This window comes from Streptomyces sp. NPDC020362 (assembly GCF_040642095.1).
Lineage (GTDB): Bacteria > Actinomycetota > Actinomycetes > Streptomycetales > Streptomycetaceae > Streptomyces.
On sequence record NZ_JBFAET010000002.1, the window covers coordinates 1 to 56,102 of the forward strand.

Here is a 56,102-nt window from a genome sequence, read left to right on the forward strand (position 1 = left end):
GCCCCCCCCCCCCCGGCGGCGGCCCCCCCCCCCCCCCCCCCGGGGGGGCGCCCCCCCCGCCGCCCGTGCGCCCGTGCGCCGTGTCCGCGTGTCTCTGCCGGACGGGGAAGGGCGTGATCGCCCGGTGTGGATCTCATGAGCCCCCCGCGAACCCCGTGTCACACCCCGGGCGTACGCTGTACGGCTGTCATCGGGGGATCTGCGGGGGAACTGCGGGGAGCGGGGGAGTCGTCGTGTGGGAGAGCGTGGGGGCGCTGGCGGGCAGTCCATGGATCTACGCCATGGTGGCGCTGTCGGTGCTGCTCGACGTGTTCGTTCCGGTGCTGCCGAGCGGGGTGCTCGTCATCACCGCGGCCACGGCCGCGGCGGCGGGCTCCGGTGCGGCGACCGGACGCGTCCCGCACGGTCTGCCGGACATCCTCGCCCTGACCTTCTCGGCGGCGACCGCCTCGGTCCTCGGTGACGTCGTCGCCTACCGCCTGGCCTGGCGGGGTGGGGAGCGGCTGGACCGCGCGATAGCCCGCTCCCGCCGCCTGACCACTGCGCAGGAACGTCTCGGCGAGGCGCTGTCCCGGGGCGGCGGCGCCCTGGTCGTCCTGGCCCGCTTCGCTCCCGCGGGCCGCTCGGTCGTCTCCCTCTGCGCGGGTGCCGCCCACCGCCGTCCCCGCGACTTCGTGCCCTGGTCCGCCCTGGCCGGCCTGTCCTGGGCCGTCTACAGCGTCGCCCTCGGCTACTTCGGCGCCCGCTGGCTGGGCGCCACCTGGCTGGCCACGGCGGTGTCGGTGGCGGCACTGTTCGGGGCGGGTGCCGTGGCGGGGTTCCTGATGCGCCGTCGGCCGGCCTAGCGGCTGCGGTCCATCGGCGGATTCACCGGACGCGGCAGCTCCGTTTCCGGGTCCGCCACCGGCTCGGTGCGCGGCCCCGAACTGTCTGCAGGGCCCGCCGCGTGCCTCACGCGGCGGGCCCTGCAGGGAAGGTGCGGCGGCGGTGTCAGCAGCTCGCCAGGTCGTTCGTCAGCGCGGTCTTCTCCGCGGAGTCGACCGAGAGGTCGTAGTAGTACTTCACCTGGACCCAGGCGCGGACGTACGTGCACAGGTACGCGGAGCGGGACGGGACCCAGGTGGCCGGGTCCTGGTCGCCCTTGGCCTGGTTGACGTTGTCGGTGACCGCGAGGAGCTGGGGGCGGGTGACGTCGTTGGCGAAGGCCTGGCGCTGGGCGGTGGTCCACTTGCTCGCACCGGAGTCCCACGCCTCGGCGAGCGGCACCAGGTGGTCGATGTCCACGTCGGAGGCGGAGGTCCAGGTGGCGCCGTCGTACGGGGAGTACCAGCTGCCGCTGGTGGCGGTGCACGCGGAGTTGGTGACGACGTTCGAGCCGTCCCGCTTGAGGATCCACTCGCGGGTGTTGCAGGTGCCCGAGATGGTGATCCAGGTCGGGAAGAGGTCGCGCTGGTAGCCGGTGCGGTTCTCGGTGGCCACGGTGAGCTGGGACAGGTAGCTGCGGGCGGTGGCGGCACTGACCGGCGTGGGGAGGGCGGCGGAGGCGCTCGGGGAGTTGAACAGGGCGGCGGAGGCCACCAGGGCGGTGAGCCCGGCGAGTATGCTCAGCCGTCGACGCGCGTAGAACTTCGGCATGCGAACTCCCTTGTGGAGTGGGGGTGTTGGGCGCGAGCCAGGGAATGCTCGCGGCGCCGTGTGACCGCGGAGTGAGCGTTCGGTAAGAAACTAGTGACGCGTTCATGACACGACAAGGTTTAGAGCGGAACTTTCTCGTCCCTTACACTGGGGAGCGCAGAAGGGGAGTAGCTCTTCGCCGGACCGTCGACATACTGCTCAGCCAGCCTGAGCCGGCGCCCGGGGGCGGATTCGCGAAAGTCCGCCCAGCGAGACCTTCGGCAAGCAGTGCACGCCCGTGCCTCACGGCACGGGGACCGAGTGTGCTGCCGTGCCGAGGTGTCTCATGTGAGGTTCAGCACTCTCGGTGGGGCAGCCCGACCGATTGAGGAACCTTGATCAGCATCACCGTGACGGCGCTCGTCTTCGGCGTCATCTTCCTCGCCGAACTGCCGGACAAGACCGCGCTCGCCGGCCTCGTCCTCGGCACCCGCTACCGCGCTTCGTACGTCTTCGCGGGCGTCGCCGCCGCCTTCCTGCTGCACGTCGTGCTCGCTGTCGCGGCCGGCAGCGTGCTGACCCTGCTGCCGCAGCAGATCGTGCATGCGATCACCGGCGTCCTCTTCCTCGGCGGCGGCGCGGTGCTCCTGATGCAGAAGGGCGGGGCCGATGGTGAGGAGGAGATCCGCAGGCCGGCCGACCAGTCCTTCTGGAAGGTCGCGGGTACGGGCTTCATGCTGATCCTCGTCGCCGAGTTCGGTGACCTGACCCAGATCATGACCGCCAACCTGGCCGCCCGATACGACGCCCCGATCTCCGTCGGCCTCGGCGCGGTACTGGGGCTGTGGGCGGTGGCCGGGCTCGGCATCGTCGGCGGAAAGGCCCTGATGAAGCGGGTCCCGCTGCGGCTGATCACGCAGGTCGCGGCCCTGCTGATGCTGGGGCTCGGCGTGTGGAGCCTGTACGAGGCGGTGGCGGGCTGAGCTGAACGGCGGGTGAACCCTCGACGGAGGCGGTGGCGGGATCGCGGCTTTGTTTTGTACCGTGGAGGAACAAAGTGGCTCCCGCCCGTTTTCCCTGACCGGCGGGCGGGGCCGCCTTGTCCCGTACCTCGTTCCTGGAGCTGCCGATGCCGGCCACCGTCCTCACCGCCCGCGCCCTCCTGCTCGACATGGACGGCACCCTCGTCGACTCGGACGCCGTGGTCGAGCGCATCTGGCGGCGCTGGGCGGAGCGGCACGGGCTGGACGGCGACGGGGTGATGAAGGTCGTCCACGGGCGGCAGGGCCACGCCTCGATGGCGGTGCTGCTGCCCGACCGGCCCGTGGAGCAGAACCTCGCCGACAACGCCCGCATGCTCGCGGAGGAGACCGCCGACATGGACGGCGTGGTCGAGGTGCCTGGCGCGGCCGCCTTCCTCGCCTCCCTGCGCGGCCTGCCGCACGCACTGGTGACCTCTGCCGACCGTGCGCTGTCCGGTGCCCGGATGGCAGCCGCCGGGCTGGCGCTGCCCGAGGTGCGGATCACCGCCGAGTCGGTCGGGGCGAGCAAGCCCGATCCCGAGGGGTTCCTGAAGGGCGCCGCCGAGCTGGGGGTGGATCCGGCGGACTGTGTCGTCCTCGAGGATTCCGGTGCGGGGATCGCCGCGGGCCGTGCCGCGGGAATGACGGTCCTGGGCGTCGGGCCCCGGGCCGAGGTGCACCGGCCCCATGCCGTGGTGCGGGACCTCACGCAGGTGAGGGTCGAGAGCGCCGCGGACGGGGGGATCCGGCTGCACGTGGGGTGAGCACCCCGTCGGCGGACGCCGCCCCCCGGACCCCTGACCGTCCCGAACCGCCGCGTCCTCGGGCGCCGGACCGGCTCACGGGGCCGACGTCTCCGATTCCAGGCCGGCCCGCGTGGTCGGGCCGTACACACCCGGGGCGTCCTCGGTGATGCCCCGGGCCCACTGGTAGGTGGCCACGGCGTCCTCCACGGAGCTGCTGAAGACTCCGTCGGCCGGATCGTCGTAGAGGTTCAGCTGCTGGAGGCGGAGCTGGAGTTCGGTGACCGCGGGGCCCTGGTCGCCGCGCCGCAGTACGGGGGCCCCGGTGGGTGCCGCGTTCGGGGTGCGGGTGGTGGTCGCCGAGGGGGTCGCGGAGGCCCGGCCGGACGGGCTGCGGGACGCCGTGGGGTTCAGGGGCGAGGGTGTGGCGCGGATGGACCGGCTCGGGGCGGCCGACGGGGAGCGGGACGGAGTGGCCGGGCGGGTCGGAGCCGCCGCCGGGGGCGGCGCGGGCGCCGAGGCCGACGAGGCGTCCGGGGTCGTCACCTCCGGGACGCTCTCGCGCACCTCCTGGGCCGCCCGGTCGCGCGACGGCGTGTGGTACGAGAACAGACCGCTCGCCACTCCGGCCGCGGCCACCACGGCGAGGCCCGCACCGGCCACGGACAGCAGGAACGTGCGACGGGGGCGCCGCCGGGGTTCTGCCGCCGGGTCCTCATCGCCCGGCGCGGGGGGCGCGTGCGGCGTCTTCGGTGCGAACAGGCGCAGGTCGGTCGTGCTCGGCCCGGGTACCGGGGCGAGCGGCCGGGTGATCTCGACGGAGGGCACCGGGACGGTCGGGGCCGCGGCACCGTCCTCGGAGGCGTCGGTGACCTCGACGTACGGCCGTATGCGCAGCGGATCGAAGTCCTCCGCGGCGGCCGCCTGCGCGGTACGCGCCTCGCGCAGGGCGTCGGAGGCGCGCCGGGTGCAGTCGCAGGACGGGGTGTTGTCCGACTCCCGCGGTGCCCCGCACTCCGGGCAGCCGTGGCTCCTCGGTCCCGTCGGTCCCGTCATGCGTCGGTCCCCTCCCCTAACGAACTCCAGAGTTTATGCAGACTCCCTCCACATCCGCCGGGCCGGAACACGCCGCAAACCGGCCACACAGGGAACCCAACAGGCCATAACCGGCGACACCGCCCAGGATGGAGGGGGTGTACCCCAGCCCCGGGAGGTCTCCATGGCCCTTGATACGCACGGCACGGCGAAGGAGAGGGAAGCTGCCGGGAACGTCTCCGGCGGTGTGCTCGTCTCGATCGGAGCCCTGCTGCTCGGGCTGCTGCTCGCCGCGCTCGACCAGACCATCGTGTCGACGGCGCTCCCGACCATCGTCAGCGACCTTGGCGGTCTTGAGCACCTGTCGTGGGTCGTCACCGCCTATCTGCTGGCCTCGACCGCCGCGACGCCGCTGTGGGGCAAGCTCGGCGACCAGTACGGGCGCAAGAAGCTGTTCCAGACGGCGATCGTCATCTTCCTCGTCGGGTCCGCGTTGTGCGGCATGGCACAGGACATGGGGCAGCTGATCGGCTTCCGGGCGTTGCAGGGTCTGGGCGGCGGCGGGCTGATCGTGCTGTCGATGGCGATCGTCGGCGATATCGTGTCGCCGCGTGAACGCGGCCGCTACCAGGGCCTTTTCGGTGCCGTGTTCGGTGCGACCAGTGTGCTCGGACCGCTGCTCGGCGGGCTGTTCACCGAGCACCTGAGCTGGCGCTGGGTGTTCTACGTCAACCTGCCCGTCGGCATCGTCGCCCTCGCCGTGATCGCCACCGCCCTGCGCATCCCGCGCCGGGCGGCCCACCATGTCATCGACTACCTCGGCACCTTCCTGATCGCCGCGGTCGCCACCTGCCTGGTGCTGGTCGCCTCGCTCGGCGGTACGACGTGGGCCTGGGGCTCCCCGCAGATCATCGGGCTCGCCGTGCTGGGCGTCGTCCTCGCCGTGCTGTTCGTCGCCGTGGAGCGCAGGGCCGCCGAACCCGTCCTGCCGCTCAAGCTGTTCGGCATCCGCACCTTCACCCTCGCCGCAGTCATCAGCTTCATCGTCGGGTTCGCCATGTTCGGCGCGATGACCTACCTGCCGACCTTCCTCCAGGTGGTGCACGGCATCTCCCCGACCATGTCCGGCGTGCACATGCTGCCGATGGTGATCGGACTGCTGCTGTCCTCGACCGCCTCCGGGCAGATCGTCAGCCGCACCGGCCGCTGGAAGGTGTTCCCGATCGCGGGCACCGCCGTCACCGCCATCGGACTGCTCCTGCTGCACCGGCTGGACGAGCACAGCTCGACCACCGTGATGAGCGTCTACTTCTTCGTCTTCGGCCTGGGCCTCGGTCTGGTCATGCAGGTCCTCGTCCTCATCGTGCAGAACGCCGTGTCCTACGAGGACCTGGGCGTCGCCACCTCCGGCGCCACCTTCTTCCGCTCCATCGGCGCGTCCTTCGGGGTCGCCATCTTCGGCACCGTCTTCGCGAGCCGCCTCGGCGACAACCTCGCCGACGCCTTCCGCGGCATGCACCTGCCGCCGGGCGCCACCGCCGACGCCCTCAAGTCCGACCCGCGCGGCATCGCCACCCTGCCGCCCGCCCTGCGCCCGGCGGCCCTGCACGCGTTCGCGACGTCCATCACCGACGTGTTCCTGTACGCCGCCCCGGTCGCCGCCGTCGGCTTCGCCCTGGCGTGGTTCCTGAAGGAGGACCGGCTGCGCGGCTCGGTCACCGCACCGGAGGCGTCCGAGACGATCCCGCCCAACCCGGTGCAGCGTTCCTCCTACGACGAGGTGTGCCGCGCGCTGTCCGTGCTCGGCACCCGCGAGGGGCGCCGGGAGATCTACCGGAAGATCACCGAACGGGCCGGGTACGACCTGCTGCCCGCCGCCAGCTGGATGCTGCTGCGCATCCGCAAGTACGGGTCGGTGGAGCCGGGGCAGCTCGCCGAGCGCACCGACGTCCCGATGCAGATCATCCTCGTCGCCGAACGCCAGATCGAGGAGCGGCACCTCGTCGAGCGCCGGGGACTCGACATAACCCTCACCGAGCAGGGCCGCGAGGTCGCCGAACGGCTCGCCGGGGCCCGTGAGGAGTCTCTGGCCGAACTGCTCGGCGACTGGTGGCAGCCGGGCCGGTCCGCCGACCTGGCCAGGCTGGTGAAGGAACTCACCGGCGAACTGTGCGGCTCCGAGCGGGAGCGGCCGACCGACGGCACGTCGGTCAGGGCCGGTTGACGGCCCCGGACGCCGACAGGTCCTTGCGGAACCAGTGTTCGGCGTACACGTCGTCGTTGTGGGGGCCGGTCTCCGTGTAACCGAGGCGGGCGTACAGGGCGCGGGCCTCCACCAGGTCGCCGCGGGTGTCGAGGATCAGCTGCCGGGCCCCCAGCGCGCGGGCGGCCTCCTCGGCGGCGGCGACCAGGAGCGCCGCCCCGCCCCGGCCGCGCATCCCCTCCAGCACGAACACCCGGGTCAGTTCGGCCGTGTCCGCGGCGAGCAGCCGTACGCCCGCCGAGCCGGCCGGCTCACCGCCGTACCGGGCCATCAGCAACTGGCCGGTGGGCGGCGCGAGTTCGGCGCCGGTGTGCGCCACGACCCGGCGCTCCAGTTCGTCCGGGTCGGTGCGGTGTCCCTCGTGCAGCAGGTACCAGCGGTCGCTGACCTCCGTGTAGTACGCCCGCCAGAGCGCGGCGGCGGCCGGGGAGTCGTACGGTTCCGGGGCGATCGTCCAGGTCATGCCGGTCATTGTCGGGCGCCGCCGCGCACCCTCCGTAACCGGATTCGGGCGACCGCCGGGAAGCGCGGCACCCCCGTCGGGACTCCGGTCCGGGAAATTCCGGAGACTGTGCGTCGTGAACCGAACCGACCGTCTCTACGCCCTCGTCGAGGAACTGCGCGCCGCCGCTCCCCGGCCCCGCAGCGCCCGTGCGCTGGCCCGGCGCTTCGAGGTCAGCGTCCGCACCATCGAGCGTGACCTGGCGGCGCTGCAGCAGTCCGGGGTGCCGATCCACGCCGAGCCGGGCCGCACCGGCGGGTACGTCCTGGACAAGGAGCGCACGCTGCCGCCGCTGACCATCACCCCGGCCGAGGCGACCGCCCTGGCCGTCGGGCTGCACGCCCTCGCCGGGACGCCGTTCGCGGCCGACGCGCGCAGCGCCCTGCACAAGGTGCTGGCCGTGATGCCCGGCCCCGAGCGGCGGGCGGCCGCGGAGCTGGCCGGGCGGGTGGGGCTGCTCGTACCGGCCGCGCGGCCGGCCCGCACCGCCGAGCCCGTGGTGCCCGCCGTGCTGCGGGAGGCGCTGTCGGCCGGGCGGGTGCTGCGCCTGGAGTACGCCGACGCGGCGGGCGCCGTCACCGCCCGGGAGGTCGAACCGCTCGCCTTCCTGGGCGGCCCCGAGCACTGGTACCTGGCCGCGTGGTGCCGGCTGCGCCGGGCGCCGCGCGGCTTCCGCCTCGACCGCGTGCGCGCGGCCACGGCCCTCGACGAGCGGGCCCCGCACCGCCCCGTCGACCTCGCCTCGCTCGACACGCTCGGCTCGGACGTGCTGCCCCTCGACGAGCTGGGAATGTGACGGCAATCACCGACAGGGGGGTGTCGCGGACACGGCGGAGGCTGGTGCCCGTACCGATCAGCGACGACCTTCATCGGAGGCACCAGCCATGACCACGGCACCCCTGACCACCGGCGCCCTCGCTCCCGCCACCGGCATCGCCCTCTTCGACCGCTGGACCGCCCTGTGGAACGGCGACTTCGCCGCCCCGGAGGCCTTCCTCGCCCCCGGCTTCCGCATCCGCTTCGGCAACGACCCGCAGGACGCGGCCACCGACGAGATCCACGGCCCGGCCGGCATCGTCTCCTACGTCTGCGACTTCCGCACGCGTAGGCCCGGGCTCCGGTACGCCGTCGAGGGAACCCCGATGGTGGACGGCGCGCTGGGGCAGGTCGCCTCCCGCTGGTACGTGACGCTGCCGGACGGCGGCCACAAGAGCGGCATCGACCTGCTGGAGGTGGAGGACGGGCGCATCGCGACCGTGTGGTCGGTGACCGGACTGCGCCGCTTCGCGCCCTGACGGCCGTTTGCGGCCCGCCTGCCGGGGTCACCCGGCACCGGGAGCCGTCCGAAGGAGGGCCGAGCCGTGCCACAGCACAGGGACACCCGGCCGGGCACCGATCGTCACCCGCTCGGATCCGGCGGTGACGACGTCGGAGCGGACGACCCGATGCCGGAGGACGGGCTCGGAGTGCCTTCCTCGGGCGAGCTGTCCGGGCGGGAGGCGGGGACGACGGAGGGCCTCGCCCCGGACGCCTGGCCGGCCGCGCCCGGACCGGCCGGGTGCAGCGCACAGGCAGGCGGCGCCCTGCACACCCCGCTCCTCCCGCACGAGGAGACGCAGCGGTGGGAGGCCCGGATGCGGCAGGCGGCCGCCGCCTTCGCGGACGCACCGCGGGCCGCCGTCGAGGACGCCGACCGCGCCCTGGAGGAGATCGCCGCGCGGTTCGGCGAGGCCGTCGCGCGCCGCCGCCGGACCCTGCGCAGGTCCTGGCAGGACGGCGACGAGAGGGACACCGAGCACCTGCGCCTGGCCCTGCACGACTACGAGGAACTGGCCGAACGCCTGCTACGCCGGTGACCGCGGCCCGTCCGGCGGCTGTGCGTCCCCGGTGGCGGCAGCCCTGCGCCGGCGCCACTCCCGTACGACCTCCTCGACGTCGTACGGCTTCTTGCCGAGCGGCGGGCCGGGCGGCGGCTTGAACATCATGTCGCGGATCTTCACGTTGATCTCGGTGATGATCTTCCGGACGATCCGCTCCGAGGGCGCCGTGCAGGCCGCCGCGAGCGCGTCCTCGGCCTCCTTGCGCAGAGCCAGTGCCGGCGGCAGCACCGCGAGCCCCTCACGGGCCATCTTCCGCTTGATCCACCACAGTTCGTCGTAGGTGGAGTCGAGGCCGTCGGGGAGCGGCTCGCCCGCACCCGGCAGCCGGTCGAACTCACCGCGTCGCTGTGCGTCACGGATCTGATGGTCGACCCAGGACTCGAACGGGACACCCGGTGGCTTTCGCTCGGTCATGACCCCATTGTGCCGGACGCGGCCCGGCCGGGCGTTCTATCATGCGGCGGCGGTGCGGCAACCGGGCCACCGCACAAGGACGTTCCGGACGTCGCAGATGTTGCAGGGGGAAACGCACGTGCTCGAACTGACCATGGCCACCGTCTCCGGGGCCGACGCGGGCGCCACGGCCGGCATGACGATGGCCGACGCGCCCAGCGAGCCGGGCGCCGTGCTGCGGGTGGGCCGGGACGCCGCCGCGTGCCGGCTGGTCACACCCGAGGACTGGCTGTTCGTCTCCCGGGTCCACCTCGAGTTCCTGTGCGGCCCCGACGGCGGCTGGCAGGTGGCCTGGCTGCGCGGCTCCCAGGCCGAGCCGTCCTCCGAGGTGCGGCTGATCGTCGGCGAGTACGCGCAGACCGTCGGCTACGGCTCGGCCGTGGCGCTGCCGCGCGGCGGCTCCGGCGAGATAGTCGTCCGGGACCGCACCGCCCCGCGCAGCGTCAACGTGGGCTTCTACCACGAGGTGTGAGCCCCGCGGCCCGTGCGCTCAGCCCAGCACCCGGGCCAGCGCGAAGCCGTCGTACCCCTTGCTGCCCACCGTCTGGACCGCCGTGCCGGTCAGCCTCGGGTGGGCGGCGATCAGCTCTACGGCGGCGCGGATGCCGACGATGTCCGGGTCGGCGCTGTCGGCGTCGACGACCCGGCCGCCGCGCACCACGTTGTCCACGACGATCAGGCTGCCCGCGCGGGTGAGCCTGAGCGCCCACTCCACGTAGTGCGGGTTGTTGGCCTTGTCGGCGTCGATGAAGACCAGGTCGAAGGGGGCCGGGTTCTCGTCGGCGAGCTTGGGCAGCGACTCCAGGGCCGGCCCCACCCGCACCTCCACGATCCGGTCCAGGCCGGCGCGGGCGATGTTGCGGGTGGCCACGTCGGCATGCCTGGCGTCGTACTCCAATGAGATCAGTCTGCCGTCGGCGGGCAGGGCGCGGCCGAGCCAGATCGTGCTGTACCCGCCGAGCGTGCCGATCTCCAGGATGTTCCGGGCCCCCTGGATCTCGGCGAGCAGCCGGAGGAACTTGCCCTGGGTGGCCGTGACGCTGATGTGCGGCAGTCCGGCGGCCTCGCTGTCCCGCAGTGCCGCCTGGAGCACGTCGTCGTCCGGCGTGAGGTGGCTGCTGAAGTAGAAGTCGACGTCGTCCCAGACCTGCGACCCGCTCATGCGCCTGCTGCCTTTCCCGAGTGTCTCCTCGAGTTCTCTTCCCGAGGCTCCTTGGCACTTCCCCCTGAATGGTCTCAGCCGAGCGGCGCGGACGGGAAGAACGGCGGCGGGGGCTGCACGGGCGGCGGGGGAGTCACCGGCCGCCGGGCGCGTCGTACGACGACCAGCGCGACGGCCGTGAGGGCCAGCAGCAGGCCGCCACCGACGGTCGCCAGCCAGGCCGGGATCCCGGCCACCTCGCGCAGCCGGTCGTCGTAGATCACCTGCTGGACCGGAGTGTCGGCGGCCGCGCGGCGCAGTTCGTGGTCGCCGGAGATTCGCCTGGGGTCCGGAAACTGCTGGGACAGGGCCGTCAGATACGGCGTGCCCGCCGCCAGCCTGCCCAGGGCACCGGCGGGCCGGTCGAGACGGCCGGCGAAGGCCACCTCGGGCTGCAGCCCGCCGATCGAGGTCCGGGTCTGCATGCGGTGCGCGGCGAGCACGTACAGGCCGAGCGACTGCGGCAGGCTCGCCAGGCGGGACAGCCGCATCGGATAGACCGGGCTGTCACTGGCGAACGTGAGGTGGAGCGGGTCGAGGGCGCCCTGCAGCGGGGTGTGCGAGGCCTTCGGCGCGAGCCGTACGGCCACGTACTCCCAGCGCCGGTCGACATACGGCTGCAGGGCGGTCCTGAGCCTCGCCGGGAACGTGAAGCCGTGCTGGTGCAGCCAGGTGTCCAGGGCGGCCGGGTCGGTGGCGGTCAGCCGGGCCACGTCGAACGGGCCGAGCCGCTGCCGGTCGACCACGCCGACACCGGCCGCCGCCGGGGGCGGGGCGGCGTCGCCGACCAGGTCGTCACGGTCGAAGGGCCAGTCCCCGTTCTCCGGCCAGAAGTGGTAGCGGGCGCGGTGCACGGGGGCGATGGCCTCGCTCAGCTGGTCGAACAGGGCCGGGTCACCGAGCTTGACCGTCGCCCGGTGCGGGACCGGCATGATCCAGGCGGCGTCCCGGGCGTCGCCGTTGACCGTCAGCCGCATGACGATCTGCTCCTGACGGCCGTCCCAGCGCAGGACGGACTGCTCCCTCGCGACGGAGATGCTCTGGGATGCCTCCGGGATCATGGCACCGCAGCCGCACGCGTAGGCCGGCGCGATCAGCCAGCTGAGCTGTACGCCGAGGAGGGCGAGGACGACTGCGAGGATGCGGGCGCGATTCACGCGGCTACAGACGGCACCGGGCTGTGATCGGTTCCGGCGCCCGGGGCGGGGCGGGCGGCCCACCGGCACCGCCAGGGTGCCCCCGTGCCCACCTGCGCCGCCCCGGCGGGTCTGTGTGTGGGGGCCGATCCCGCAGTTCCCCGCGCCCCTTGGGCGGTTGCAGCCCCGTCGGCCGCGGAGCGCTCGTTCTTGGCGGCGGGCACGGGACTTCCGTCCTCCGGGTGACGGCCGTCTGCGGTTGCACGGGCGCCTTGGACCCGGCGGGACTGCAACCTCCTGGGGGCGCGGGGAACCGCGCGACAAGCCCCTGCGGACCCGCACCCGGAGAACGGCCGTACCCCGACGGCGCCTAGCGTTCCACCGACGGCGCCGACCCGGGCAACGGCCGCCCCGCCGACTCGCTCATCCGCCACACCGCAAACCCGCCCACAACAGCCGCGGCCATCATGTAGTACGCAGGCATCATCATGTCCCCGGTCGCCCCGATCAACGCCGTGACCACCAGTGGAGTCGTCCCGCCGAACAGCGACACCGACACGTTGAACCCGATCGACAGGGAGCCGTACCGGACCCGGGTCGGGAACAGGGCGGGCAGCGCGGCCGGCATGGCCGCCGTGAAGCAGACCAGCAGCAGCCCCAGCGCCCCCATGCCGAGCCCCACGGCCACCAGGCTGCCCTCACGGATCAGCAGCAGCGCCGGGACGGACAGCAACAGGAATCCCGCGCAGCCCGCGGCGATCACCGGACGGCGGCCGACCCGGTCGGTCAGCGCACCGGCGAACGGCTGCACGATCATCATCAGCACCATGACCCCGAGCACGACCAGCAGCCCGTGGGTCTCGTCGTACTTCAGCTCGCTCGTCAGATAGCTCGGCATGTACGACAGCAGCATGTAGTCGGTGACGTTGAAGACCAGCACCAGGCCCATGCACAGGAGCAGGGCCTTCCACTGCCCCGACACCATCTCGCGCAGCGGCACCTTCGGCCGGGCGGCCTCCGCCTTCTCGGCCTCGGCCGCAAAGGCCGGGGTCTCCTCGAGGCGCATCCGCAGGTACAGCCCGATGATGCCCATCGGGCCCGCGATCAGGAACGGGATCCGCCAGCCCCAGGAGAGCAGGTCGTCCGAGGAGAGCAGGGCCGTCATCAGCGTGACCAGACCCGCGCCGCCGATGTAACCGGCCAGCGTGCCGAACTCCAGCCAGCTGCCGAAGAACCCGCGCCTCTTGTCCGGCGCGTACTCGGCGATGAAGGTCGACGCGCCCGCGTACTCGCCGCCGGTGGAGAAGCCCTGCACCAGCCGGGCGGCCAGCAGGAGCAGCGGCGCTCCGACGCCGATCGACGCGTACGACGGGATCAGGCCGATCGCGAAGGTGCCCGCCGCCATCATGATCATGGTGAGGGCGAGGACCTTCTGGCGGCCCACACGGTCGCCCAGCGGGCCGAAGACCATGCCGCCGAGGGGGCGGACCAGGAAGGCCGCGGCGAAGGCGCCGAACGTGGACAGCAGCTGTGCGGTCGGGTTGCCGGAGGGGAAGAAGACCTTGCCCAGGGTGACCGCGATGTAGCTGTAGACACCGAAGTCGAACCACTCCATGGCGTTGCCCAGCGCGGCCGCCTTCACGGCGCGCCTGACGAGCGCGGGGTCGGTGACGGTGACGCCGGCCGGGGCCTCGGCGGCCCGCGGGGTCTTCGGATGCGGGGTGACGGCTGTGGCGGTCGCCAAAACGGAGCTCGCCTACCTTTCGACGGGGACAGGGACGCGGCCCGGACGGCGACGGTGACGTGCGACGGGCCGAAAAGCGACGATAGGTGGACTTCGGGCCCTTACGCCCCGTGTGCGAGTCGATGCATGGTGCAGCCAAATGGTGCGTGCGCAGCCACGTCTGCCCGCCGCCGCGGGGGATCACCGGCCCTGCGCTGTGATCCTTCTCGCGCCCGAAGGAGGCAACCCCACCCCCCTCCGACTGTCGTCTTCCGGACAAAAGGAGACGGACGTCAGGTGAATCGGGGGTTGCCTGCGTCTTCCTCCGGGGGGTCTGCGAGCCTCAGAGGGATCGCAGTGGGAGCCCGGAGTATCCGACGCCGGGCGAACGGGGCGGGAGGCCGACGAGGCGTGGCGAACGTGGAGCACGGCGGGCGGGCGACGGATGCCTTCGGGGCGGCTGCGGAAGGGGCCCGGCTGCGCGCGGCCCGGCTCGCGCTGTGGGCGGTGGCCGCGATCCTCGCGATACGGCAGATGACCGTCGTCCTGACCACCCCGAGCGGCGAGCGGCTCACCGATCTGGAGACCTGGGTCGGCCCGCACGGCGTCCTGCACGTGAAGGGCTCGCTGTACGACTCGACGCGGTTCACCGGCACGCCCTTCGCCGGGCTCGTGCTCAAGCCGCTCACCAACTCCGCCCAGCAGGCGCTCGGTTGGGGCTGGACCTTCGGCACCCTGCTCCTGGTGGTCGCCCTCGGCCTGGTCGCCGCCCGTGCGCTGCCCGAGCCGGTCGGCCGCCGCACCTCGCTGCTGGCCGCCCCGGTCGCCATCAGCCTGCTCATGCTGTCGCTGCCGGTCCGCAACACCCTGTGGCTCGGCCAGACCAGCATCATCCCGGTCCTGCTGGTGCTGCTCGGCTGCTTCACCGTCCGCGGGCAACGGGCCGGCGGCCTGTGCATCGGTGTGGCCGCCGCACTCCAGCCGACCGTGCTGATCTTCGCTCCGCTGCTGTGGTTCACCGGCCGCCGCCGGGCCGCCGTCACCACCTCGGCCACCTTCGCCGTGTGCACGGCCCTCGCCTGGGCCGCGATGCCGCACGACTCGTACACCTACTGGGTGCACCACATCGCCGGGGCCGGTCTCGGCGGCAGGGCCGACGCCCTCGCCAACCAGTCCCTGCACGGCGCCCTGCTGCGGCTCGGCCTGGCCGGCCCCCTGGAGATAGCCCTCTTCCTGCTGCTGGGCGCCGCCGTGGCGGCCCTCGCCCTGCGCCGCGCCGTCCGCTACGCCCGCGACGGCCAGCTGCTGCTCGCCGTCGCCGTCACGGGCTGTGCCGCCGTCGCCGTCTCCCCGACCACCTGGCAGCACCAGCTGTTGTGGGTGCTGTTCGCGGTGGTCGGCCGGGTCGGCAGGCGGGCCTCGGACCGCTTCGTCTGGCCGGTCGCGGTCGTCCTGGTCACGACCCTCCCGGCGAAGATGATGCTGCCGAACATGGCGGTGCTGTACCCCCTGCGGGACAACATCGTGCTGCTCGCGGCCATTGCCGCGGCCGCGGCCGTACCGTTCCTGCCGCGCAGCTCGCCGTACTACCGCACGCCCGTCCCCACGGAGTACGCCCCGGCGGTCCCGGCCCGCTTGCGCGGCGTCCCGCTGCTGCCCTTCCTGCGCCGGGTGCTCACCCGCCCGAACCTGCTGCTGGAGCTGCTGCTCATCCGTGTCGTGTACGCCGCCTACCAGCAGGTACGGCTCGCGGCGACCGGAGGCAGCAACTCCGAGGGCCGTGCGGCCGCCGAACACCACGGCCACCTCGTCCTCGGCCTCGAACGCGCCCTGCACATCGACATCGAGCACGCGGTCAACCACGCCGTGTCGAAGATCGACTGGCTGCGGGACTTCTTCGGCTTCTACTACGAGTCCTTCCACTTCGTCGTCCCGCTGACCATCCTCGGCGTGCTGTACTGGCGCCGCCCGGTCGACTACCGCTGGGCCCGTGCCTCCCTGGGCTTCGCCACCTTCCTCGCCCTGATCGGCTTCTGGCTCTTCCCGCTGGCCCCGCCGCGCCTGATGCCGAGCCTCGGCATCATCGACACCGTCCACGGCGTCCAGGACTTCTCCAAGCCGGACTACGGCACCCTGACCGCGCTCACCAACCAGTACGCGGCGATGCCGTCCCTGCACTTCGGCTGGGCGCTGTGGTGCGGCATCGTCATTGCGGTGATCGCCCCGAAGTGGTGGATGAAGGCCCTCGGCCTGCTGCACCCCTTCCTCACGGTCTCGGCCATCGTCGGCACCGGCAACCACTGGGTGCTGGACGCGGTGGGCGGCGCGGTGGTGGTGTCCGCGGGCTTCGGGCTGTCGTACCTCTTCCAGGGGCCGCGGGCGCGGACGGTGACGGCGGTGGCGGCCCAGGCCGCACCGGAGCCGGTGAAGGACCCGGCCCCGAGCTGACCGGGCCGCGCCGCCCGCGGCCGTCCTATAGCCGCTGGATGATCGTCCCGGTGGCCAGCCCGCCCCCGGCGCACATCGTGATGAGCGCGAACTCCTTGCCGGCGCGCTCCAGTTCGTGCAGGGCGGTGGTGATCAGGCGGGCGCCCGTCGCACCGACCGGGTGGCCGAGGGCGATCGCGCCGCCGTTGACGTTGACCTTGGTCAGGTCCTGTTCGAAGACCTGGGCCCAGCTCAGCACGACGGAGGCGAACGCCTCGTTGATCTCGACGAGGTCGATGTCCTTCAGGGACATGCCCGCCTTGCCGAGGACGGCCCTGGTGGCGTCGATGGGGCCGTCGAGATGGAAGTGCGGGTCGGCACCGACCAGGGCCTGGGCGACGATCCGTGCCCTCGGCTTCAGCTTCAGGGCCCGGGCCATCCGCTTGGAGGCCCACATGATCGCGGCGGCGCCGTCGGAGATCTGGGAGGAGTTCCCGGCCGTGTGGACGGCCGTGGGCATCACGGGCTTCAGGCCCGCCAGGGCCTGGGGCGAGGTGTCGCGCAGCCCCTCGTCCTTGTCGACCAGGCGCCACATGCCCTGCCCGGCGTGCTGCTCCTCCTCGGTGGTGGGCACCTGCACGGCAAAGGTCTCCCGCTTGAAACGTTCCTCCGCCCAGGCGCCCGCCGCCCGCTCCTGCGAGAGCAGGCCCAGCCCGTCCACGTTCTCTCGGGTCAGCCCGCGGTGCCGGGCGATCCGCTCGGCCGCCTCGAACTGGTTGGGCAGGTCGACGTTCCACTCGTCGGGGAAGGGCTTGCCCGGCCCGTGCTTGGAGCCCGAGCCGAGCGGCACCCGTGACATCGCCTCGACGCCGCAGCTGATCCCGACGTCGATCACGCCGGCGGCGATCATGTTGGCCGCCATGTGCGAGGCCTGCTGCGAGGAGCCGCACTGGCAGTCGACGGTCGTCGCCGCCGTCTCGTAGGGCAGGCCCATGGTCAGCCAGGCGGTGCGCGCGGGGTTCATGGACTGCTCGCCGGCGTGGGTCACCGTGCCGCCGACGATCTGCTCGACCGCGTCGGCGGGGATGCCGGTGCGGCCGAGGAGTTCACGGTAGGTCTCGCCCAGGAGGTAGGCGGGGTGCAGATTGGCGAGCGCGCCGCCGCGCTTGCCGATCGGGGTGCGTACGGCTTCGACGATCACGGGTTCCGCGGCCATGGGGGTGCGTCCTCTCCTCGGTCGCCCGCGCGGCGTGGGGGTGTCCCGGCCCGCCCGCCACGCAGAACTAGAACGCGTACTAGTTCTGCTTGCAGTCTGCTGACATCGTGTCCACTGCCGCAAGGGTTGTGCAGCCCCGGAAGTCGCGATCTGCACGAATTTCGCACGCAATTGGGGGCGCCGCATGTCTTGCCACTTGTAGAACCCGTTACTACCTTCACGGCAGCCTGCATTCCTGATGAGCCGTCAGACGGGTCGTCAGTACGGATCGTCAGCACGGACGACGGGAGTCGCCGATGCACTGCCCCGCGCTGCCCGACGGGTTCGACCTCACCGATCCCGACCTGCTGCACCACCGCGTGCCCTTCCCGGAGTTCGCCGAGCTGCGCCGCACCGAGCCGGTCCGCTGGATCGCGCAGCCGCACGGGCTGGCCGGCTTCGCCGACGACGGCTACTGGGCCGTGACCCGGCACGCGGACGTCAAGTACGCCTCCACGCACCCGGAGTTGTTCTCCTCGTGCCTCAACACCGCGATCATCCGCTTCAACGAGCACATCCAGCGGGACGCGATCGACGCCCAGCGGCTGATCCTGCTGAACATGGACCCGCCCGAGCACACCCGGGTCCGCCAGATCGTGCAACGCGGCTTCACCCCGCGCTCGATACGGGCCCTGGAGGAACGCCTGCGGTCCCGCGCCGAGGCGATCGTCGCGGCGGCCAGCGCCCATGCCGGCCCGTTCGACTTCGTCACCGAGGTCGCCTGCGAGCTTCCCCTGCAGGCCATCGCCGAGCTGATCGGCGTACCGCAGGAGGACCGGTCGAAGATCTTCGACTGGTCCAACAAGATGATCGCCTACGACGACCCCGAGTACGCGATCACCGAGGAGGTCGGCGCGCAGTCGGCCGCCGAGATCATCGCCTACGCGATGAACATGGCCGCCGAGCGCAAACAGTGCCCGGCCCACGACATCGTGACGACGCTGGTGGCCGCGGAGGACGAGGGCAACCTGAACTCCGACGAGTTCGGCTTCTTCGTGCTGATGCTGGCGGTGGCCGGGAACGAGACGACCCGCAACGCCATCACCCACGGCATGCACGCCTTCCTCACCCACCCCGGGCAGTGGGACCTCTTCAAGCGCGAGCGTCCGGCGACGACGGCCGAGGAGATCGTCCGCTGGGCCACCCCGGTCAACGCCTTCCAGCGCACGGCCACCCAGGACACCGAACTCGGCGGCGCGCACATCGGGAAGGGCGACCGGGTGGGCCTCTTCTACGCCTCCGCCAACCACGACCCCGAGGTCTTCGCGTCCCCGGACGACTTCGACATCACCCGCGACCCCAATCCCCACCTGGGCTTCGGCGGCGGAGGCCCGCACTTCTGCCTGGGCAAGTCCCTCGCGGTGCTGGAGATCGACCTCATCTTCCACGCGATCGCCGACGCCATGCCGTCGCTGCGCCTGGCCGGCGATCCCCGCCGCCTGCGCTCGGCCTGGATCAACGGCGTCAAGGAACTCCGGGTCACCACGGCCTGACCCGTGATCGGGGCCGACGGCACCCGGCACCGCCGGCCCGCCCCGAGGGAGGCAGGAACACGCCCGACCCTATGCCCGGTTCCTGCCTCCCCCGAGGTCCGCGCCGCTCACTCCCGCCCCGAGGCCACCACCGCCAGCACCCCCGAGGCCGCCGCCGCAAGCAGCAGCGGAAGGGCCAGGCCGTGGCGGAGCACCAGCCAGGCGCCCAGGCAGGCCCCCGCCAGCATGGCGACCACCGCGGCCGCGCGGCGCAGGGAGTGGCGGCCCGTGGCGTCGCCCAGGCGGGACTCGGCGGCCAGGCCGGTCAGGGTCATCGTCAGGACCGTGGTGGTCGTCAGATCGGCGATGCGCAGTTTGCGGACCGTCGCATTGCGCAGGCCCATCGCGAACGCGGTGAGGGCGATGAGGGCGTACCGGGTGCCGTTCGTCTCCGGCCGGGCGAAGGCGACCGCGGCCGCGATGCCGACCAGGAGGGCTTCCGCCGCCAGGGTCAGCCGCGTCCACTTGCGGCGCGACCCGTCGTTGCAGCGGGCCGCCATGCGGCCCCCGGCCACCGCGCCCAGCAGGAAGCAGGCCAGCGAGGTGGCCGTGTGCGGGACCGAGAAGCCGGGGGCGCCGGCGGCGGCGAAGCCGAGGACCACCACGTTGCCGGTCATGTTGGCCGTGAAGACCCGGCCGAGGCCCAGGTAGCTCACCGCGTCGATCAGGCCGCTGACCACCGTCAGCGCCAGGAGTACGACCACCAGCCGCACCCCGCGCTCCTCCGGGTCCGCCGTCGGTGTCGTCATCGGTCCTCCGGTCGGCCGGACGGGCGGGGTGGTGGCAGGTCCACCACGGGGGGTGGGGACGCTCGGATGTTCCGGCGCAGCCTGCGTCCGCAGCCTTCGGGCATGACACAAGACATGCGCACATCAGGCGAAATCACCCGCGTATCAGGGGGCAAGCAGCCCGGTCGGCCTATCCGGAAGGGCGGTGCCGTCGCGGCCGTCGCGCTGCTCGCCGCCGTCGCCGCGCTTCCCGTCCGCCGTCGCCGACGGCGGACGGGAAGCCGGACGTGCCGGTGCGGCTGTACGCCGGCGACGGCGACACCGGCGTACCGATCGGCAACGCCGGGGAATGCGCGCGCACCCTCGCCCGGCGGGGGGCGAGGGTGCGGGTGCAGGACATGGGGCCCGTCGACCACGGGGTCCTACCGGGCGGCGCCGGCCGGCGTCGCGCGCTCGTTCGGCGGCGCGGCGGCCCAGCGTCTGGGGGCCGGGAGCCGGGTGGCTCAGTACCAGCCGTTGGCCTGCCAGAAGCTCCAGGCCTGGACCGGGCTGCCGTAGCGGGACTTCATGTAGTCCAGACCCCACTTGATCTGGGTGGCCGGGTTGGTCTTCCAGTCGGAACCGGCCGAGGACATCTTCGAGCCCGGCAGGGCCTGGACCAGGCCGTAGGCGCCGGAGGAGCTGTTGGTGGCGGACGGGTTCCAGCCACTCTCGTGCTCGACGATCTTGCTGAACGCGTTGAACTGCGCGGCGTCCGGGATCATCTTGTGCGCGATCGCCTGGGCGGAGGAGGCCTCGGTCGTGGCGGCCTGGGCGGGCGCCGCGGCCAGCGCCATACCGGCGGTGGCGGCGGCCACGGCGGCGGCGGTGAGGGCCTTCTTCGGGGAGGCGATGCGGCGGATGAAGGAGACGGACACGGAGAACCTCTTGCGTCGGGGACAGGGGATCGCCCGTATGTCCGGGCCGTGCTTCACGCGATGGCCCATACGGCGGCGCCGCGACCCGTTCGGGTTCGTGGCGCCTGGCGACGTCGTCCACAGAACCAGCCTCGCAGCGGGTCCGCAATGACCCCTTTTACTAGTTGTGGCCGGATCGAGGGGAAAGGTCGCTCGTGTGGCGTGGCTCTCAATGCGCAGGTCGGCAGGGGTGCACGAGGGGATGTCTCGGACATTCGGGTCAACGATCGCTGATCGTAGGTGACCTGCGTCATGTGGGGTGCTTCACCCCACGCCTCACAGCATGGACACGGTCCCTCACTCAGCGGGTGCGTCGAATGTGACCGCGGTCTCGAAAGCGGCCCTCCGGGTGGCCCGGCGCAGCGCCCGCAGCAGCGCCGGGCCGAGAACCAGGGTGAGGACGACCGTGCAGAGGGCCCGGCCCAGGTCCCAGCCCATGGAGGTGGCCAGGCAGTAGGCGGCGAAGCGGGCCAGGTTGACGGGCACCGCAGCGTGCGGGTCGAAGGCGATGTTCGAGGTCAGGGCACCCATGAAGGGCCAGCCGGCCAGGTTCATGATCGTGCCGTAGGCGAAGGCCGCGAGAAAGCCGTAGACGGCCAGGAGCAGCAGTTCACCCCGGCCGCGCAGGCGGACCTGGCCCGGAAGCAGCCCGGCGCCCATGGTGAACCAGCCCATCGCCAGCATCTGGAACGGCATCCACGGGCCGACCCCGCCCGTGAGCAGCGCGGACGCGAACATCGTCACCGAGCCGAGGACGAAGCCGAAGCCGGGGCCGAGCACCCGGCCGCTGAGCACCAGCAGGAAGAACATCGGCTCGATCCCGGCCGTGCCCGCGCCGACCGGGCGCAGGGCCGCCCCCGTCGCGGCCAGCACGCCCAGCATGGCGACGGCCTTCGGGCCCAGTCCGGACTCGGAGATCGTCGCCGCCACGACCGCTACCAGCAGCACCAGCAGAGCCGCGAAGAGCCACGGTGCGTCCTCGGCGTGCGCACTGAGCCCCGAGTCCGGCGGGGCCAGGAAGGGCCAGCAGAAGGCGACCACGCCCACCGCACTGACCAGCACCAGCGTGGCGAGGGAACGGGGTCCGAGCCGGACGGCACGGACCCGGGCCCGCGAGGCGGTCATGCCAGGGCCTCCCGGACCTCGGTCACCGTCAGCCACTGCTGCGGGGCCAGGATCTTGGTGACCTGTGGGGCGAAGGACGGCGAGGAGACCACGATCTCAGCCGTCGGCCCGTCGGCGATCACCTCGCCGTCGGCCAGCAGCACCACCCGGTGCGCGATCTCGGCGGCCAGCTCCACGTCGTGCGTGGCCAGGACCAGCGCATGTCCCTCGGCGGCCAGCGCGCGCAGCACCGTGACCAGGCGGGCCTTGGCCGCGTAGTCCAGGCCGCGGGTCGGCTCGTCCAGCAGGAGCAGCGGAGGGCGGGCGGTCAGGACCACCGCGAGGGCGAGCGCCAGACGCTGGCCCTCCGAGAGGTCCCGCGGGTGCGTGTCGTCCGTGATGCCCGGCAGCAGCTCGGACACCAGGGCCCGGCAGGTGCCGGGCTCGGCCCCCGCGTCCCGGTCGGCGGCTGTGCACTCGGCACCCACCGCGTCCGCGTACAGCAGGTCGCGCGGCTCCTGCGGGACGAGGCCGACCCGGCGCACCAGCTCGCGGGGCGCGGTGCGGTGCGGGACGGCTCCGCCGACACGGACCGTGCCCGAGGACGGCTCCACCAGCCCGACCAGGGAGCCCAGCAGCGTGGACTTCCCCGCACCGTTGCGGCCCATCAGCGCGACCGTCTCGCCGGGGGCCACGGCCAGGTCGACGTGGCGCAGCGCGGTGATCCGGCCCCTCCTGACGGCCAGCCCGCACACCTCGGCGACCTGCGCGGGCCCGGCGGTGTCGGCCACGACGGCCCGCCGGAACAGCCGGCGACGCGGGGCGGCGGTGCCGGGGGCGGGCCCGGGCGTCGGGGTTTCGACAGTGGACGCGGGCGTTTGGGGCAGGGTTTCGCCGGCGGACGCGGGCTTGTGCGTCGGGGTCCCGACGGCGGACGCGGGCTTTTGTCGCGGGGTCTCGACGGTGGACGCGGGCCCGCGCGGCGGGGCTCCGGCCGCGGACATCGGTTGCTTGGCCTGGGTTTCGGTCGTGGGTGTCGGTTGCTTGGCCTGGGTTTCGGTCGTGGGTGTCGGTTGCTTGGCCTGGGTTTCGGTCGTGGGTGTCGGTTGCTCGGCCTGGGTTTCGGTCGTGGACGTCGGTTGCTGGGCCGGGGCCCGGGTGCCGGGCGTCGGCCGATGCCGTCCCTGGGCGCCGATGGTGAGCCGTGGCCTGTTCGGGTGGGCGTCCGTCAGTCGTTCGCGCAGCTCACCGGCGCGGCGGCGGGCGTCCCGCACGGTCAGCGGCAGCGGGGACCAGCCCGCCAGCCGGCCCAGGTCCACCACCGGCGGGTACACCGGCGAGACGGCCATCACCTCGGCCGGGTCGCCGAACAGCGGGGCGGCGCCGGGAGCGGGCAGCAGGACGACCCGGTCGGCGTACTGGATCACGCGTTCCAGACGGTGCTCGGCCAGCAGCACCGTCGTACCGAGGTCGTGGACCAGACGCTGCAGGACGGCCAGGACCTCCTCCGCCGCCGCCGGGTCGAGCGCCGAGGTCGGCTCGTCGAGCACCAGCACCTGCGGATGCGGGGTGAGGACCGAGCCGATCGCGACCCGCTGCCGCTGCCCGCCGGAGAGCGTGGCGATGGGGCGGTCGCGCAGGTCGGCGAGGCCCAGCAGATCCAGGGTCTCCTCCACCCGGCGCCGCATCACCTCGGGGGCGAGCCCCAACGACTCCATGCCGTAGGCGAGTTCGTCCTCCACGGTGTCCGTCACGAAGTGCGCGAGCGGGTCCTGCCCCACCGTGCCGACCACGTCGGCGAGTTCGCGCGGCCGGTGGGTACGGGTGTCCCGGCCGGCCACCGTGACCCGGCCGCGCAGGGTGCCGCCGGTGAAGTGCGGGACCAGCCCGCTGACCGCGCCCAGCACGGTCGACTTGCCGACTCCGGACGGGCCGACGAGCAGGACGAGTTCACCCTCGGGCACCTCGAAGTCCACGTCCTTCACGGTCGGTTCGGCCGCACCCTCGTAGGTGACGGCGACCTCCTCGAAGCGGATCACGACGGCTCCTTGGGGTCATGGGGGGCCTTGGGCACGACGAAGGCGGGCAGCAGCGCGAGCAGGACGGCTGCGGCCGGCCACAGGGGGAGGGCGGGGGCCACCAGGGGGACGACGCCCGGGTTCAGCGCGTCCGGATCGCGTACGGCGGCGAGCGAGAGCAACGCGGCGACGGCGGCGCCCGAGCCCGCGACCAGCCAGGCGCGCACGCCCCAGGGCTCCTGGCGGTACCGGGTGCGCGGGGTGCGGCGGCCGCCCAGGCGAAGGCCCGCGAGCGCGGCGGCCACCCCGGTGCCCAGCACCGGAAGCCCGTAGGTGCCGCCCTCCGCGGTGAGCAGCCCGTACGTTCCCGCGCACACGCCGAGCAGGCCGCCGAGGGTGAGCGCGGTCGTCGTACGGCGTACGGAGGCGGGGACCTCGGCGGTCCGGCCGTACCCCCGGGCATCCATCGCGGCGGCGAGAGCGACGGAACGCTCCAACGCACCTTCCAGCACCGGCAGTCCCACCTGCAGCAGGCCCCGCACGCCCCGGTCGGGGCGGCCGCGCAGCCGGCGGGCGGCGCGCAGTCGCTGGACGTCGGCGACGAGATGGGGCGCGAAGGTGAGCGCGACGACGACCGCCACACCCGTCTCGTACAGGGCGCCGGGCAGGGACTTGAGGAGCCGGGCCGGACTGGCGAGGGCGTTCGCGGCGCCGACGCAGATGAGGAGGGCGGCCAGCTTCAGGCCGTTGTAGCCGGAGAAGAGGAGGGCTTCCGCGGTGACGTCGCCGCCCAGACGGATGCCCTGGGCCCAGTGGGGGAGGGGGACTTCGGGGAGGGTGAACAGGGTGTGGCTGCCCGGGATGGGGGAGCCGAGGACGACCGTGAAGGCGAGGCGGACGAGGAGGACGGCGGCGGCGAGTTTGGCGAAGGCGGTGTAGGAGCGGGACCAGGGGGCGGTCGAGCGGTGGGTGGCCACGACGTAGCCGGCGGCGGCTATGAGGAGGGTGAGGAGGAGGGGGTTGGTGGTACGGGTGGCGGCGGCACCGAGACCGAGGGACCAGAGCCACCAGGCCCCGGGGTGAAGAGCCGCGCGGCGCTGCTGGCGGACCGGGGGCGGGGGCGCTTGCCCCCGCCTACGGGGTGCCGCCGCGCCCGCCCTCCTCCACTCCCGGCTTCGCTCGGGCGGGAGAACCCCCGTCGCCCCAACGGCAGGACTGCCAGAGGCTGCGCGAGAGCGATCCCCCGCGGCCACGTGGGACCGACCGTCCGCGGCTGCGGCGAGCATGTTGCCGACGGCGGTGCGGCTGCCGAGGGGCGCGGGGAACTGCGCGAGCAGCCACCTCGGTCCTGCAGTGGGGCGACGGCCCGCGGTGGGGTGGGCACGCTTGTTCGTGTCGAGCATGTTGCCGACGGCGGTGCGGCTGCCGAGGGGCGCGGGGAACTGCGCGAGCAGCCACCTCGGACCTGCAGTCGGGCGACGGCCCGCAGTCGCGCGGCCGCGGCGACCCGCAACCGCACCGCGGTCCGCAGGGGAACGGCGCTCGCCGCCGCTACCCATTCCCGCGCCGCCGCGCCTGCCACACCGCCGCGCCGCCCAGAAGCACGACGACGCCCATGCCGATCGGCAACCCCAGCGAAGGGCCACCGTCCGAGTCCGCCCCATTCTGCTTCCGCTGCTTCTGCTGCTTCCCCTGCTTCTCCGAACCACCGGCGGACATCTGCTCCCCGCACCCCTTCTTCGGATACCCGGCGATCGCGCACAACAGGGCGTTCGTGTCGTAGCGCAGGGGACCCGCCACCGCGGCCAGGGCCTCGGCCGTCGTGGCGTCGGGGGAGATGCGCGCACAGGCCGTGCGGCGGCCGGGCGGCGTCTCGCCGGACGGGGCGTCCGAGGCCGTGCCGGGGTCGATGACCAGGGCGACACGCTTCGTGCCCGGCTTCGCGGCCGTGCCCGCGCAGATCGTGGCGAAGTCCGCCGTGCCGCGCGGCCGGTTCGCGTCCGCGGAGTCCTCGCTCACCGCGAAGCGGAAGCCCTGGACCGCCCCGTCGTCGGGGCGGGCGGTCGACGGGCCCTGGGTGGCGTACGTCCAGCGGCCGCCGTCCCGCTCCCAGAACGACCAGTAGCGGTAACCGGCGGCCTGCGCCTGGGCGGCAGCACCGGCCACGAGGACGAGCGCGGCGACGAGCAGGGCTGCGGCACGGCGGACGGCGGTCACGGCTGCTGCCGCTTCCGGCGACCGCTGAGCAGGAAGCCGATGCCGACGCCGGCGACGAGGCCGACGCCGACGATCCACCAGACGCCCGTGCCCGAGTCGTGCTTCGCCTGCTTCGCCTCGGAGTGGTCGGCCTTCGCCTTCTGCGGCGTCGGCCCCGTGGCGTCGAGCGCCCGCACCAGGTCGGTCCCGCCGAAGTCGTGCGGGTCCTCGCCCATCGCGTGCGCGGCGAAGATCAGCTCGGCGTAGGCGGCCGGGCCGCTCTGCTGCGCCCACTTCACCGCGTTCTTCTCCAGCCAGGCGTACGGCTTCTTCGCCTGCGCCGTCGAACCGGTCGCGGCGAGCGCGACGACCGCGTCCGCGGTGTTGCCGTAGTCGGGCTGGTCCTTGGCACCGGCCAGGGAGGACGTGAGATGGCCGGTCCTGGAGACGGCGCCGGCGAGGTACGCGGCGGCGTTGTCCGCGAGCTGCGCCGGGGTGGGCTTGCCGGAGGCCGTGCAGGCGGGGGCCTTGTCGCGGGCCTTGCCGGGCTCGACGACGAAGCCCTTGCCGAGCGCGCCCAGCACCCCGGCCGCCGACGCGTCCCCGTTGGCGGCCAACTTGCCCTTCTTGCCCGGCTGGTAGGCGAATGCGCCACCGCCGTCCGCCGAGCAGGGAATGGACCACTTGGCCAGCGCATCAAGAGGGGTCTTGCCCTTGGTGTGCAGCCCGGTGGGGTCCTCGCCGGCCGCGGTGAGCGCGCCGATGACGTCGGCGGTGTGGTTGGTGTCGCTCGGCTGGCCCACGGCGAAGCCGAAGCCGCCGTCCTTGTTCTGCATCCCCTTCAGCCAGGACACCGCCTTGCGGACCTCGCCGTCGTGCTCGCCCAGCGCATGCAGCGCCTGGACGGCGGCGGCGGTGCTGTCGATGTCCGGCTGGGCGCCGTCCTTGCCCAGGCAGGGCTTGGCCGGGTCCGCACGGAATGCGGGGAAGGATCCGTTGTCGCACTGCTGCGAGACCAGCCAGTTGACGGCCGGGGCGGCGGGGCGCTCGCCGGCCAGGTGCTGCGCGAGCAGGGCGAACGACTGGCGCCACACTCCGTCGTAGGTCGGGTCGCTCTTGCCGAACAGCCCCGACGGGATCGCCGGCTTCGGGGAGGGGGACGGGCCGGCGGCCATGGCGGGTGCGGCGGTGGCCAGCACGCCTATGGCGGCGAGAGCCGCGGCGCTGCGGCGGACGTTCATGGTCGGCGACTGCCTCTCCTGCGGGGAACCGGCAGCGCACGGGGACCCCCGGGCGGCTCGGCTCCGTAAACCTCGACGGTGCCGTGCGCGACGGGCCGCCGCGCACGCGAGCCGGTCACGTCCCGTGCGAGGCGGTCCGGCTCACCGTCCGGCGGACGGCTCACGATTGGGGTCTCCCCGGCTCGAGCGAAGCCGAGAGTTGGGGAAGGGTCAGCGCCGGAATTGCACCGGCTTCCCCCCGTACGAGTGTGATGACGACCCCGCCACTTTACCGGCACCCGTGCACGGGCCGAGGAGTGGCTGTGGGCACAGGGCAGCGGTGACTAGGGTCACGGCCATGACGACAACGGGGAAACTGCTGGGGTCGGGTCGCTCTGCCGACGTGTACGAGATCGACGACGCGTGGGTGCTGCGCCGGGACCGCGAGGGCTGGGGGGATGCGGCCGCGGAGGGGTCCGTGATGGAGCACCTGCGACGGCACGGGTACCCGGTGCCCCGGGTGCGGCCCTCCGGCTCGCGCACCGACCTGGTGATGGAGCGGCTGGAGGGGCCCACGATGCTGGGCGCGTTGGCCGAGGGCCGGATCGGCGCGGCGGAGGCGGGTGCGCTGCTGGCCGGGCTGCTGCGGCGGTTGCATGCCGTACCGGGCCGGGACGCGGCCGCGCCCGATGCGCGGGTACTGCACCTCGACCTGCATCCGGACAACGTGATGCTCACCGCCGACGGGCCGCGGGTCATCGACTGGTCCAACGCCGAGGACGGGGTGCCGTGCCTCGACTGGGGCATGTCCGCGGTGATCCTCGCCCAGGTGGCCGTCGGCGGCGAACCGCTCGCCGACGGGGCCCGGGCGGTGCTCACGGCACTGCTCGCCGACGCCTCCGGCCTCACCGGCGAGGGACTGACCGAGGCCCTGCGGCGCCGGGCGGCCAATCCGACGATGAGCCGCCGGGAGGTCGACGTCCTCGGCGACGCCGAGAGGCTGGTGCGGACGGTGGGCCGGCTCCCGTGAGTCAGGCGACCTGTGGTCGCAGCGAGCCGATGGCGACGTCCAGGTAGTCCGCCATGCGCTGCAGGGTGCGGGCGCACTCCGGTGGGTCCTCGCCCTCGGCCACCCAGTGGGCGAGCCGGTCGGCCGGGCCCGCGTGCCAGGCCGCCGTGACCTCGTCGCCGGCCTGCCGGGTGAGGACCATGCGCTCGGCGGACGGTTCGTACGCGACGGCCGGGTCCAGGTCCAGCCGGGTCAGCCGGCCGGTCGTGGCGGGGTAGGCGAACTGGATCGCGGCCGCCCGCTGCCGGGTCGGGGCCACGTCCGGCAGTCCGCCGGTGGCCAGGGCCGAGGCCGCCCGCGCGAGGTCGACGCCGGTGGCCCGCTCGACCAGCAGCGGGATCAGATCGCCGGGCAGGTGCGGGACGACGTCGGTGACCCGGGGCCCGCGGGCGGTGAGCCGCAGACCGATGTGCGCGACGGTGTGCGCGAGACCGAGCGCCCGCACGGTCCGCTCCACGGTGTGCCGCAGGAACGGGTTGTGCAGCAGCCCGTCGTGGGCGTGCACGACGTGCCGCAGCGGCTGCCGGGCGGGCGGCGGACCCTGGGTCGTACGGGTGAGTGCGGCGATGCGGACCTCGTCGTCGAGGACGACGGTCTCGGCGGAGACGAGCGGTCCCTGGGTGTCGTCCGGGCCGGCCGGCACGACGGCGCGGCGGGCCAGCAGGCACCGTAGGGCGGCCGGGTCGGCGCAGGCCTGGGCGGTCTCCTCCGGGATGCGGGGCAGCCCCAGCCGGGCGGCGATCCGGGTGGCGGCGGGCAGGTACCCACGGGCCCAGGTCAGCACGCCGCGGACCCCGTACCGGGCCGCGTGCCGTGCGACCGCCTCGGCCGTGGCCGGCCCGTGGCCCGGGTCGGCCACGATGTGGCCGGCCAGGTAGGGCAGCGCCCAGCCGGGCGGGGTGGCGCCGGCCAGGACCACCGGGTGGGCCGCGGCGATCCGCGCCAGCGCGAACTCGCCGTACGCGGCCCGCCGGACGACCCCGAGCAGAAGGACGGGATGCGGCATGGTCGCCTCACCATCGCGGGGAGAAGGCGGACAGAGGAACGCCCCGGATGCTGCTCCCCCATAGGCAGCACCCGAGGCGGGTCGATCTTGCTCTCTGTACCCCGATCCTCACCCACCGCACCGTCAACTGTCAACGATTACTGCCTAATTCAGCAGCAGGCGTTGCCACCCCTGGTCGGCGCACTGGTGACCGGGTAGCCTCGCGGGAGCCAGCCACCGAACGTACGACACGCCCAGGGGGGACCTCGGTGAGTGACGCCTACGCCCCGCTGGCCGCTGCGCTGGAGCGGCTCGGGGAACTGACCGGCCGTTCCGGTCGGCTGCCGGAGGTCCTGGACGTGGCCGACCTCTCCTACCGCACCGGCATTCCCGTCGGTGTCGTCGTCGAGCTGCTCTCCGGCGGCCGGGCGCCCGAGGCCTGCCTCGCCCAGCGGGTGCGGCAGCGGCTGGACTTCATCCGGGAGAACCGGCGCCGCCCCGACGGCAAGCGGTACTCGCTCGACGAGCTGGCCAGGATCGCCGGGACCAGCAGGCAGTGGCTGAGCGAGTGGCGCAAGAGCGGCATGCCGAGCCTCGAACACGCCGACCGGTTGCGCAGGTTCTTCGGGCTGCCGGCCGGCTTCTTCGCCGCCGACGAACCGGAGGCGCTGCACGAGGCGTTGCAGCCGGTGCTGCAGAGCCTGGAGGCGGAGGCGGACCCGCTGCTCAGGCTGCGCGAGTGCGGGCTGGTCCGGCTGGCCGCACGCGCTCCGCAGATGAACGCCCATCAGCTGGCCACCCTCGCCGACCTGGTGGAGATGATCATTACGTCGGGGCCGGGCGCGAGCGTCGCGGAGGCGAAGGGCGCAGGGCGCGTCTGATCCGGTCCGGCGGCCGCCCCAACGCTCAGTCGGCGAAGGTGTACGGGTCCAGGGCGTCGATCGGAACGTGCTCCATGAGCATGCGTTCGCCAACTCCGGTCTCCTCCGCCATCTGGATCAGGACGTCGAGGGCCACATGATCCTCCAGGGCGTACCCGGTGGAGTCGAAGACCGTCGTCCGGTGCCGGTAGGGCGCCCAGCGTTCGGGATGGGCGCACACGGCCGACAGCCTGGGACCGATCTCGGGCTCGGACAGCTGCTGGCACTCGCCCTCGTGCCGCGCCTGGTCCAGGTGGTCGGGTACGACGAGTGCCGCGCGCAGCAGCGGGAGCGGAAGCTCCGTCCTGCCGACGGAGTCGGCCCCGACCGCGTTGATGTGCGCATGGGGCTGCAGCCCCTCGGCGGACAGCACGGGGCCCTCCCCGACCGGGACGGTGGTGGCGGTGCAGACGATGTCGGACCTGGCGACCAGTTCCGCGAGGCCGGCCCGGCGCACCTCCAGGTCCAGGAAGCCCACCCGGTCCCGGAAGGAGGCCGCATGACTCGCCTCGATGTCGTGGACGAGGATCTCCTCCAGGGGAAAGACCCGGCTGAGCGCATGGGCCTGGGTCACCGCCTGGGCGCCCGCACCCACAACACCCAGCACCCGGCTCTCCGGCAGCGCCAGCATCCGGCTGGCCACGGCGGAGGCCGCGCCCGTGCGCACCGCGGTGAGCAGTCTCGCGTCGCACACCGCGGTCAGCCGGCCCGTCACGTCGTCGAAACGGGTCAGCGTTCCGCTGAGGGAGGGTAAGTACTGGGGGGCCGTCGGCGGGGAAGGGGTGTACGACACCGTCTTGAGCGTCATGCACTCACCGGGCAGGTGGTACGGCATCCACTCGATCGCCCCGGTGTCCCCGGGGCACCGGCCGAAGCCGGCCCGGGGAGGTGCGACCCCCTTGCTCTTGCCGGCCAGGGCCCGGTGCAGCCGGTCGATGACCAGATCGGCGAAGAGGTCGCGGCCGCAGAGCTCGACTATTTTTCCCACGTGGCGTTGCGTCAGAACCAGGGCGTCCATGTTCTTCCTTCCGGAGGTCGGGGTGGGCAGCGCTCAGCCCTGAGCGGATACGCGGGGAGATCGCTCGGCGTTCGCCGGGCTTCCTTGCGCCGGTTGTTCCGAGACCGGGGGAAGCGGGGGCGGCAGGCGATGAGCACAGGCCGTGAGCGGTGGTGCCGGCCTGGGGTGCTACTGGCTCAGACAACCGCCATCGCAGGTGTGCGGTGATCCTGCTACCGCGCTCCTTCGATTGTCAAGATCTTCTGCATTGCCACGCAGATGGAGTCGACGCTCTGGTTGTCTGGAAGATGACCGGATACGCTCACGTCTGCTTCAGCACCAGGAACAGACGACGCCCCCCGGAGAACGCTCGGTGGCTCACGACGACGCATATGCCAGGCTGGCCGAAACCCTCAAGGCCCTGGACTTCGCGGCAGGGCAGCCGGAGCGGCTCACCGAGGTCGAGGCCGTGGACGTCGCCGCACTGTCCCTGCGGACGGGCATCGAGCAGCACGTCGTCGCCACTCTCCTGGGCGGCGGCCGCGCCGAGGAGACGTCCGTGCCCGCCCGGGTGCGCAGGCGGCTGGATTTCCTCCGTGCGCACTACCTGCGCAAGGACGGCAAGCCGTACTCCCAGCAGGAGTTGGCCGCCATCGCCGGCGTCACCCGGCAAACCCTCAGCGAGTGGTACAAGAGGGGCCTGCCCGGACTGGAGGCCGCCGAGCGGCTGCGCCAGTTCTTCGACCTCACGCCGGGGTTCTTCACCACGGACGAGCCCACGGCCCTCGACCTCGCCCTGGCCCCGGTGCTGCAGGAGCTGGAGCGCAAGTCGGACCCGCTGGGACCGCTGCGCACGCAGGCGATGTACCGCCTGGCGCGCCGCGCCCCGAGCATGCCGGACGGGGCACTGGAGGGCCTCCTGTACTGGGCGGAGAGAATCACCCGCCCGCAGGACGAGGTCCACCGAAGCGCCTAGGGGCCGCAGACGGACGGGACTTCGGAAGAGCAGGGCGCAAGTGGCCTGCAGGCACCGTGTTTTGGCCACTTGTCACACCGTGAAGCACCCTGTTTCCGCATTACATCCCTTTCCTCCCGGGCGCGGTTAAACGCCGAAGGTGGCTCAAGTGACATGGGCTTGGCATATTTGCGACCACACGTGACCGCCCTGCCACGTTGAGCTGCGGACCCGGCCCGGCCGCGACTCCTTCCACATCAGTCGCGGGCCGACGGGGAGAACGGTGCGTACGACCAGGAAGATGCGTCGGCTTGCCAACGCACTCATCGACCCGATCAGGGTTCCGATTCCCGCGGATCCCGGCGATCTGCTGGACGCGCTGGTCGCATCGGCCTCGGAATGGCGCGGGCGACCCATCGTGGTGCACATGGCCAACTTCCCGGCGCCGCACACCGCCACCACGGGACTGTGGATCGAGCGCGACACGCGCGACGACATCATCATCGAAGCGGGTGCCCCGCCGTGGATGAAGCTGGTGATCCTGGGCCACGAGCTGTGGCACATGGCGGACAACGACTCGTCCTCACTCGCCACGCACTCCGAGAACCTCTTCCCCCTGGCAGACGGCGAAGGCACCCGGCCGACCGCCGCGCGCACCCGATTCCTGGAAATCGCGGAACAGCGGGCCGACCTGTTCGGAATGCTCATCGGCGACCGGCTGCGTCCCTGGCTGAAGGCCTCTCCCGACTCCGTCTACGCGGCACGTACCGCGAACACGAGTGATCTCGCCGGACGTATCGGCGCGGCGCTCAATTACCGCGGGACCGAGAGATGAGCGGCTGGATCAACTATGTGAGTTGCGGAATTCTGGGGTTGGGCCTGCTCGCCAAAATCCCCGACCTCGTACGCCGGCGACGCGACCCGTTTCTGCTCGCCATCAGCAGCGTTCTGTCGTTCGCCACCCTGTGCTTCCTGCTCAGCGCCCCCCGCACGATCGGGTTCATCAACTCGGTCAGCGGCGTGCCGAACCTGGCGGCCCCGCTGACCTACGCGGCCATCACGGCCTACAGCGCCGCGTCCCTGGTCCTCATCGTGCACTGGCGCGGCGGCCCGAACACGGCCCGCACCGCCCGGAACTGGATCCTCGGATACTCGGCCGTCCTCGGCACCATCGCCGCCATGTTCGCCATGGGCCGCACACCGGCGGAACGGCGGACGGACTTCGACACCTACTACGCCACCACGCCGTACATCGGCGAACTGATCGTCCTGTACCTCGTCGCGCACCTCACGGCCGTCGTGGTCACCGCCTACCGGTCGCTGAGCTGGGCCCGGCAGGTGAGGGGCCATCTGCGCGCCGGACTGGTGATGATGGGGATGGGCGCCGTCCTCGGTGCCGGTTACAGTGGGATCAAGATCGTGGCCGTGGTCGCCCGCTGGTGGGGACACGACTGGGCCCGGCTCGGTACGACGGTCTCGCCGGCCTGTGCCGGGCTGGGTGCGGCGCTGACCGTCGCGGGCACCGTGATCCCGGTGGCCGGCCCCTTCCTGACGAACCGTGCCCGGTGCTGGCGCGCCTACGCGCGGCTGGGCCCGCTCGACCGGGAACTCACGGAGCTGCTGACCCGCGAAAGCCTGCGGGCCCCGCGGCCCTTCTGGCCCTCGGCCACCCGGTGGCTGACCTGGCGTCAGACCACCATCTACAACGGCCTGTACTACCTGGAGCGCCATGTCGACCAGGCGCTGTACCGGGACACGTACCTCGGCCAGCTGCATGTGGCAGGTGACACGCACCAGGCGGAAGCCGTCGCGTGGGCCACCGCCATCACCGCCGCGACCCGGGCCGCAGGTGACGGAGAGGACGGGTTCCTGGCCGTCGGCACCTGCGAACCCCTGCTGGCACGCCCCGACCTTCCGGCACTCCTGGCCATCGCCGACGCACTGCCCGGCTGCAAGGACGTGACAGTCCTTCGCCTCGACGAGAGCGCCACCCCCGCCGAAACGGTATGACACCGACGCTCACCTCCGGCGCACCTTCCCCCCACGCTGAACGGAGCTCTCGACCCATGAGCCTTGTCGTGTACTCGGCGGCATGCTTGTTCGGGATGGCCGCGCTGCTGCTCTTCCAGACACCGCGCGTCGCCCTGAGAGACCCCCTGACCGCCACCACCTGTGCCGCGATCTTCCTCGGCGGCCTGTGCTACTTCTGTTCCGCGCCCGTCACCCTGGACGCGGTGAACGACGTCACGGGGATACCCAACTTCGGCGCTCCGATGACCTACAGCGTCATCTCGGCGTACAGCGCCTCGCTGCTGATCCTGCTCATCACCTGGCGCGGCGGTCCCGGCGACCGGATCAGGCGCTGGAGCGTGCGGATCGCCGTCGTGTACAGCCTGCTGATCGCCGCCATCATCACGATGTTCACCCTGGCACACGCGCCCGTCGAGCGGCTGCGGGACCTCGACACGTACTACGCGAACACCCCGTACATGCGGGAGATGATCGTTCTCTATCTCGCCGGACACGGCGCCTGCCTGCTCACCATGTGCTACGTCTGCCGACGCTGGTCGCGCGAGGTGACCGGAATCCTCCGGACGGGGCTGCGCCTCATCATGGTGGGGCTTTCGTTCGACGTGATCGGCTTCGAGTGCGCGAAGTCCACGGCGGTCGTCGCCCGGTGGACGGGACACGACCTGGACTTCCTGTCCACCGACCTCGCACCGCCGGTGACCTCGCTGGGCGCCCTGATCTGCACCGCGGGCTTCGTGCTGCCCCGGCTGCTGCCCGCGGCCCAGGCCCAGTGGCGCAGCCTGTGGGACTACCGCGCGCTGGCCCCGCTCTGGGCCGAACTCCAGAACGTGCCGACCGCACCCAAGCCCGCGCCCCCACGATGGCAGCTGCCCCGCGGCAGGCTGTACTACCGCGAGTTGAGGATCCTGGACGCCCTGCTCGCCCTCCAGTCCCGCTGCGACGGCCGGATCCGGGAGGCGGCGTACCGGCAGGCGGTGGCTCAGGGCAGTTCGCCCGGCGAGGCGGACTTCGTCGCGGCCGCCGCCATGGTGGTCGATGCCGCGCACCAGGCCGGGCGGCTGCGGCCCCCCGGCTCCGAGCTGCCCGGCACGTCCCGCCTGCACACGGCAGTCTTTTCGGACACGGGCGAACTGGTCCGGCTGTCGCAGGCCTTGGCGACCTCACCCGTCGTCGAAGCGGCACGCGACGGCGTGAAGGGAACCATGTGACGCGGCGGGGGCCAGGGCGCTCCGTCCCCGGCCCGCCGAGGGGGTCACACCGCCACGTAGGTGACCGGCTCGCTCCCCGGCACCGGTTCCGCCCGCCCCAGTTTCACCAGGCGGCGCAGATGGGCCTCGGCCTCCGAGACCGCGATGTTCCTCGATCCGTAGGGGATGTCGGGCCAGGGGCGGTTCCACTGCATACGCTCGGCCACCTGCCACGGGGTGAGCGGTTCGACGAGGAGCGTCAGCAGGCCGGTGAGGCGCTCCTCGTGATGGGCGAGCAACTCCCGCACCCGGGACGGCGCGTCGGTGAGGGAGTACTGGTGGGCGGGGAGCACCTCGGCCGGGGCCAGCCGCCCCACCCGCTCCAGGGAGTCCAGGTAGTCGCCGAGGGGGTCGGTCACCGTCGCGTCGTCCGGGTCCTCGTACAGACCGATGTGCGGGGTGATCTCCGGGAGGAGATGGTCGCCGCTGAACAGCCGCCCGTGCCCGGGCAGGTGCGAGGGGTGCTCCTCCTCCAGGTGCAGGCAGACGTGCCCCGGCGTGTGACCGGGCGTCCAGATCGCGCGCAGCCGGCGGCCGGGCAGGCCGAGCAGTTCGCCGGGGACGATCTCGCGGTCGGGCAGGGCGGGCGAGAGGCCGGGCAGGGTACGGCGGCTGCGGACGCGGCGCAGCGGGGCGACGTGCTCCTCGGGCGCCCCGGCGGCCGTCAGTTTCGCGGCCATGTACGTGTACCAGCGCTCCGGACGCGTCTCGTGCGTCCGGCGCACGATCGCCGCATCCGCCGCGTGCATCGCCACCCAGGCCCCGGAGGCCTCGCGCACCTGCCCCGACAACCCGTGGTGATCCGGGTGGTGGTGGGTGACGACGACCCCGTGCACCTCCTGGACCGACGTGCCGCAGGCCGCGAGCCCCGCCGTCAGTGTGTCCCAGGAGGCCGGATCGTCCCAGCCGGTGTCGACCAGCACCGGGCCCCGGTCGGTGTCCACGACGTACACCAGCGTGTATCCCAGGGGATTGTCCGGAATGGGGACCTGGACGGACCGTACGCCCCCGCCGTGATCGAACGTCTTCGCCATCAGTCCTCCGCCCCACCACCCGGGCCCCACGGCCATCGCCCACTATAGCGAGAACTGATGGACCGTCAGATAGTCCATGGCGAAGTCGGCTTGAGGCGGCGCCGGCCGGCGGCGGCGCTGCCGTTGCCTGTCGTTGTCAGCCTTTGCCGGTTGCTGTCGGACGGCCCACGGGCGGCCCGGCCTTGGGCAAGGCGCTCGTTGGCGTCGCGCGTCGGTCGCCGTGCGGGACGAGTGCCGTGCGCCATGCGGGGCCTCACGCGTCGGACCAGTTGTGCGGCCGATGTGCGTCAGCCGCGTGATGGACGCCCACAAGCGACCTCAGAGCCGCCGTGTGCCGTTCTCGCGCAAGCCCGCCATGGCCCGGACGATTACTCTGCGCATGCCTCAAGTTACGCTCAGAAAAGAGATCTTCGCATTGAAGCGCACATGACCATCTCGTAGTGTCCAGGCATCCGACCGCCGGACCAGCGGTCATCGGCAAGGGGGGGGACACCATGGGCATAGGTATGCGCCGAGCCGCCGTCGCATCGAGCGCTGTGCTGCTGCTTTGCTTTGGAGCAGTGGGCACGGCAACGGCCGATCAGGATGTGTCGACGCCGTCCGCCAACGGCCCTGACCAGGCTGTGGACGCCATTGGTGCACAGGACACCGTCGAGATCAACGACCGCGAAGGATGGGAGGAGGACGAGCCCACCACCGTGGTCCAGCCGAGATACTGTGACGGCCCTCAAACGTGGTTTGAGATCACCTCGAAGAAGAACTACCACATACCGTCATGGTGGAACGGCACGACGTACAAGGACGGCCCGGGCGGCAGCGTGACTGGCTCCGTCACCAAGGCTGGCACCATCTATGCCGAGATCTCCGGAGGTGCGGAAGGTGAGCTCAAGGGGGTCATCTGGTCAGTCAAGGCCCACATAGACGGCAAGGTCGGTGGCAGTGTGGGTATCACGACTGGGCACGTCTACCAGCACAATATCTCCCGAAGCAAGTACGGCCATCTGCAGTACGGATCCTGGGGGTACAAGGTGACGTGGGAGAAGTACCGGCGCAAGGGGGACGGGTGCCACGGCGGAACGTTGATCGACAGCGGTACCGCAACGCTTCCGACGTCAGAGACCGGCTGGAAGTACTGGGAGACCTCCGCATGAGTCCCCGTGGCGGTTGGCTTCTCGGCTGTGCCTTGGTGCCGACGCTTCTCCTGACGGCCTGCACGTCGGACCACCACACCGAACGCGGGGCCACCGCTTCACCCTCGGCCGCGCACCACACCGCCTCGCCGCAGGGTGACAAGAGGCTCACGGATCAGGTTCAGTCGGCACTCGACGCTGTCACCGACAAGGGCAGCTCAATGGTCGAGTCGGGCGTAGAACGCGTCTCCGATGGAGTCCACACGCAACCGGACCTCTCCCAGGGCGCCATCTACAAGTTGGCTGTGGTGTGCGCCGGGAAGGGAACCGCGGAGATTGCGTTCACGCCGGCCGTCGCGGGCTCGAAGAAGCCGGTCCCCTGCGATCAGTCCGTGGTCTTCGAACGGCTCACAGCGAAAGGCTCCCTCCGGCTCGACATCCAGGGCGGTTCTGGCGCGACAGGCATGATCGCTTGGCGCATCAACAAGGTGTGAGTCGATGGTCCGCATGGGCGGAGATCTCTGCGGTTGTTCGAGTAGGGCTTCTTGGCAGAGGAAAGGGGTCCCTGTCGGGGCCTTTCCGGTCGCAGGTCCGGCAGGTCGGGCATGTGGTGTTGCGGCCATCGGCGGAACCGGTGCCGGCCGCTCCGGGCCGGCACTCTTCGACCTGGACGACACCCTGATTGACCGGCGTGGGGTCTTGAGTGCTGGGCCCTTAGGTTCGTGCGTCCGCGGCACGAGAGATGCGTGTCCGTTCCGCTCGACACCGACGAGAACCTGAAGGCACTCAGCCGGTATCCGGGGCACAGCGACCCGGGGTTCACTCTGCGCGTCTACACGCACCTCATGCCGAGCAGCGAGAGCCGCACGCGGAAGGCGGTCGACGGCATCTACGGGGCTGCCGGCGACGACAACGACGGCCCACAGGCGGCCCAAGCGGCCTTAAGGCACCCGGGCCGGCGGGAAATCCGCTGGTCCGGGGCTATTCGGTGTCTACCATTGCCCCCTATAACTAGAACTGATATCAGTTCTGAAACGGCGTCAGAAACATGCGGTGCGGCGGGAGGCAGTCGGCCATGACCGAGCTCGTGGAACACGGACAGCTGTTCATCGGCGGGGAGTTGAGCGACCCCCGGGGCAAGGACGTCATCGAGGTGATCTCCCCGCACACCGAGGAGGTCATCGGCCGGGTGCCGCACGCCTGTCGCGAGGACGTCGACCGGGCGGTGGCCGTCGCGCGCCGCGCCTTCGACGAGGGCCCCTGGCCGCGCGCCTCGCTGGCGGAGCGGATCGAGGTGGTCACCCGGATCAAGGACGCCGTCGCCGCCCGGCACGAGGAGATCGCCCGGGTGATCTCCGCCGAGAACGGCTCCCCGTACTCCTGGAGCGTGCTGGCCCAGGCGCTCGGCGCGATGATGGTCTGGGACGCGGCGATCCGGGTCGCGCGGGACTTCAGTCATGAGGAGCGCCGGGACGGCGTCCTCGGACCGATCCTGGTCCGGCGCGAGCCGGTCGGCGTGGTCGCGGCCGTGGTCCCCTGGAACGTTCCGCAGTTCGTCGCCGCCGCCAAGCTCGCCCCCGCGCTGCTCACCGGCTGCACGGTCGTACTGAAGCCGTCCCCCGAGTCGCCACTGGACGCCTACCTGCTCGGCGAGATCGCGCGCGAGGCGGGGCTGCCCGAGGGTGTGCTGTCGATCCTGCCCGCCGACCGCGAGGTCAGCGAGTACCTGGTCGGGCACCCCGGCATCGACAAGGTCTCCTTCACCGGCTCGGTCGCGGCCGGCAAGCGGGTGATGGAGGTGGCCGCCCGCAACCTCACCCGGGTCACGCTGGAGCTGGGCGGCAAGTCGGCGGCGATCGTGCTGCCCGACGCGGACGCGGCCACGGCGGTCGCGGGCATCGTCCCGGCGGCCTGGATGAACAACGGACAGGCCTGCGTCGCCCAGACCCGCATCCTCGTCCCGCGCGCCCGCTACGACGAGTTCGCGGACGCCTTCGCCCGGGCGGCGAGCGCCCTGAAGGTCGGCGACCCGCTGGATGCGGCGACCCAGGTCGGCCCCCTGGTCGCCCGGCGCCAGCAGCAGCGCAACCTCGACTACATCCGCATCGGCCAGGAGGAGGGCGCCAAGATCCTCACCGGCGGCGGCCGCCCGGCCGGGCTGGAGCGCGGCTGGTACGTCGAGCCGACCCTCTTCGGCGACGTCGACAACTCCATGCGGATCGCCCGCGAGGAGATCTTCGGGCCGGTGATCTGCCTGCTGCCCTACGGCGACGAACGGGAAGCGGTGAAGATCGCCAACGACTCGGACTACGGCCTGTCCGGCAGCGTGTGGACGGCCGATGTCGAGCGCGGCATCGAGATCGCCCGGCAGGTGCGCACCGGCACCTACTCGGTCAACACCTTCAGCCTCGACATGCTGGGCCCCTTCGGCGGCTACAAGAACTCGGGCCTGGGGCGGGAGTTCGGCCCCGAGGGGTACGGCGAGTACCTCGAGCACAAGATGATCCACCTGCCGGCGGGGGCCTAGGGATGGGCGACCGCTGGCACGTCGAGGTCGACCGGTCCGTGTGCATCGGCTCGGCCCAGTGCGTCCACCACGCCCCGGACGGCTTCCGCCTCGACACCGCCCGCCAGTCCCACCCCGTCGAGCCGGACACCGACGCGAGCGAGCAGGTCCTGGAGGCGGCCGAGGGCTGCCCCGTGGAGGCGATCACGATCACGCTGGTGGGCAACGGGGAGCCGGTGTTCCCTCCCGAGGACTAGCACTGCCGGAACCGCGGGGTACTCCCTGCGGTTCCGACGGCGTTCCGGTCAGGGTGGCGACGTCCGGCCGGGGTGACGGCGTTCCGGTCAGGGGGACGACGTCCGACCGGGGTGACGACGTGCCGGCCGGGGTGACGGCGCCCCGACCGGAACAGGGCCGGGTCAGCGGGACGCCTCCGGCTCCGTCAGGTCGATCAGGCGGCACACCGTCTCGATGTCGATCTTGACCTGGGCGATGGAGGCACGGCCCGAGAGCCAGGTGATCAGGGCCGAGTGCCAGGTGTGCTCGATCACCCGGACGGCCGAGAGCTGTTCGGGGGTGGGGTGCTCCAGCCCCATCGCGTCCAGGATGATCACCGTGGTCTGCCGGGAGACCTGGTCGACCTCGGGGGAGACGCTGCGGTCGGCGAACGTGAGCGCGCGGACCATGGCGTCGGCCAGATGCGGCTCGCGCTGCAGCGCGCGGAAGGCCCGCATCAGGGTCTCCGCGACCCGTTCGGCGGCCGTGTCGCCCGCGGGCGGCTTCTTGCGCAGAGTGCCGTGCATGTGCTCCAGCTGGTCCTGCATGGTGGCGACCAGCAGATGCACCTTGGACGGGAAGTAGCGGTACAGCGTGCCGAGGGCCACCTGCGAGGACTCGGCGACCTCACGCATCTGCACGGCGTCGAAACCGCCGCGGCTGGCCAGCTGTGCGCTCGCGTGCAGGATCCGGCGTCGGCGGGCCTCCTGCCGCTCGGTCAGCGGCGGCGACGAGGGCCGGACGCTGTGCGCTTCCACCTTGGATTCCGCAGGCATGGGTCCCGTTCCGTGACAGTCGGTGAGGGCGTCTGTAGGGCTTGTGATCATCCTGCACGGCGGGGGTCAGCGTGGTGGCGTGAATCACCTGATCCACTGCTCACAGCGTCCCTACCTGCCGGTAGATTCAGAGCCTCTTGAACGATCAAGTCTGAAACTTGTTCTAGATTAGCGTCCCGTCGTAGTCTCGCGGGACAGTGCAGCCAGAAGGGGGCCCAGAGTGACCGCTGAGGCCAGTCAGGCGGGTCCCCGACCGGACCTCGCAGCCGACGGCGAGCGACCCCTGCACATTGCGCTTCTCACCTATAAAGGGAACCCGTTCTGCGGCGGCCAGGGCGTGTACGTGCGCCACCTCTCGCGCGAGCTGACCCGCCTCGGCCATCGGGTGGAGGTCATCGGCTCGCAGCCGTACCCCGTCCTGGACGAGGGGTACGAGGGGCTGACCCTGACCGAGCTGCCCAGCCTCGACCTCTACCGCCAGCCCGACCCCTTCCGCACCCCCGGGCGGGACGAGTACCGGGACTGGGTCGACGCCCTCGAGGTCGCCACCATGTGGACCGGCGGCTTCCCCGAGCCGCTGACGTTCTCCCTGCGCGCCCGCCGTCATCTGCGAGCCCGCCGCGGTGAGTTCGACGTCGTCCACGACAACCAGACGCTCGGCTACGGCCTGCTCGGCGACATCGGCGCCCCCCTGGTCACCACGATCCACCACCCCATCACCGTCGACCGGCAGCTGGAGCTGGACGCCGCCGAGGGCTGGCAGCGCCGCTTCTCGGTGCGCCGCTGGTACGCCTTCACCCGGATGCAGAAGCGCGTCGCCCGCCGCCTGCCCTCGGTGCTCACCGTCTCCGGCACCTCCCGGCAGGAGATCGTGGACCACCTCGGCGTCCGCGACGACCGCATCCACGTGGTCCACATCGGCGCCGACACCGACCTGTTCGCGCCGAATCCGGCCGTGGCCGAGGTGCCCGGCCGGATCGTCACCACCTCCAGCGCGGACGTGCCCCTCAAGGGACTGGTCTTCCTCGTCGAGGCCCTCGCGAAGGTGCGCACCGAGCACCCGGCCGCCCACCTCGTCGTCGTCGGCAAACGACCCACGGAGGGCCCGGTGGCCCAGGCGATCGAGCGCTACGGCCTCGAAGGCGCCGTCGAGTTCGTCAAGGGCATCTCCGACGCCGAGCTGGTCGACCTGATCCGTTCGGCCGAGGTCGCCTGCGTGCCCTCGCTCTACGAGGGTTTCTCGCTGCCCGCCGCCGAGGCCATGGCCACCGGCACCCCGCTGGTCGCCACCACCGGCGGTGCCATCCCCGAGGTCGCGGGACGCGACGGAGAGACCTGCCTGGCCGTACCGCCGGGCGACGCGGGGGCGCTGGCCGCCGGCCTCGGCCGGCTGCTCGGCGACGCGGAACTGCGCACCAGGCTCGGCCGCGCAGGCCGTGAGCGGGTCCTGCGGCACTTCACCTGGGCCCGGGCGGCCGAGGGCACGGTGGCCCGCTACCGCGAGGCGATCGGCTCCGCGCCGGCCCAGAACCCCGGCCGCCCGGCGGCCTCAGCGACCGTTGCAGGCATCTCTTCCGAAAGCAGGGCCACGTGCTGACCGTCGACTTCTCCCGGTTCCCGCTCGCCCCCGGCGATCGTGTCCTGGATCTCGGCTGCGGGGCCGGCCGGCACGCCTTCGAGTGCTACCGACGGGGTGCGCAGGTCGTGGCCCTCGACCAGAACGCCGAGGAGATCCGCGAGGTCGCCAAGTGGTTCGCGGCGATGAAGGAGGCCGGCGAGGCGCCCGAGGGAGCGACCGCGACCGCGATGGAGGGCGACGCCCTCGCGCTGCCCTTCCCGGACGAGTCCTTCGACGTCGTCATCATCTCCGAGGTGATGGAGCACATCCCCGACGACAAGGGCGTGCTCGCCGAGATGGTGCGCGTGCTCAGGCCCGGCGGCCGGATCGCCGTCACCGTGCCGCGCTACGGCCCCGAGAAGGTCTGCTGGGCGCTGTCCGACGCCTACCACGAGGTCGAGGGCGGCCACATCCGCATCTACAGGGCCGACGAACTGCTGGCCAAGGTCCGTGAGGCGGGCCTGAAGCCGTACGGCAGCCACCACGCCCACGCCCTGCACTCCCCGTACTGGTGGCTCAAGTGCGCCTTCGGCGTGGACAACGACAAGGCGCTGCCGGTGCGCGCGTACCACAAGCTGCTGGTCTGGGACATCATGAAGAAGCCGCTGGCCACCCGGATCGCCGAGCAGGCGCTGAACCCGGTCATCGGCAAGAGCTTCGTCCTCTACGCGACCAAGCCCCATCTGCCCCGGCTCGCCGAGACGGACGGGGCGGCCGCCAAGTGACGACGCCCCGGACAGAACACCTCGTCCTGCCCGGGGTCCTCACCGCCGGGCAGGCTGCCGCGACCGTGCGCGGCATCCTCGCCGTGCAGCGGGAGGACGGCGCGATCCCGTGGTTCCGCGGACACCACCTCGACCCGTGGGACCACACCGAGGCCGCGATGGCCCTGGACGCGGCCGGCGAGCACGAGGCCGCCGAGCGGGCCTACCTGTGGCTCGCCACCCATCAGCACGAGGACGGCTCCTGGTACGCGGCCTACGCCGACGGAGCCCACAACGACGTCACCGACCGCGCCCGCGAGTCGAACTTCGTCGCCTACATAGCCGTCGGAGTGTGGCACCACTACCTGTCCACCGGCGACGACACGTTCCTGGACCGCATGTGGCCGTGCGTCTACGCGGCCGTCGAATGGGTGCTGCGGCTGCAGCAGCCCGGCGGCCAGATCGGCTGGCGGCGTGAGGACGACGGCACGCCCACCACGGACGCCCTGCTCACCGGCAGCTCCTCGATCCACCACGCCCTGCGCTGTGCGCTCGCCATCGCCGAGCAGCGTGAAGAGCCGCAGCCGGACTGGGAGTTGGCGGTGGGCGCGCTGCGCCACGCGATCCGCCGGCACCCCGAGCGCTTCCTCGACAAGGACCGCTACTCGATGGACTGGTACTACCCGGTCCTCGGCGGCGCGTTGACCGGCGCGGAGGCCAAGTCCCGTATCGAGGCGGACTGGGACCGCTTCGTCGTGCCCGGTCTGGGCGTGCGCTGCGTGGTGCCCAACCCGTGGGTGACCGGCGGCGAGTCCAGCGAACTGGCCCTCGCCCTGTGGGCGATGGGCGAGTCCGATCGCGCGCTGGAGATCCTCCAGTCCATCCAGCACCTGCGCGATCAGGAGACCGGCCTGTACTGGACGGGCTACGTCTTCGACGACGACACGATCTGGCCCCACGAACTCACCACCTGGACGGCCGGATCCCTCCTGCTGGCCGTCGCCGCGCTCGGCGGTCACGACGCCACCTGCGCGGTCTTCGGCGGGGAGCACCTGCCGCCCGGCCTCGACCCGGACTGCTGCCAGGCCCGAGACGCTTAGGATGAGCGCGCCCATGACTGGCATGGGCATGAATTCAAGGGTGCGGAGAGCGGAACCGAGTGGACCGTGCGACTGGGTCGAGCAGTGATTCCGATACGCCTGCCAGACGGCTGGCGAACGAACTGCTCGGACTGAAGAACAAATCCGGACTGAGCTTCGCCCGGCTCAGTGAAAGGACCCACTACGCGAAGTCGTCGTGGGAACGGTGGGTGAACGGGAAGCAGTTCCCGCCCCGGGCGGCCGTCGAGAGCCTGGCCAGGCTCTGCGCGGCGGATCCGGAGCCGTACCTGGCTCTGTGGGACCGCGCGGACGAAGAACGGGCCGAACGGCCGGCGGAGAGCCCGCCGGCCGGGGAGGACGAGGCCCCGCGCCCCGCCGAGGCCCCGCACCCCGCCGAGACGGCGGCGGAAGAGGAGGAGAGCCCGCGGCAGCCCGCTGTACGGCGTCACCGCGTCCTGGCGTGGTCGGCAGTGATGGCGGCACTGGCCCTGGGGGCCGCCGCCGCCGCGATGTACGCCACCGGGTCCTTCGGACAGGCCGCGCAGGCCTCGCCCAAGGCGGTACGGACCGCCGGTCCCGCGACCGGATGCGCGGGTAAAGCCTGCGAGGGCCGGGACCCGAAGAAGATGAACTGCGGCGCCGACGCGGTCACCGTACGCACCGGGTCCATCCCCGAGGACCTCGTCATCGAGCTGCGCTACAGCCCGGCCTGCAAGGCGGCGTGGGGTCGTATCTCCTTCGCCGAGGTGGGGGCGACCGTCGTGGTCAACAACTCCGACGGGGCGGCGGCCGCCAACGTCGTGCACTACGACCGCGACGTGTACACACCGCTGATCGCCGCCCCGGCGGACGGCTCGGTCTGGGTGTGTGCGGCGCTGCCCGAGAAGCGGCACAAGGACGGCGCGCACAGCTGCACGGGGCGCTTCATCCCGAGCCAGGAGGAGAAGTGACTCACAGCCGGGGCACCGAGAAGCGGATCCCGTAGCGCTTCTCCACCTTGTGGATCTCGCCCGGAAGTTCCGCGCGCACCTCGGCGATCTCGCGGGTGTGCTCCGCGCGGAACGTCCGGGCGAGCTCCTTGCGCAACGGCTGCCGGGCGGACTCCACCGGCTTCATGCAGGTCGCGTACACGACCGCCAGGCCGCGCGCGCCGGCGGCGTCGGAAGCCTGCAGACGGCGGTCGACGAGCTGGAAGAAGGCGCCCTCGTCCCCGGCGTTCACCTCGTGGTCGCCGAGACACCGCGCGAACGCGCGCTGGGCGCCTCGCACTTCGGGTTCCAGGTCGAGCGAGGCCAACCGCGTGAACCACTCGGACTGCAGGGGGGCGTAGATCTGCTGAAGGCCACGGGCGACGGCCCCGGCCCGCGCCGCGCACTGCCGCAACTCCGCCCCGGTGGCGGCCGCATGGCCGGACGGGCTCCGGCCGGCCGGCGGCGCACCGGGAACCAGGGTCCCGCCCCCGAAACCATGGGCCCTGAGGAAGCTCAGGTCGGGCAGCATGGAGTAGCGGGTGAAGGCGGGCGGTGGCCCGTCGGGCACGGTCCCACCGTGCTGCCGTGCACAGTCGGACATCACCCAGGCGGCAGCCAGCTTCCCGAAGGCGGCCAGGCCCTGCGTCGTACGGGACTGCTCACCGGTCGTCGGCAGCACCATCGAGACCGGATCCGCCGGCACGCCGTAGGTCACGGACGCCGGGCGGGGCGACGGCACCGGATCGGACGCCGCCCTGGCCGGAGGGCCGGAACACCCGCTCAGGGCCGGTGACATGACGAGGCACGCCAGGACGATGCCCAGGCCGCGCAGGCCACGTGTGCTTCGAGCGATGCGAGGCATGGCTCGCGGTACCTCCGGGAGGATGCGGGACAGGGGAACGCCCGTGGGCGCCGTCGCGGTGGGCGCCGGCGCCCACCGCCATCAGTGCGTGATGACGACGGTGTCGCCGCTGTCGAACAGGCTGGTGACACCGAACGCCCGGCCGCTGGTCAGGTCGGAGACCAGGACGATCCGGCCGGCGGCGTACGAGCCGTCCGGGACCTGGATCCACCCGGCGGAACCCGCGGTCCAGTTGCCGGAGGAGTTCTTGTACCAGCCCTCGTAGTAGTCACGGCCCTGGCCGGAAGTGTCGTGGGCGTAGGTGAGGTTCAGGTCGCGGCAGCCGCTGGCCGCCTTGTACGCCACCGTGGCGGGCTGGGTCAGACCGGTGGTGAGCGTGCTGGAGACACAACCGGAGGCGGAGGCCGCGGGAGCGGTGGCGATCAGCGACGCGGCGACGACACCGGCGGCCGCGAGCGCGGTCAGGGTCTTCTTCATCAGGTCTCCCACAGAGATAGGTCAACGATCGGCCGGACGGGCCGTGCGTATCGAAGGCTGACACCCGGCCCGCGACGGCGTATTGGACGAAAACGAGCGGTGATGAACTCCGCCGTCCGCCGGGCCGCACGGTCCCGGGGCGAGCGCGTTCAGCCGGCGAGCCAGAAACTGGACTGCGATCTGTCGGCGAGAAAGCGGCCGGGCGGCATGCCGGTCATCGCTCTGAACTCGCGGTTCAGATGCGACTGGTCGTACAGACCGCACTCGAGCGCGGTGTCGGCCGCTCTGCGGCCCGTGGACAGCATCCACATCGCGCGGTTCAGGCGGAGCACGCGGGCGAGCTTCTTGGGGGTGAGTCCGATCTGCTCCCGGAAGCGGGTCTCAAGGTGGCGCAGGCTCCAGCCGGTTCGCGCCGCCACCTCGCCCATGGCGACGGCGCCCGCGGTGCGGGTGAGGATCTCCCAGGCCTGCAGCACGACCGGGGAGGGTTCGCGGGCCGGGGCGGCATCGAACGTCCAGTCCAGCAGGGCCCGGTCGAGTCGTGCGAAGCGCTCCTGCCAGCACGGCGCCGCCTCCAGCATCTCGCCGAGACCGCGAAAACGCCGCCCCAGCACCTCGGCGGGATCCGCCACGCCGTCCGCCAGCTCGCCCAGCGTGGTGCCGGCGAGCAGGCGATGAGCGGCCCACGGGGCGAGCGTCACCTCGACTCCCTGCAGTTCGCCGTGGTGACCGAGCACCCTGGCGCCGGTGTGCAGGCCCGAGATGACCGAGGTGTGCCGGAAACCGGAGGTGCCCGAACGCCCGCCCACATGGCGGCCGACATGCGTCTCCCCGTGGAAGCCGATCAGCAGGGACACCGTCCCCCGCGGCACCACGAGCCGTTCCCGTGCCGGACCACCGGCCAGCCGAAACCCCCGATAACCGATGACTCCCGGCCGCAGCCGGGAATCGGGTTGTGCGTAGAACCTGTCGCAGTTGCCCTGCGGGCACACTCGACGTCTCACCGTGCGTCTCCCCTTGGGCCCGGGACCGTCCCGAGACCTGTCACCACTGTGGAACCGGCCGCCGAGGCGCACCACACACCTCGGCGTCCCAGGGACATCGAGGGATGTCCCACAGCCCTGACCTGCAAGAACGTGATCCCGGTGATCGGTGCGGGGACGCCCCGGCCGGTCTGCGGCCGTGCGGGGGAATCGAGACGTCGGCGACGACGCGCGCCCGGGCCCCGTCGAAGGAGAACGCGCCGGAACCCGGACTGCCGCACCCCGGGGCACGAAACCCGGGCCCGGTCAACCCGGGACGCCACAGCCGTCCCGAGTGGCGCACAGCGGCCGTTCGGGTGACGCTGGCCGGAGGTGAAATCCGCTCGGGGAGACACATGTCCGGAGGACCCCGTGCCCATACCGATACGGCGCCTCTGTGTGGCGCTCACCCTGTGCTGCGCCCTGGTGGCCGGCTCCACCGCCTGCGGCAGCAGCGAGAAGACCACCACGAAGGACACCGCGGCAGTGGCCATCGTCAACGCGGCCGAGCCCAGCCCGACCACGTCCGCCGAGCGCCAGAAGTTCGCCAAGACCCGCTTCGTCGCGAACGCGGCCCTCGCGGCCGGCGCCACCTACCAGTGGATCGTGAAGCCCTGGAAGGCGGGCAAGTTCAAGAAGGGCGCCCACGGCCGCAAGCTGGCCCTGGTGAAGGCAGGTCTCGCCGGCGCCTTCACCTACAACCGGCTCAAGGCGGCCCAGCGCAACGCCCAGGGCGACCCCACGCTCGCCAAGGCCCTCGCCCCGCTGACCGCCGGTATCGCAGCGCTCAAGGACCTGCCGTCCAAGCTGCGCAGCGGTGACACGGACGCGGCAGGCGCCTTCGACGACATCATCAACAAGGTCAAGGACGCCGGGAGCAGCGCCGGCGCGCCGGTCAAGGACAAGGTGCCGTCCGCCTCACAGCTGACCGGTGGCTAGGAGTTCAGCTCCGCCAGAACCCGGAGGGTGCGCGGGTCCGGTGACAGGGCCAGCAGGTCGGTCACCGGACCCCCTCGCCACAACTCCAGCCGCTCAGCGATGCGTTCGCGGGGGCCGACCAGAGAGATCTCGTCGGCGAAGGCGTCCGGCACCGCCAGCACGGCCTCCTCGCGCCGCCCGGCCAGGAACAACTCCTGGATACGCCGGGCCTCTTCCTCATAGCCCATGCGGGCCATCAGGTCGGCGTGGAAGTTGCGGGCCGCGTGCCCCATCCCGCCGATGTAGAAGCCGAGCATGGCCTTGACGGGGAGAAGCCCCTCGGCGACGTCGTCGCACACCGTCACCCGCGCCATCGGGGCCACCACGAACCCCTCGGGCAGCTCCTGTACCGCGTCCCCGTACACCTCCGGCCGGCTCGGCGCCCAGTACAACGGCAGCCAGCCGTCGGCGATCCGCGCCGTCTGGGCCACGTTCTTGGGGCCCTCCGCACCCAGCAGGACGGGCAGGTCGCGGCGCAGGGGATGGGTGATCGGCTTCAGCGCCTTGCCGAGCCCCGTGCCGTCCGCGCCCCGGTAGGGCAGCGGATGGAAGCGCCCGTCCGACTCCACCGGCCCCTGTCTCCGCAGCACCTGCCGTACGACGTCCACGTACTCCCGGGTCGCGGTCAGCGGCGACTTCGGGAACGGGCGGCCGTACCAGCCCTCCACCACCTGCGGCCCGGAGAGACCCAGCCCGAGCAGCATGCGCCCGCCGGAGAGGTGGTCGAGGGTCAGCGCATGCATGGCGGTCGTGGTCGGCGAGCGGGCGGCCATCTGGGCAACTGCCGTGCCCAGAGCGATCGTTGACGTCTGAGCGGCGATCCAGGTCAGCGGGGTGAAGGCGTCCGAGCCCCAGGACTCGGCCGTCCACACGGAGGTGTACCCGAGCCGCTCCGCCTCCTGGGCCAGCTCCACGTGGCCGGCGCCCGGACCGCGCCCCCAGTAGCCGAGTGCCAGACCGAGCCGCATGCCTGCCTCCTGACGGACCGTCAGTTCACATCGGGAGGCGACTGTACGGCAACGGCCCCCCGCCCGGAAGGGCGAGGGGCCGTGTGCGACGGTACCGGTGCGGCTCAGCCGCGCTGGATCCCGGAGGTGTCCTGGAGCACACCGCGGCGGCCGTCCTGGGTCTGCGCGATCAGCTGCGCGCCGCGCTGCTCGACCGCCAGGTACCAGGTGCCCGGCGCCAGTTCGGCGATCGGGGTCGGCGAGCCGTCCTCCGCGAACAGCGCGCGCGCCACCGGAACGGCGAACCAGAACGGCGAGAAGTCCGCGGCGGCCGGCTGCGGCGCCGGGGCGGCCGAGGCGCCCGGTGCACCCTGTGCACCCGGAGCACCCTGCGGGCCCGGCTGCCCGAACGGCTGGCCCGGCTGCGGCTGCGCACCGTAGGGCTGCTGCGGCTGGGCGCCCGGGTAGCCGTAACCACCGGGCGGCTGGGCGCCGTAGGGCTGCGGCGCGGCCGGCTTGGCAGCCGGGACCAGGGCGGCCTGCAGGGCGGGGACCAGGGGGGTGGCGACCGCTGCGGCGGCCATCACCAGGGTGGCGATGAGCGCGAGGACCAGGCCGGTGCCGGCGCTCGGCCCCTTGCCGATGTTGCCGAAGTTGTTCGCGCCGCCGGCCGGGTCGATGACGTTGCCGAGGGCGCTCCATGCGGCGAAGACGGTGAATGCGACGCCGAACTGACCGAGGTCCAGGCCCGCCACCTTGAGCGGCTTGTCCGTGGTGCGGGTGAAGACGAGGAGCCCCGCCCCGATGAGGCCCGCGAGGACGACGCTGAGCAGTACCGGTCCGCTGTCCCACAGGTTCGGGAGGTCGAGGCCGTCTGCCCCGTCGTACGAGTAGTTGTCGAGGAACGACGCGATGAACAGCAACACCGCTGCTCCGATCACCACGCCATCGCCTCTAGTGAGGGAGCGGATATTCACTTCAGGTCCTTCGTGAGTCGTCTCGTCGTCGGTAGACACTATCGTCCGCAAGATCCTGCTGTCCGGCCGGTTCCGCCCGCCGGTCACGACTCGCGCAGGAAACTCACGATTCCCTCAGAGATCCCTTGCGCGGCCTTCTGCCGCCAGGCGCCGCTGGTCAGCAGTGCCGCGTCCTTGCTATCCCGCATGTTGCCGCACTCGATGAAGACCTTGGGAACTGTTGACAGATTGAGACCACCCAGGTCCTGACGTGTGACGAGACCGGTGCCGTCGCCGACGTAGTTGGAGGGGGGCTCGCCGGTGACGCTCACGAACCGGCCCGCGATGCGCTCGCCCAGGTCGCGCGAAGGGCCGACGATGGGGCGGGTGTCGGCGGCGCCGGCGTGCACGGACGCCGGGAGGATGACGTGGAAGCCGCGGTTGCCCTGCGCCGACCCGTCGGCGTGGATGGAGATGGCCGCGTCCGCGTGCGCCGTGTTGCCGATCCGGGCCCGCTCGTCGACGCACGGGCCCCAGGGCGGGGAGTCGCCGTCGCGCGTCAGCTTCACCGTGGCGCCCTGCCGTTCCAGGATCGCGCGCAGCCGGTGGGCCACGTCCATCGTGAACCGGGCCTCGGTGTAGCCCGAGTTGGTGGACGTGCCGGTGGTGTCGCACTCCTTCTTGTTCGTGCCGATGTCCACCTGGCGGTTGATCTCGGCCGTGTGCTCGAAGTTGCCGGGGTTGTGGCCCGGGTCGATGACGACGACCTTGCCCTCGAGGGAGCCGGAGCCGGCGGGGGCGGAGCCGGTGGGCGTCGTGCTCGGCTTCTTGCCGTCGTCGGTGGCGGGCGCCGACCAGGGCTCGGCCGTGCTCGGCGAGGCGGAGGTCCGCGCGCCCGCGGTGTCCGAGCCGTCCGAGCCGCCGGATCCGCCCACCGTCTCGTACACCAGCCAGCCCAGCAGCGCGCCGGGCACGAGTGCGGCGAGCGCGACGGTCAGCGGCCCGCGCCGGGGGCGACGGGGCTGCGGCGGTTCGAAGTCAGGGCCTACGTACGACACGAGTGCGACTCTAACCGTGGGTCCTGATCCCCGCTTCCGTTCGCCGCAGGACGCGCAGCGACCCGGCCACCGAGATCTCCGTGAATGCGCCCGACTCCAGGGCCCTCAGGTAGACCCGGTACGGCGCCTGGCCGGTGAACTCGTCCTTCGGGTCCGGGAAGACGTCGTGGATGACGAGCAGGCCGCCTTCGGCCACATGGGGGGCCCAGCCCTCGTAGTCGGCGCTCGCGTGCTCGTCGGTGTGGCCGCCGTCGATGAAGACGAGGCCGAGGGGGGAGTTCCAGATCGCGGCGATCTGCGGGGAGCGGCCGACGAGTGCGACCACGTGGTCCTCCAGGCCCGCCCCGTGCAGGGTGCGGCGGAAGGTCGGCAGCGTGTCCATCAGGCCGATCTCGGGGTCCACGGTCTCCGGGTCGTGGTACTCCCAGCCCGGCTGCTGCTCCTCGCTGCCCCGGTGGTGGTCGACGGTGAGCGCGGTGACGCCGGCCTCGCGGGCGGCGTCGGCGAGCAGGACGGTGGACCGCCCGCAGTACGTGCCGACCTCCAGCAGGGGCAGCCCCAGCCGTCCGGCCTCCACGGCCGCCGCGTACAGGGCCAGTCCCTCGTCCGTGGGCATGAACCCCTTGGCGGTCTCGAACGCGGCCAGGATCTCGGGCTTGGGTGCCGCGGGCATGGGGGTCCTCTCGGTCGCATGTGCGGGTGGGCGCTCCATGCTGCCGTACCCCCTGCCGGGCGGGCGACAGGGGGTACGGACGGCGGGCACGGAGTGGTACGGCTGCGGACTAGCCGGTCGTGTCCGATATGTCGAGCTTCATCACCTTGATGTGCGAGGTGTCGAACTCCCAGGTGACGTAGAACTTGCCGGGCGCGTACTCGTCCGCCATGGCGTAGGTGTCCCAGCCCGCCCCCGTACCGGCCGGTGTCGGGTCCTCGTCGGCCGTGGCCCCGTCGGCGAGGAACCTGTCCGCGCTCCAGGCCTGACCGGGACGTCTGACCTTGTACTGGAGAACGTCGCGGTCGGCGGCGGTGTTGTAGATGTACAGGTACGTCCCGTTGCTGTCCTTGGTGAAGCAGCTCTTCACGTCGTGGCTCGGCAGGTTCGTGTCGAGCGTGAAGGGCGTCCAGGTCCTGCCGCCGTCGGAGCTGGTGGCGGTCGGGGCGGAGGCCGGTCCGCCGCTGCGGGCGACCATGACCAGCTTGTTCGGGTCGTCCTGCGAGACGGCGATCTGGGACTCGGCGCCCTGGTAGCCGCTCGGGTCCGGGACCATGGCGCCGGCGGTCCAGTTCTTCAGGTCCGTGGACCGCAGCACCCCGTTCTTCCGGCCCGAGGACCAGAACGGGATGACATGGGTGCCGTCGGCCAGCTGGAGCGGGCGCCCGGCCATGACGAGGTTCTTGATGCCCGACGGATTGGTCGCGGCGTCGTAGAACGGCATGGTGACGGGGTAGTCCTGCCAGGTGTGGCCCTCGTCGGTGCTGCGCTTGACGACGATGCCGTCGATCGGCAGGCCGTCGGTGTTGTCGTCGGTCGTGCCGGGTTCCTTGGCCGTGGTGCGGCCGAGGTAGGCGAAGAGCTGGTTGCCCGCCCGGTAGAGGATGACGTAGTGCCAGGAGTACGCGCTGGTCTCCTGGGCCAGCGTCCGGGGGCGGCTCCACGTCGCGCCGCCGTCGGTGGTGTACGCGTACCGGATGTAGCCGTGGTCCACCTTCCCCGGCAGGAAGCCCTCCCGCCAGGCCACCACCGCGTTGTTCGCGCCGGTGCTGATGACGGCGGGGGTGCGGGGGCCGTCGCCCTCCGTCGCGGTGTCCGTGTGGACGGTGTGTTCGCCGGAGGTGCCCTCGGCGGAGGCGGGGCGGGGCAGCAGGAGGCCGGCCAGGGCGACGGCCGGCGCGGTCAGGAGCACGAGCCCCGCTCGTGTGCGGGTCACCACAGCCATTGCTGGTCCTCGTTGGCGGAGCAGGTCCACTGGACGGCCTCCGTGCCGCCCGTCGTGCTGGTGTTGGGGATGGCCAGGCACAGGCTGCTGTTCAGGTTCTTCAGCCGGTCGAGGTCGTCGTGGACCCAGATCTGTTCCTTGCCGCTGCCGCAGGTCCACTGGATGGCCTTGGCGCCGCCCGCCAGGCTGCCGCTGCCGATGGCGAGGCACCTGTCACTGGCCTGGTTGCGCACGTGGTATCCGCCCGCCACCGGTTCGAGCGTCCAGTACTTGCTCTGGCTGGTGCTGCATGTCCACTGGATGAGCACGGTTCCGTTGGAGGTGTCGGAGTTGGGGTCGGCCAGGCACTTGCCGGTGCCCTGGTCGTAGAGCCGGGCCTGGACGGGGCTGCCGGCGGTCGCGCTGCTCTCGGCCGCGGCTGCCGTGCCGATCGGTCCGGTCGGCGAGGAGCCGGTAGGCAGGGGCGCGACCGCCAGGGCGAGGGCGGCCGTGGCGAGGGCGTTTCGCCGTCTGCGCGGCAGTGGGACACGGAGGGTTCTCAACTCTGCGCCCACCTCTGGTCGCTGTTCGTCGTGCAGGTCCACTGGACGATCCCGGTGCCGCTGGTCATGCTGCCGTTGGGCACCGCCAGGCAGCGGTCGCTGTGCACGTTGCGCAGGCGGCCGATGCTGTCGTAGATCCAGGTCTGCTCGCTGCCGCCGTTGCAGGTCCGCTGGATGGCCCGGGTGCCGTTGGCCGTGTCGGCGTCGGGCATGGCGAGGCACTTGTCGCTGTGGACGTTCCGGACGCGGACGCGGTCGCCGTTGTCGCCGCCGACGCCCTGCAGGATCCACTGCTGGTCCTTGTTGTGGTTGCACGTCCACTGGATGACGTCGGCCCCGTTGGCCGTGCTGGAGTCGGGGATCGCCATGCAGTGGTCGGTCTGCACGTTCTGGAGGTGGGACGTGATGATCGCGGCGTGGGCGGAGTCCGGGAGCGCTAGTGCGCACACGGCCGCGGCGGCGACCGCGGAGATACGCGTGAACTTGGTCATGCTCATGACAGAGAAAATCCCCCTGTGTCCGTTCGGCGTACGGTCCGGTGGCCGCGTGACCGGGAGACCGCCCCACACACCGCCCCGTTCCCAGCTCCCCCGCCGGACGACCTGGCCGGCAGCCGCTTCACCTCATGTGCACAAAGTGACGTCGCCCGGAACGAATGGTCAAGGAAGTGTGGCGGCGCGGCGAACCCTTCTCGTCCGGTTCCGGGCCCCGGATGCCGGGCGGACCCGGCGAAAAAGGTTCGCCGCGGCGGGAGTTCAGCGGGTCGGGACGGTTTCGCCCGGCAGTGCGAGGTCCAGCTCGACCGCCCGCTCGTCCCCGGCGTGGGTCGCGGACGAGGCGTGCGGGCCGTGTCCGGCGGCCCTGGCGGCCAGGACGTAGGCGCCCTGGGCCGGGACCGCGAGGGCGTAGCTGCCGTCCGCCTCGGAGAGGGTCGCGCCCGCCTGGCGGCCCCGGCGGTCGATCAGGGTGACCTTGGCGCGCGCGACGGGGGCGCCGCCGGCGTCCAGCACCCGGCCGCGGAAGCCCTGCAGGACCTCCTCGGCGTGCTCGATGCCGGCCTCCTCCTCGCTGCTCGCGCGCAACTGCGTGTGCTGCTGCGGGGCAGGGCGGGCCGCCTTCGGCAGGAACACCGCGAGCAGCAGGCCGACCGCGACGGCGGCAGTGGCGATCAGGAAGGAGACGCGGAAGCCGTGCATGGTCGGGATCGCGATCCCGCCCACGTTGTTCGCCGTGTTGGCCAGCACCATGCCGATGACGGCGCTGGAGACGGACGTGCCGATGGACCGCATCAGCGTGTTGAGGCCGTTGGCCGCGCCGGTCTCCGAGGCCGGGACCGCGCCGACGATCAGCGCGGGCAGCGAGGAGTAGGCGAGGCCGATGCCCGCGCCGAGGACGACCGAGGTGACGATGGTCTGCCAGGCCGCGTCCATCAGGCCGAGGCCGCCGCCGTAGCCGATGGCGATGATCAGCAGGCCGGTGATCAGGGTGACCTTGGGGCCGTAGCGGGCGGACAGGCGGGCGTAGACCGGTGCGGTGAACATCATCGTCAGGCCCAGCGGGGCCACGCACAGGCCCGCGACGACCATGGACTGGCCGAGGCCGTAGCCGGTCGCCTTCGGCAGCTGGAGCAGCTGGGGCAGGACCAGTGAGACGACGTAGAAGCTGACGCCGACCATGATCGAGGCGAGGTTGGTGAGCAGCACCTCGCGGCGGGCGGTGGTGCGCAGGTCGACCAGCGGTGCCTTCACGCGCAGCTCGAACAGGCCCCACAGGACGAGGACGACGGCGGACGCGGCGAACAGGCCGAGCGTCGTGCCGGAGGACCAGCCCCAGTCGCTGCCCTTGGTGATGGGCAGCAGGAGCAGCACCAGGCCGGTCGACAGGCCCAGCGCGCCGAGCAGGTCGAAGGAGCCCTCGGCGCGCATCGGGGACTCCGGCACGGCGAGGAGGGTCAGGACGATGGCGAGCGCGCCGAGGCCGGCGGCGCCGTAGAAGA

Annotated in this window: 55 protein-coding genes (1 of these 55 running past the window's edge); 25 read left to right on the forward strand and 30 right to left on the reverse strand. The window is 72.2% G+C overall.

Annotation, left to right across the window (positions count from 1 at the left end; all coding sequences use genetic code 11):
• Positions 1–233: 233 nt before the first annotated feature.
• A complete protein-coding gene (locus tag AB0H32_RS01225) occupies positions 234–845 on the forward strand; it encodes a VTT domain-containing protein (RefSeq protein WP_361112256.1) in 612 nt (203 codons plus the stop codon).
• Positions 846–990: 145 nt separating this feature from the next.
• Here the strand turns inward: AB0H32_RS01225 and AB0H32_RS01230 are convergent, their stop codons facing one another.
• A complete protein-coding gene (locus AB0H32_RS01230) occupies positions 991–1,635 on the reverse strand; it encodes an HNH endonuclease family protein (RefSeq protein WP_361112259.1) in 645 nt (214 codons plus the stop codon).
• A 374-nt stretch (positions 1,636–2,009) separates the two neighbouring features.
• Here AB0H32_RS01230 and AB0H32_RS01235 point away from each other — a divergent pair, with 374 nt between their 5' ends.
• Entirely contained in the window at positions 2,010–2,597 is a 588-nt protein-coding gene (locus tag AB0H32_RS01235; RefSeq protein ID WP_361112262.1) for a TMEM165/GDT1 family protein, read from the forward strand.
• Between the two features lie 146 nt (positions 2,598–2,743).
• Positions 2,744–3,400, forward strand: a complete 657-nt coding sequence (locus tag AB0H32_RS01240) for an HAD-IA family hydrolase (protein ID WP_361112721.1) — start codon at positions 2,744–2,746, stop codon at positions 3,398–3,400.
• Positions 3,401–3,475: 75 nt separating this feature from the next.
• Here AB0H32_RS01240 and AB0H32_RS01245 read toward each other — a convergent pair whose 3' ends face one another.
• On the reverse strand, positions 3,476–4,435 hold the full coding sequence (locus AB0H32_RS01245; RefSeq protein ID WP_361112264.1) for a peptidoglycan-binding domain-containing protein: 960 nt from the start codon (positions 4,433–4,435) through the stop codon (positions 3,476–3,478).
• 163 nt (positions 4,436–4,598) lie between these two features.
• Between AB0H32_RS01245 and AB0H32_RS01250 the strand changes: the two genes are divergently transcribed.
• Positions 4,599–6,638 (forward strand): MFS transporter, encoded by a 2,040-nt coding sequence (locus AB0H32_RS01250; protein ID WP_361112267.1) that lies wholly within the window; start codon positions 4,599–4,601, stop codon positions 6,636–6,638.
• Here AB0H32_RS01250 and AB0H32_RS01255 read toward each other — a convergent pair.
• Positions 6,625–7,149 carry a GNAT family N-acetyltransferase gene (locus AB0H32_RS01255; RefSeq protein WP_361112270.1) on the reverse strand — a complete coding sequence of 175 codons (525 nt, stop codon included), beginning with the start codon at positions 7,147–7,149 and terminating at the stop codon, positions 6,625–6,627. The two genes, AB0H32_RS01250 and AB0H32_RS01255, sit on opposite strands and share 14 nt — an antisense overlap.
• A 106-nt stretch (positions 7,150–7,255) precedes the next feature.
• Here AB0H32_RS01255 and AB0H32_RS01260 point away from each other — a divergent pair, with 106 nt between their 5' ends.
• The 3 genes from AB0H32_RS01260 (at position 7,256) to AB0H32_RS01270 (ending at position 9,035) form a co-directional block, all read left to right on the forward strand.
• Complete coding sequence (locus AB0H32_RS01260) at positions 7,256–7,975, forward strand: YafY family protein (RefSeq protein WP_361112273.1); 720 nt, start codon at positions 7,256–7,258, stop codon at positions 7,973–7,975.
• Positions 7,976–8,063: 88 nt separating this feature from the next.
• Positions 8,064–8,474 carry a nuclear transport factor 2 family protein gene (locus AB0H32_RS01265; protein WP_361112276.1) on the forward strand — a complete coding sequence of 137 codons (411 nt, stop codon included), beginning with the start codon at positions 8,064–8,066 and terminating at the stop codon, positions 8,472–8,474.
• Between the two features lie 66 nt (positions 8,475–8,540).
• The gene (locus AB0H32_RS01270) at positions 8,541–9,035 is read left to right on the forward strand and encodes a hypothetical protein (protein ID WP_361112279.1); all 495 of its coding nucleotides are present in this window, start codon (positions 8,541–8,543) and stop codon (positions 9,033–9,035) included.
• Here AB0H32_RS01270 and AB0H32_RS01275 read toward each other — a convergent pair.
• Positions 9,024–9,473, reverse strand: a complete 450-nt coding sequence (locus AB0H32_RS01275) for a DUF1992 domain-containing protein (RefSeq protein WP_361112282.1) — start codon at positions 9,471–9,473, stop codon at positions 9,024–9,026. The genes AB0H32_RS01270 and AB0H32_RS01275 overlap by 12 nt on opposite strands.
• 118 nt (positions 9,474–9,591) lie before the next feature.
• Here AB0H32_RS01275 and AB0H32_RS01280 point away from each other — a divergent pair, with 118 nt between their 5' ends.
• Positions 9,592–9,984, forward strand: coding sequence for a hypothetical protein (locus AB0H32_RS01280; RefSeq protein WP_361112285.1), 393 nt, complete (start codon positions 9,592–9,594; stop codon positions 9,982–9,984).
• A gap of 18 nt (positions 9,985–10,002) precedes the next feature.
• Here the strand turns inward: AB0H32_RS01280 and AB0H32_RS01285 are convergent, their stop codons facing one another.
• The 3 genes from AB0H32_RS01285 to proP all read right to left on the reverse strand — a co-directional run bounded on the left by AB0H32_RS01285 (position 10,003) and on the right by proP (position 13,593).
• A complete protein-coding gene (locus AB0H32_RS01285) occupies positions 10,003–10,674 on the reverse strand; it encodes an O-methyltransferase (RefSeq protein ID WP_361112288.1) in 672 nt (223 codons plus the stop codon).
• 74 nt (positions 10,675–10,748) lie between these two features.
• Positions 10,749–11,870: a DUF2330 domain-containing protein gene (locus AB0H32_RS01290; RefSeq protein WP_361112291.1), complete on the reverse strand. Its 1,122-nt coding sequence runs from the start codon at positions 11,868–11,870 to the stop codon at positions 10,749–10,751.
• A 349-nt stretch (positions 11,871–12,219) separates the two neighbouring features.
• Complete coding sequence (gene proP, locus AB0H32_RS01295; protein ID WP_361112294.1) at positions 12,220–13,593, reverse strand: glycine betaine/L-proline transporter ProP; 1,374 nt, start codon at positions 13,591–13,593, stop codon at positions 12,220–12,222.
• Between the two features lie 390 nt (positions 13,594–13,983).
• On the opposite strand from proP, the gene AB0H32_RS01300 reads away from it, so the two are divergent.
• Positions 13,984–16,020: a bifunctional glycosyltransferase 87/phosphatase PAP2 family protein gene (locus AB0H32_RS01300; RefSeq protein WP_361112297.1), complete on the forward strand. Its 2,037-nt coding sequence runs from the start codon at positions 13,984–13,986 to the stop codon at positions 16,018–16,020.
• 25 nt (positions 16,021–16,045) lie between these two features.
• Here AB0H32_RS01300 and AB0H32_RS01305 read toward each other — a convergent pair whose 3' ends face one another.
• Entirely contained in the window at positions 16,046–17,215 is a 1,170-nt protein-coding gene (locus AB0H32_RS01305; RefSeq protein ID WP_361112300.1) for a steroid 3-ketoacyl-CoA thiolase, read from the reverse strand.
• 296 nt (positions 17,216–17,511) lie between these two features.
• Here AB0H32_RS01305 and AB0H32_RS01310 point away from each other — a divergent pair, with 296 nt between their 5' ends.
• Positions 17,512–18,747: a cytochrome P450 gene (locus AB0H32_RS01310; RefSeq protein WP_361112304.1), complete on the forward strand. Its 1,236-nt coding sequence runs from the start codon at positions 17,512–17,514 to the stop codon at positions 18,745–18,747.
• Positions 18,748–18,854: 107 nt separating this feature from the next.
• Here AB0H32_RS01310 and AB0H32_RS01315 read toward each other — a convergent pair whose 3' ends face one another.
• The 7 genes from AB0H32_RS01315 to AB0H32_RS01345 form a co-directional block, all read right to left on the reverse strand.
• The gene (locus AB0H32_RS01315) at positions 18,855–19,535 is read right to left on the reverse strand and encodes a YoaK family protein (RefSeq protein WP_361112307.1); all 681 of its coding nucleotides are present in this window, start codon (positions 19,533–19,535) and stop codon (positions 18,855–18,857) included.
• 482 nt (positions 19,536–20,017) lie between these two features.
• Entirely contained in the window at positions 20,018–20,431 is a 414-nt protein-coding gene (locus tag AB0H32_RS01320; protein ID WP_361112310.1) for a transglycosylase SLT domain-containing protein, read from the reverse strand.
• Positions 20,432–20,767: 336 nt separating this feature from the next.
• Complete coding sequence (locus AB0H32_RS01325; RefSeq protein WP_361112314.1) at positions 20,768–21,595, reverse strand: ECF transporter S component; 828 nt, start codon at positions 21,593–21,595, stop codon at positions 20,768–20,770.
• A complete protein-coding gene (locus AB0H32_RS01330; RefSeq protein ID WP_361112317.1) occupies positions 21,592–23,613 on the reverse strand; it encodes an ATP-binding cassette domain-containing protein in 2,022 nt (673 codons plus the stop codon). Before AB0H32_RS01330 ends, AB0H32_RS01325 begins: the two co-directional genes overlap by 4 nt.
• Entirely contained in the window at positions 23,610–24,995 is a 1,386-nt protein-coding gene (locus AB0H32_RS01335) for a CbiQ family ECF transporter T component (RefSeq protein ID WP_361112320.1), read from the reverse strand. The genes AB0H32_RS01330 and AB0H32_RS01335 overlap by 4 nt, the downstream gene beginning before the upstream one ends.
• A gap of 148 nt (positions 24,996–25,143) precedes the next feature.
• Positions 25,144–25,809, reverse strand: coding sequence for an SCO2322 family protein (locus tag AB0H32_RS01340; RefSeq protein ID WP_361112323.1), 666 nt, complete (start codon positions 25,807–25,809; stop codon positions 25,144–25,146).
• Positions 25,806–27,029: a prenyltransferase/squalene oxidase repeat-containing protein gene (locus AB0H32_RS01345; protein ID WP_361112326.1), complete on the reverse strand. Its 1,224-nt coding sequence runs from the start codon at positions 27,027–27,029 to the stop codon at positions 25,806–25,808. The genes AB0H32_RS01340 and AB0H32_RS01345 overlap by 4 nt, the downstream gene beginning before the upstream one ends.
• A 337-nt stretch (positions 27,030–27,366) precedes the next feature.
• On the opposite strand from AB0H32_RS01345, the gene AB0H32_RS01350 reads away from it, so the two are divergent.
• On the forward strand, positions 27,367–28,038 hold the full coding sequence (locus tag AB0H32_RS01350) for a phosphotransferase (protein ID WP_361112329.1): 672 nt from the start codon (positions 27,367–27,369) through the stop codon (positions 28,036–28,038).
• Between the two features lies 1 nt (position 28,039).
• On the opposite strand, the gene AB0H32_RS01355 is transcribed toward AB0H32_RS01350, so the two are convergent.
• Complete coding sequence (locus AB0H32_RS01355) at positions 28,040–29,083, reverse strand: hypothetical protein (protein WP_361112331.1); 1,044 nt, start codon at positions 29,081–29,083, stop codon at positions 28,040–28,042.
• Positions 29,084–29,331: 248 nt separating this feature from the next.
• Here AB0H32_RS01355 and AB0H32_RS01360 point away from each other — a divergent pair, with 248 nt between their 5' ends.
• Positions 29,332–29,943, forward strand: coding sequence for an XRE family transcriptional regulator (locus AB0H32_RS01360; RefSeq protein WP_361112333.1), 612 nt, complete (start codon positions 29,332–29,334; stop codon positions 29,941–29,943).
• A 25-nt stretch (positions 29,944–29,968) separates the two neighbouring features.
• Here the strand turns inward: AB0H32_RS01360 and AB0H32_RS01365 are convergent, their stop codons facing one another.
• Positions 29,969–31,000 carry an ornithine cyclodeaminase family protein gene (locus AB0H32_RS01365; protein WP_361112336.1) on the reverse strand — a complete coding sequence of 344 codons (1,032 nt, stop codon included), beginning with the start codon at positions 30,998–31,000 and terminating at the stop codon, positions 29,969–29,971.
• A gap of 352 nt (positions 31,001–31,352) precedes the next feature.
• On the opposite strand from AB0H32_RS01365, the gene AB0H32_RS01370 reads away from it, so the two are divergent.
• The 4 genes from AB0H32_RS01370 to AB0H32_RS01385 all read left to right on the forward strand — a co-directional run bounded on the left by AB0H32_RS01370 (position 31,353) and on the right by AB0H32_RS01385 (position 35,173).
• A complete protein-coding gene (locus AB0H32_RS01370; protein WP_361112339.1) occupies positions 31,353–31,955 on the forward strand; it encodes a helix-turn-helix transcriptional regulator in 603 nt (200 codons plus the stop codon).
• 262 nt (positions 31,956–32,217) lie between these two features.
• On the forward strand, positions 32,218–32,769 hold the full coding sequence (locus AB0H32_RS01375) for a toxin (protein WP_361112342.1): 552 nt from the start codon (positions 32,218–32,220) through the stop codon (positions 32,767–32,769).
• A complete protein-coding gene (locus tag AB0H32_RS01380) occupies positions 32,766–33,944 on the forward strand; it encodes an MAB_1171c family putative transporter (protein ID WP_361112345.1) in 1,179 nt (392 codons plus the stop codon). The genes AB0H32_RS01375 and AB0H32_RS01380 overlap by 4 nt, the downstream gene beginning before the upstream one ends.
• Positions 33,945–34,000: 56 nt before the next feature.
• Positions 34,001–35,173, forward strand: a complete 1,173-nt coding sequence (locus AB0H32_RS01385; protein ID WP_361112348.1) for an MAB_1171c family putative transporter — start codon at positions 34,001–34,003, stop codon at positions 35,171–35,173.
• 44 nt (positions 35,174–35,217) lie between these two features.
• On the opposite strand, the gene AB0H32_RS01390 is transcribed toward AB0H32_RS01385, so the two are convergent.
• Positions 35,218–36,246 carry an MBL fold metallo-hydrolase gene (locus tag AB0H32_RS01390; RefSeq protein WP_361112351.1) on the reverse strand — a complete coding sequence of 343 codons (1,029 nt, stop codon included), beginning with the start codon at positions 36,244–36,246 and terminating at the stop codon, positions 35,218–35,220.
• A 494-nt stretch (positions 36,247–36,740) separates the two neighbouring features.
• Between AB0H32_RS01390 and AB0H32_RS01395 the strand changes: the two genes are divergently transcribed.
• The 4 genes from AB0H32_RS01395 (at position 36,741) to AB0H32_RS01410 (ending at position 40,139) form a co-directional block, all read left to right on the forward strand.
• Positions 36,741–37,397, forward strand: a complete 657-nt coding sequence (locus tag AB0H32_RS01395) for a hypothetical protein (RefSeq protein ID WP_361112353.1) — start codon at positions 36,741–36,743, stop codon at positions 37,395–37,397.
• A complete protein-coding gene (locus AB0H32_RS01400) occupies positions 37,394–37,870 on the forward strand; it encodes a hypothetical protein (RefSeq protein ID WP_361112356.1) in 477 nt (158 codons plus the stop codon). The genes AB0H32_RS01395 and AB0H32_RS01400 overlap by 4 nt, the downstream gene beginning before the upstream one ends.
• 581 nt (positions 37,871–38,451) lie before the next feature.
• Positions 38,452–39,903, forward strand: coding sequence for an aldehyde dehydrogenase (locus AB0H32_RS01405; RefSeq protein WP_361112359.1), 1,452 nt, complete (start codon positions 38,452–38,454; stop codon positions 39,901–39,903).
• A gap of 2 nt (positions 39,904–39,905) precedes the next feature.
• Complete coding sequence (locus AB0H32_RS01410) at positions 39,906–40,139, forward strand: ferredoxin (protein WP_361112362.1); 234 nt, start codon at positions 39,906–39,908, stop codon at positions 40,137–40,139.
• Positions 40,140–40,301: 162 nt separating this feature from the next.
• Here the strand turns inward: AB0H32_RS01410 and AB0H32_RS01415 are convergent, their stop codons facing one another.
• Entirely contained in the window at positions 40,302–40,934 is a 633-nt protein-coding gene (locus tag AB0H32_RS01415) for a TetR family transcriptional regulator (RefSeq protein ID WP_361112365.1), read from the reverse strand.
• A gap of 220 nt (positions 40,935–41,154) precedes the next feature.
• Between AB0H32_RS01415 and AB0H32_RS01420 the strand changes: the two genes are divergently transcribed.
• The 4 genes from AB0H32_RS01420 to AB0H32_RS01435 are packed head-to-tail and all read left to right on the forward strand — an operon-like array spanning position 41,155 to position 45,306.
• Positions 41,155–42,531 (forward strand): glycosyltransferase family 4 protein, encoded by a 1,377-nt coding sequence (locus AB0H32_RS01420; RefSeq protein WP_361112368.1) that lies wholly within the window; start codon positions 41,155–41,157, stop codon positions 42,529–42,531.
• Positions 42,525–43,277, forward strand: a complete 753-nt coding sequence (locus AB0H32_RS01425; protein ID WP_361112371.1) for a class I SAM-dependent methyltransferase — start codon at positions 42,525–42,527, stop codon at positions 43,275–43,277. Before AB0H32_RS01420 ends, AB0H32_RS01425 begins: the two co-directional genes overlap by 7 nt.
• Positions 43,274–44,356: a prenyltransferase gene (locus AB0H32_RS01430; protein WP_361112374.1), complete on the forward strand. Its 1,083-nt coding sequence runs from the start codon at positions 43,274–43,276 to the stop codon at positions 44,354–44,356. The genes AB0H32_RS01425 and AB0H32_RS01430 overlap by 4 nt, the downstream gene beginning before the upstream one ends.
• A 59-nt stretch (positions 44,357–44,415) precedes the next feature.
• Positions 44,416–45,306, forward strand: a complete 891-nt coding sequence (locus AB0H32_RS01435; protein WP_361112377.1) for a DUF2690 domain-containing protein — start codon at positions 44,416–44,418, stop codon at positions 45,304–45,306.
• Position 45,307: 1 nt separating this feature from the next.
• Here AB0H32_RS01435 and AB0H32_RS01440 read toward each other — a convergent pair whose 3' ends face one another.
• The 3 genes from AB0H32_RS01440 to AB0H32_RS01450 all read right to left on the reverse strand — a co-directional run bounded on the left by AB0H32_RS01440 (position 45,308) and on the right by AB0H32_RS01450 (position 47,670).
• A complete protein-coding gene (locus AB0H32_RS01440; protein WP_361112380.1) occupies positions 45,308–46,189 on the reverse strand; it encodes a hypothetical protein in 882 nt (293 codons plus the stop codon).
• Positions 46,190–46,270: 81 nt separating this feature from the next.
• A complete protein-coding gene (locus tag AB0H32_RS01445) occupies positions 46,271–46,666 on the reverse strand; it encodes a hypothetical protein (RefSeq protein WP_361112383.1) in 396 nt (131 codons plus the stop codon).
• Positions 46,667–46,815: 149 nt separating this feature from the next.
• Entirely contained in the window at positions 46,816–47,670 is an 855-nt protein-coding gene (locus tag AB0H32_RS01450) for a helix-turn-helix domain-containing protein (RefSeq protein WP_361112386.1), read from the reverse strand.
• Between the two features lie 390 nt (positions 47,671–48,060).
• Here AB0H32_RS01450 and AB0H32_RS01455 point away from each other — a divergent pair, with 390 nt between their 5' ends.
• Positions 48,061–48,627, forward strand: coding sequence for a hypothetical protein (locus AB0H32_RS01455; protein ID WP_361112389.1), 567 nt, complete (start codon positions 48,061–48,063; stop codon positions 48,625–48,627).
• Here AB0H32_RS01455 and AB0H32_RS01460 read toward each other — a convergent pair.
• The 8 genes from AB0H32_RS01460 to AB0H32_RS01495 form a co-directional block, all read right to left on the reverse strand.
• Positions 48,624–49,634: an LLM class F420-dependent oxidoreductase gene (locus AB0H32_RS01460; protein WP_361112392.1), complete on the reverse strand. Its 1,011-nt coding sequence runs from the start codon at positions 49,632–49,634 to the stop codon at positions 48,624–48,626. The two genes, AB0H32_RS01455 and AB0H32_RS01460, sit on opposite strands and share 4 nt — an antisense overlap.
• Positions 49,635–49,738: 104 nt before the next feature.
• Complete coding sequence (locus tag AB0H32_RS01465) at positions 49,739–50,590, reverse strand: hypothetical protein (protein WP_361112396.1); 852 nt, start codon at positions 50,588–50,590, stop codon at positions 49,739–49,741.
• A gap of 83 nt (positions 50,591–50,673) precedes the next feature.
• Entirely contained in the window at positions 50,674–51,627 is a 954-nt protein-coding gene (locus AB0H32_RS01470) for an N-acetylmuramoyl-L-alanine amidase (protein ID WP_361112399.1), read from the reverse strand.
• A gap of 10 nt (positions 51,628–51,637) precedes the next feature.
• A complete protein-coding gene (locus AB0H32_RS01475) occupies positions 51,638–52,300 on the reverse strand; it encodes a class I SAM-dependent methyltransferase (protein WP_361112403.1) in 663 nt (220 codons plus the stop codon).
• Between the two features lie 109 nt (positions 52,301–52,409).
• Positions 52,410–53,564, reverse strand: coding sequence for a sialidase family protein (locus AB0H32_RS01480; protein ID WP_361112406.1), 1,155 nt, complete (start codon positions 53,562–53,564; stop codon positions 52,410–52,412).
• Complete coding sequence (locus tag AB0H32_RS01485) at positions 53,552–54,106, reverse strand: RICIN domain-containing protein (protein WP_361112409.1); 555 nt, start codon at positions 54,104–54,106, stop codon at positions 53,552–53,554. The genes AB0H32_RS01480 and AB0H32_RS01485 overlap by 13 nt, the downstream gene beginning before the upstream one ends.
• Positions 54,103–54,603, reverse strand: coding sequence for an RICIN domain-containing protein (locus tag AB0H32_RS01490; protein WP_361112412.1), 501 nt, complete (start codon positions 54,601–54,603; stop codon positions 54,103–54,105). The genes AB0H32_RS01485 and AB0H32_RS01490 overlap by 4 nt, the downstream gene beginning before the upstream one ends.
• A 258-nt stretch (positions 54,604–54,861) precedes the next feature.
• A protein-coding gene (locus tag AB0H32_RS01495) for an MFS transporter (RefSeq protein ID WP_361112415.1) crosses the window boundary here: on the reverse strand, positions 54,862–56,102 show its 3' portion. It continues 511 nt past the right edge of the window; only the last 1,241 of its 1,752 coding nucleotides appear in the window; the start codon falls outside the window, past its right edge; its stop codon occupies positions 54,862–54,864.

Bases quoted from the DNA above. Each gene is read 5' to 3' on its own strand.
- AB0H32_RS01460 (WP_361112392.1), bottom strand. From the start codon at position 49,634: ATGCGGCTCGGTCTGGCACTCGGCTACTGGGGGCGCGGTCCGGGCGCC.
- AB0H32_RS01230 (WP_361112259.1), bottom strand. From the start codon at position 1,635: ATGCCGAAGTTCTACGCGCGTCGACGGCTGAGCATACTCGCCGGGCTC.
- AB0H32_RS01285 (WP_361112288.1), bottom strand. From the start codon at position 10,674: ATGAGCGGGTCGCAGGTCTGGGACGACGTCGACTTCTACTTCAGCAGC.
- AB0H32_RS01325 (WP_361112314.1), bottom strand. From the start codon at position 21,595: ATGACCGCCTCGCGGGCCCGGGTCCGTGCCGTCCGGCTCGGACCCCGT.
- AB0H32_RS01265 (WP_361112276.1), top strand. From the start codon at position 8,064: ATGACCACGGCACCCCTGACCACCGGCGCCCTCGCTCCCGCCACCGGC.
- AB0H32_RS01380 (WP_361112345.1), top strand. From the start codon at position 32,766: ATGAGCGGCTGGATCAACTATGTGAGTTGCGGAATTCTGGGGTTGGGC.
- AB0H32_RS01385 (WP_361112348.1), top strand. From the start codon at position 34,001: ATGAGCCTTGTCGTGTACTCGGCGGCATGCTTGTTCGGGATGGCCGCG.
- AB0H32_RS01275 (WP_361112282.1), bottom strand. From the start codon at position 9,473: ATGACCGAGCGAAAGCCACCGGGTGTCCCGTTCGAGTCCTGGGTCGAC.
- AB0H32_RS01245 (WP_361112264.1), bottom strand. From the start codon at position 4,435: ATGACGGGACCGACGGGACCGAGGAGCCACGGCTGCCCGGAGTGCGGG.
- AB0H32_RS01365 (WP_361112336.1), bottom strand. From the start codon at position 31,000: ATGGACGCCCTGGTTCTGACGCAACGCCACGTGGGAAAAATAGTCGAG.
- AB0H32_RS01475 (WP_361112403.1), bottom strand. From the start codon at position 52,300: ATGCCCGCGGCACCCAAGCCCGAGATCCTGGCCGCGTTCGAGACCGCC.
- AB0H32_RS01355 (WP_361112331.1), bottom strand. From the start codon at position 29,083: ATGCCGCATCCCGTCCTTCTGCTCGGGGTCGTCCGGCGGGCCGCGTAC.
- AB0H32_RS01335 (WP_361112320.1), bottom strand. From the start codon at position 24,995: ATGCTCGACACGAACAAGCGTGCCCACCCCACCGCGGGCCGTCGCCCC.
- AB0H32_RS01480 (WP_361112406.1), bottom strand. From the start codon at position 53,564: ATGGCTGTGGTGACCCGCACACGAGCGGGGCTCGTGCTCCTGACCGCG.
- AB0H32_RS01400 (WP_361112356.1), top strand. From the start codon at position 37,394: ATGAGTCCCCGTGGCGGTTGGCTTCTCGGCTGTGCCTTGGTGCCGACG.
- AB0H32_RS01395 (WP_361112353.1), top strand. From the start codon at position 36,741: ATGGGCATAGGTATGCGCCGAGCCGCCGTCGCATCGAGCGCTGTGCTG.
- AB0H32_RS01440 (WP_361112380.1), bottom strand. From the start codon at position 46,189: ATGCCTCGCATCGCTCGAAGCACACGTGGCCTGCGCGGCCTGGGCATC.
- AB0H32_RS01255 (WP_361112270.1), bottom strand. From the start codon at position 7,149: ATGACCGGCATGACCTGGACGATCGCCCCGGAACCGTACGACTCCCCG.
- AB0H32_RS01240 (WP_361112721.1), top strand. From the start codon at position 2,744: ATGCCGGCCACCGTCCTCACCGCCCGCGCCCTCCTGCTCGACATGGAC.
- AB0H32_RS01350 (WP_361112329.1), top strand. From the start codon at position 27,367: ATGACGACAACGGGGAAACTGCTGGGGTCGGGTCGCTCTGCCGACGTG.
- AB0H32_RS01490 (WP_361112412.1), bottom strand. From the start codon at position 54,603: ATGAGCATGACCAAGTTCACGCGTATCTCCGCGGTCGCCGCCGCGGCC.
- AB0H32_RS01405 (WP_361112359.1), top strand. From the start codon at position 38,452: ATGACCGAGCTCGTGGAACACGGACAGCTGTTCATCGGCGGGGAGTTG.
- AB0H32_RS01415 (WP_361112365.1), bottom strand. From the start codon at position 40,934: ATGCCTGCGGAATCCAAGGTGGAAGCGCACAGCGTCCGGCCCTCGTCG.
- AB0H32_RS01315 (WP_361112307.1), bottom strand. From the start codon at position 19,535: ATGACGACACCGACGGCGGACCCGGAGGAGCGCGGGGTGCGGCTGGTG.
- AB0H32_RS01250 (WP_361112267.1), top strand. From the start codon at position 4,599: ATGGCCCTTGATACGCACGGCACGGCGAAGGAGAGGGAAGCTGCCGGG.
- AB0H32_RS01310 (WP_361112304.1), top strand. From the start codon at position 17,512: ATGCACTGCCCCGCGCTGCCCGACGGGTTCGACCTCACCGATCCCGAC.
- AB0H32_RS01345 (WP_361112326.1), bottom strand. From the start codon at position 27,029: ATGAACGTCCGCCGCAGCGCCGCGGCTCTCGCCGCCATAGGCGTGCTG.
- AB0H32_RS01305 (WP_361112300.1), bottom strand. From the start codon at position 17,215: ATGGCCGCGGAACCCGTGATCGTCGAAGCCGTACGCACCCCGATCGGC.
- AB0H32_RS01445 (WP_361112383.1), bottom strand. From the start codon at position 46,666: ATGAAGAAGACCCTGACCGCGCTCGCGGCCGCCGGTGTCGTCGCCGCG.
- AB0H32_RS01390 (WP_361112351.1), bottom strand. From the start codon at position 36,246: ATGGCGAAGACGTTCGATCACGGCGGGGGCGTACGGTCCGTCCAGGTC.
- AB0H32_RS01410 (WP_361112362.1), top strand. From the start codon at position 39,906: ATGGGCGACCGCTGGCACGTCGAGGTCGACCGGTCCGTGTGCATCGGC.